Origin of the sequence: Streptomyces shenzhenensis (assembly GCF_003688995.1) — a bacterium.
In the GTDB taxonomy this organism is placed as follows: domain Bacteria; phylum Actinomycetota; class Actinomycetes; order Streptomycetales; family Streptomycetaceae; genus Streptomyces; species Streptomyces shenzhenensis_A.
In genome coordinates this window covers 1-56,895 of sequence record NZ_PENI01000017.1, presented here as the reverse complement: position 1 = coordinate 56,895, position 56,895 = coordinate 1, and the positions used below count along the sequence as shown (strand labels likewise).

The window sequence follows — 56,895 nt, the reverse complement described above, 5'->3', positions numbered from 1 at the left end:
GCTGCCCGCCCCGCACCAGCAGCCGCCCCCGCTCCACGAACGCCCCGCCCTCCCCCTTCCCGCAGAACCCCAGGTCCTCCAGCGTCACCAGCGTCATATAGGTGAACGCGTCGTAGATCTCGGCGAAGTCGACCTCCTCGGGACGCACCCCCGCCCGCTCGAAGGCGAGCCGTCCGCTCACCGCCGCCGGGGACACCGTGAAGTCCGGCCACTCGGACATGGCGGCGTGCGAGACGTGCTCCCCGGTGCCGAGCACCCAGACGGGGGCGGTACGGCAGTCCCGTGCCAGCTCCTCGGCCACCAGCAGCACCGCCGCGCCCCCGTCGGAGCGGATGCAGCAGTGCAGCCGGGTGAACGGGTCGGCGATCATCGGGCCTGAGAGGACGTCGTCGACCGTGATCGGGTCGCGGAACATCGCCTGCGGGTTCAGGGCCGCGTTCGCCCGTGCCTGCACCGCGACCTGGGCCAACTGCTCGATGGTCGTGCCGTGTTCGATCATGTGGCGGCGGGCGGCCATCGCGTACTTGGCGATCAGGGTGTGGCCGTAGGGCGCCTCGAACTGGAGCGGGCCGCCGGTGCCGAAGGACAGATCGCCCGTGCGCCGCCCCGCCCTGACGTCCGCGCGGGCCGTCGAGCCGTAGACCAGCAGCACGGCCCGCGCGTGGCCCGCCGCTATCGCGTCCGCCGCGTGCGCGGCCATGACCTCCCAGGTCGAGCCGCCGACCGAGGTGGAGTCGACCCAGGTGGGGCGCAGGCCCAGATACTCCGCGACCTCCACCGGCGCCAGTGTGCCCAGTCCCGCCGAGGCGAAGCCGTCGACGACACGGCGGTCGAGACCGGCGTCCGCCAGGGCGCGCCGGGCGGCCTGCGCGTGCAGGGCGTAGGGGGTCGCGTCGTCCACCCGGCCGCAGTCCGAGAGCGCCACCCCGGCCACCGCCACCCGGGTCCTGCCGCGAGCCCCGCCGTCCGATGCCATGAATCTGACGGTACATCAGATATGGCGGGGCGCGGCAGGTGTCGTGGCCCTGGGCATCCCGTCCCGCGCCGCCTAATATGACGGGCCGTCAGATCGGGAGGGAAGAGCCATGGACGCACGCCTCACCGCCGAACAGGACGAGATGCGGCGCACCCTGCGCGCCCTGCTCCGGGACCGCTGCGGCCCCCGCGAGCTGCGCGCCGCCCTCGACACCCCCGCGGGACACGACCCCGCCCTGTGGCGCGCCCTCGCCGACCGGCTCGGCCTGCCCGGACTCGCCGTCCCGGAGGCGTACGGCGGGGTCGGCTGCACGGCCACCGAGCTCGCCCTCGCCTGCGAGGAGACGGGTCGCGCCCTCGCCCCCTCGCCGCTGCTCGCCACCTCCGTACTGGTCACGCCGCTCGTCCTCGCCCTCGGCACCGACGCCCAGCGTGCCGGCCTGCTGCCCCGCCTCGCCTCGGGCGCGCTGACCGCGGCGCTCGCCGTACCCGGCACCGCGCTCGCCACCGCGCTCGCCCTGACCGGCGACAACGGCGGCGACTGGGCGGGCGGGGGCCGCGCGGGCGGGGTGCAGGCCCGGCGGGCTGACGGCGGCTGGCGGCTGTACGGGGAGGTCCGGCAGGTGCTGGACGGGCACAGCGCCGGGCTGCTGCTGGTCGCCGCCCACACCGGGGGGTTCGCCCGCTCGCGGACCCGGCTCTTCCTGGTGGCGGGGGACGCGGCCGGGGTGACCCGCGGACGGCAGACCGCGCTCGACGCCACCCGGCCGCAGGGGTGGCTGCAACTGCGGGACGTACCGGCCGAGTTGCTCGGCGAGGCCGACGGGGGCGAGGACGCGGGGGAGGTGCTCGGCGCGCTCGGGTCTGCCGGGGACGCGGCCGCCGCCGTGCTGGCCGCCGAGGCCGTCGGGGCCGCCGACCGGGCCCTGGAGCGGACGGTCGAGCATGTCGGGCAGCGCGAGCAGTTCGGGCGGCCGATCGGCTCCTTCCAGGCCGTGAAGCACCGGCTGGCCGATGTGTACGTACAGGTCCAGGCGGCCCGCTCGGCGGCCTACTACGCGGCCTGGGCGACCGTCCACGGGGAGCGGGCGGGCGGCCTCGCGCTCGCGCAGGCGCTGGAGGCGCTGCGGACGGCCGCGGGTGAGGCGATCCAGTTGCACGGCGGGATCGGGTTCACCTGGGAACACGAGGCTCATCTGTACTTCAAGCGGGCGGCGGGCGACGAGCTGCTTCTCGGTCCGGTGCATCGGCTGCGTGCGTGGGTGGCCGACGGTACGGGGCTCTTTTCGCGGGGGGCTCCGCCTGCGGCGTCGCTGGGCGCTCTGCCTGGTGGGGCGTGACTTGGCGGCGTGCGTCTGCGGCTGCGTTGTGGCTGGGCGCGCAGTTCCCCGCGCCCCTTCGGGGCGCTTCTGCTGCGGTGTCGCTGAGTGCTCTGCGTGGCTGGTCGCGCAGTTCCCCGCGTCCCTTCGGGGGCGCTTCTGCTGGGCGCGCCTGTGCGGCGGAGCCGCATGTCGGTTTGTGGTTCGGGGCTGGCTGTGGGGGGTGGGGCGGTTGACGTCCGCTCTGGTTGGTGGACATGTGGTGAGGGACCGCCCGCTGCCCGTGTAAGGGGTAGCCAGCCAGCACGGCAGGTGGCGTTCGCCCATGTGAACCGCCGCCCGCAAGACAGGACTTGGAGTGCCCGGAAGTGTCCGGCTACTTCGTCGGCTTCCTGCCTGTCACGCCGAGATGGATCAACAGCGCCAGATTCGGCTTGAGTTCGGCCTGTTTGACGCCCCAGGACTGGAAACCCTTCTGGTGCGAGGCCACCGCGGCGAGCATCGCGACCAGTGAACCCGCGATGGCCGCCGGATTGATGTCCTTGTCGATCCGGCCCTTCGCCTGGAGTTCGGCGATGGACTCGGAGAGTGAGTTGTTCACCGAGTTCAGGATCTTCATCCGAATCTTGTAGAACCGTTTGTCTCCCTCGGCGGCACCGAGGTCGACGACCCGCAGGATCGCGTCGTTCCGGCGCCAGAACTCCAGGAACCCGTCCACGAGTTCCTGCGCGGTCTGCCAGCCGGCCTTGCCGGTCCAGGTCCGTCCGGCCAAGAGCTCGGTCAATCCGGCGCCCTCGGCCGCCATTTGCTCGGCGATCTCCAGGACGGCACCTTCGACGTCCGGGAAGTACTGGTAGAAGGTCGCGGGCGAAGTGCCCGCCTTCCGGGCGACATCGATGACCTTGACGTCCCGGTAGGGGGAGGAGCTGAGCATCTCGCTGAGGCAGTCGAGCAGCTTCTGCCGGGTCGCCTGCCCACGCCGACCGGCCACGCGGCCGTCGACGGTACGCACTTGTCCTGTCATGCCGTCAGCTTACCGAGGGGGGATGGGAGCGCGATTCGGCCGACTGCAAATGGGGTGCATTGCGGTATGGAGGGTGGTGTCCCTGGTCTGCGAGGTGCGCGCGACCCGGTTACTTTGGCGGCATGGCCGAAAACAGGGCATCGGTGTACGGAGAGGGCGTCCCGTGCTGGGTGGACGCGCAGCTTCCCGACGTGGCGGCGGGCCGGCGGTTCTACGGTGAGCTGTTCGGATGGACCTTCGACGAGGAGGTGCCGGATTCCGCAGCCGCCGTATGGGCACGCAAGGACGGCTCGCCGGTGGCCGCGCTCACGCACAAGACGGACGGGCGGATGCCCACGGTCTGGACGGTGTACTTCGCGACCCCCGACGCCCGGGCGCTGTGCGGGCGCATCCGCGCGGCCGGCGGGCAGATCGTCACGGCCCCGGTGCCCGTCGACGGCCTGGGCGCGGCCGCCCTCGCCACCGACCCCGAGGGCGCCGTCTTCGGCCTGTGGCAGGCCGGGGACCACCCCGGATTCGGGCGCCGGCACGAGGCCGGCACCTTCGGCTGGGTCGAGCTGTACGCCCGGGACACCCAGGCCGCCAACGCCTTCTACGGGAGCCTCTTCCATGACGCCCTGTTCGGCGCCGACGCCGAGCCGGACTTCGGCCGTGCCCCCGTCTCCGACGTCTTCCCGGCCGAGATGCCGCCCCACTTCCTCGTCCATTTCCTGGTCGCCGACTGCGAGCAGGCCGTGGGCGCGGTACAACGGCTGGGCGGGCGGGTGCAGGCGCCCGCCTTCGACGCGTCGTACGGACGTGTGGCGGTCGTCACGGACAATCAGGGGGCGTCCTTCGCGCTGCTGCAGCGCTGAAGTGTCAGCGCCGCTGTGACGCCGACATATCGATGGAATGTCTTACTTGTCGTGAGACACCCCGAATGTCGTCGGGTTCGCAACCTGTGCCCGGGACAGGAACAATCAGGGTGCGTGCCGCCACGGCGGTGCGGTGGTGAGACGCTGCGCTGGGTCGCGTACATATGGAGGTGGCGCGGCTCGTACGGGGAGGTGGCAGGCAAGTGGTGGATCAGCTGACGCAGCACGACCCACGGCGGATCGGGCCGTTCGAGGTGCTGGGGCGGCTGGGTGCCGGCGGCATGGGGCTGGTCTATCTCGCGCGCTCGGCGTCCGGGCGCCGCGTGGCGATCAAGACGGTCCGCACGGAGCTCGCCGAGGACCAGCTCTTCCGGGTCCGTTTCACCCGTGAGGTGGAGGCGGCGCGCGCGGTCTCCGGCTTCTACACCGCCGCGGTCGTCGACGCCGACCCACGGGCCGCGGTGCCGTGGCTGGCCACGGCGTACGTCCCCGCGCCGTCCCTGGAAGAAATAGTGAACGAGTGCGGGCCGCTGCCGGCCCAGGCGGTGCGCTGGCTCGCCGCGGGCGTCGCCGAGGCGCTGCAGTCCATCCACGGCGCCGGGCTGGTCCACCGCGACCTCAAGCCGTCCAATGTGCTCGTCGTCGAGGACGGCCCCCGCGTCATCGACTTCGGTATCGCATCCGGCGTCTCGAACACCCGTCTGACCATGACGAACGTCGCCGTCGGCACGCCCGCCTACATGTCCCCCGAACAGGCCAAGGACTCCCGCAGCGTCACCGGCGCCAGCGATGTCTTCTCGCTCGGGTCGATGCTCGTCTTCGCCGCCACCGGACACCCGCCCTTCCACGGCGCCAACCCCGTCGAGACCGTCTTCATGCTGCTGCGCGAGGGCCCCGACCTGGAGGGGTTGCCGCACGAGCTGCGCCCGCTGATCGAGTCCTGCATGCAGATGGAGGCCACCGGCCGCCCCAACCCGGCCGACCTCCAGGCCCAGCTCGCCCCGCATCTGTTCGGCTCGGGCTCCGACGACAGCGGCACCGCCTCCGCCTGGCTGCCCGAGAAGGCCGTCGCGCTGATCGAGTCCCGCCGCGGCGGGCGCCCCGCGGTCAAGCCCCCGCCCGTCGGCCCGCGCAGCGGCGGCCGGTCCACCGGACCCGTGCTGCCGCCCCCGCCCGCGCACGACCCGGTGATCCCCGCGCCCCCGGTCCCGGTCGGTGCCCCCGACGCCGGACCGGTCCGGCTGGCCGGCGCCCAGGTGCCCATCGGGCCAGGCCCGCGGGTCGCCGACGCCCGCGCCGCCGCGGTCAAGGCGCCCCCGCCCGAGGCCGGCCTGGTCGCGAACTGGTCCCGCTCCCGCCCCGGGGTCAACGGCGCCGACCCCGCCGTACCGGTGGCACCGCCCGCGCCCCCGGAGACGGCGGCGGGCTGGCGTCCCTGGCGTTTCCGCATGTCCAACGACGTCTGGGGCACCCCGGCCGTCGCCGACGACCTCGTCTACGTCACCTCCTTCGAGGTGCATGTCCTCGACGTGGCCACCGGCCGGCGCCGCTTCAAGACCCGGGACGTGGCGTGGTCGATGGCGGTCGCGGACGGCCGTATCCACGCCTCCGACGGGCCCACCCTGTACGCCCTGGACGCCCGCGAGGGCAGCGACCTGTGGCGGCTGTCCACGGACGCCTGGGTGTACTCCCTGAAGGCCGACCGGGGCACGGTCGTCACCGGCACCCGCGGCGGCGGCGCCCAGGCCTGGGAGGCGGCCGGCGGCCAGAAGCTGTGGGAGATCTCCGGCTGCCAGACCGACTTCGAGGCCCCCGAGGCCGGGCCCGCCGTCCACGACGGCACGGTGTTCGTCTGGCAGGACGCCCGGCTGCGCGCCCTGGAGGCTCGCACCGGCGAGGAGCGCTGGGCGTACCCGATCGGCGACGCCGCCTCCTGCGGCATGGTGCCGGTGCGGCTCACCCATGCCCCCGACGGCTCCGTGTACATCTCCGCGGGCTCCCGCGTCCTCGCCATCGACGTGGCGAGCGGCCGGGTGCGGTGGCACTTCGAGGCTCCGGCGGTCTTCCTGAGCCCGCCGGCCTTCGTCCCCGGCCCCGCCGTCACCGGCGGCGGCATCTACCTGGCCGACTATCTGGGCACGGTCTACGCCCTCGACGCCGCCGACGGCCGTGACCGCTGGCGCATCGCCACGGAGGCCCGGTCGTCGATCGAGTCGGTGCTGGTGGCCGCGGGTCATGTCCATGTCGGCAGTGGCAGGGGTCTGTACACCCTGGACGCCGTCACCGGTACACCCAAATGGCGGTTCCAGGCGGGCGGCGACATCGTCGGCTCCCCGGCGGTGGCCGAGGGCCGGATCCACTTCGGCTCCACCGACCATCTGCTGTACACGCTCAAGGCCGACGACGGCCGGCTGCGCTGGAAGCTCGCCACCGGCGGGGAGATCACCGGATCTCCGGTGGTCACGGACGGGGTGGTGTACGCGTGCAGCAAGGACCGCTGCGTGTATGCGCTGGACGCGGAGAAGGGGACGGGGACGTCGCGGTGACGGTTCGCTGCGCGGGCTGACCGGTGCGGTGGTCCGTTGGTGTTCGGCGTCGTGTGCGGCTGCGGGTGTGTTGTGGCTGGTCGCGCAGTTCCTCGCGCCCCTTTCGGGGCGGTGGCTTGGCGTTGGAATGCGGGTGCGGGTGCGTTGTGGTTGATCGCGCAGTTCCCCGCGCCCCTTGGGGGCGGTGGTTTGGCGTTGGCTGGTCGGCGTGGTCGGCTGGTGCGGGGTTCGTTGGTGTTCGGCGTCGTGTGCGGCTGCGGGTGTGTTGTGGCTGGTCGCGCAGTTCCTCGCGCCCCTTTCGGGGCGGTGGCTTGGCGTTGGAATGCGGGTGCGGGTGCGTTGTGGTTGATCGCGCAGTTCCCCGCGCCCCTTGGGGGCGGTGGTTTGGCGTTGGCTGGTCGGCGTGGTCGGCTGGTGCGGGGTTCGTTGGTGCTCGGCGTTGTGTGCGGCTGCGGGTGGGTTGTGGCTGGTCGCGCCGTTCCCCGCGCCCCTTTGGGGGCGGTGGTTTGGCGTTTGTTCAGCGGGTGTGGGGGTTTTTGGGGCTGCGGGTGGTGAACAGGGCTGCCTGGTGGTGTGCGGGGAGATTTCCCAGTGAGATGAGGTGGGGGGCCTGGGCGAAGCCCTGGGCCAGTGCCCCCTCCCGGGCGGCCCACAGTGCGCGCACCGTCCCCTGCACGGCCTCGGCCGGATACCCGGCCATGACCGCGGCACAGGCGCATGCCGCGGTCAACGCCCCGCCGGGCCCGGTCAGTTCGGAGACCAGTCCGATCTCATGGGCCCGCCGCGCGGAGATCCGCTCGGCGGTGCCCATCAGCATCATCCGGGCGACCTCCCCGAACGGCATCCGCTGCGCCATCAGCACCGACTCGTAGGCGCTGACCATGCCGTAGGTGGTGTGCGGGTCGAAGAAGACGGCGGTCGGGTCCGCGACGATGAAGTCGGACTCCCCGAGCAGATAGAAGGCGCCCCCGCAGGCCATCCCGCGCACGGCGGCGACGACCGGCTTCCACAGGTCGTTCGCCTTCGGCCCGATCGCGAGCAGCGGATCGTCCTGCATGTACGGCGACGAGGGCTGCGGCACCACGGCGTCCCGGTCGATCCCGGTGCTGAAGGCCCGCTCACCGGCCCCGGTGAGGACGACCGCCCGTACGGTGTCGTCGAACCGCAACGCCCGCCAGGCCGCGGTGAGTTCGTCGGCCATGGCGAGGTCGATGGCGTTGAGCCGGGCCGGCCGGTCGAGGGTGACGACGGCGACGCCGGTGTCCGGGTCGGCGCTGACGCGGACGGCGGTCATGGGCGCTCCAGGATCCACTGGGGCAGACAGGTGCCGTCGTCGAGGGTGCTGAAGACGACCTGCACCCGGGCCCCGATCCGGATCCGGTCCGCCGGTACGGAGTCGAGCGGCGCCCCCGGCCCGGTGACCAGGTTCCCGACGAGCCGGATCCGGGGCGCGTCGTCGAGTTCGACCACGATCACGTTGTACGGCGCCTGGGCGGCGTAGTCGGGCAGCAGCGGCGGATGGGGCAGCACATACGACCAGACGCGCCCGCGCCCCGAGGTCGCCCGCCACTCGTGGGCGAAGGACTGGCAGTGCGGGCAGCAGGGGCGGGGCGGGAACCGGGGTTCGCCGCAGTCGGCGCAGGCCTGGACGCGGAGTTCGCCCCGGGCGGCGTACTCCCAGAAGGGGGCGCCGTCGGCGTCGGTGACGGGGGTCAGCACGTCGGTCTCAACTCCTGTTCGTCAGAAGGAGGGCGGAGGTGGGCACTCCCTCGCCGGCCGTGACCAGGCAGCCGGTGGCCCCCGGGACCTGGGCGGTGCTGGTCCCGCGCAGTTGCCTGACGCCTTCGGTGATGAGGTTGAAGCCGTGTACGTACGCCTCCGACAGCCCGCCGCCGCCGGTGTTGACGGGCAGCCGCCCGCCGATCTCCAGCGCGCCGCCCTCGGTGTACGCGGCGCCCTCGCCGCGCCTGCAGAAGCCGTACCCCTCCAGGGAGAGCGGGATGAGCACGGTGAACGCGTCGTAGATCTGGGCGACGTCGATGTCGTCCGGGGTGAGATCGGCGTGCTTCCACAGCTGCCGGGCGGCGGTCCAGGCCGGGCCGGTGAGCGGGTCGTCGTTCCAGTAGTTGACCATGCCGTGGTGCTGGGCGGGCAGGCCCTGGGCGGCGGAGTGCACATAGACGGGGGCGCGCCGGCAGTCCCGGGCGCGCTCCCGGGAGACGACGACGCAGGCCAGCGCCCCGTCGGTCTCCAGGCAGTTGTCGAAGAGGCAGAGCGGTTCGCTGATCCAGCGGGAGGTCATGTACATCTCGCGGGTCAGGGGCCGTTCGTACATCACGGCCGCCGGATTCTGGTTGGCGCGGTTGCGGCAGGCGAGGGCGACGTTGAAGAGGTGGTCGCGGGTCGCGCCGTACTCGTGCAGATAGCGGCGGGCGAGCATGGCGATCTCGTCGGCCGGGCGCAGCAGCCCGTAGGGACGGGTCCACTGGGCGGGCGTGGGGAGTTGGGTCGTGGTGTCGGTCCAGGGACGGGGGCCGCTGCCGCGTTTGCGGGACCGCCAGGCGACCCCGACCGTGGCCTGCCCGGTGGCGATGGCGGCGGCGAGATGGGCGACGGTGGCGCAGGAACCGCCGCCGCCGTACCCGGCCTTGCTGAAGAAGGTGAGGTCGCCGAGGCCGACGGCCTTGGCCAGCTCGACCTCGTCGGTCTCCTCCATGGTGTAGGAGGCGAGGGCGTCGACCTCGCCGGGGGCGATCCCGGCGTCGTCGAGGGCGGCGAGGACGGCCCGGCAGGCGAGGGTCTTCTCGTCCTCCGGGAGCTGCTTGGCGAACGGCGTCTGCCCGATGCCGACGATCGCGGTGGCGTCCTTCAGACCGTTTCCCGCCATGGTGCACGCCCCTTCGCCCGGTGGTCGCCCGGCCGCCCGCAGGGCCGGTCCTTCGCGCTGCCGTGTGCTGACAGTCCGTCAGGCTACAGCTAATCTGACGGTCAGTCAGCTATCTGTCGGGAGGCTCGGGGAGGCCGGTTGTGCGCGATGACATGCAGTGGGACAGCATCCCGGACCTGGTGCGATCGGCGGCCGAGCGGTACGCGGACGCGGAGGCCGTGGTCGACGGCCGTACCCGCGTCTCGTACGCGGAACTGGGTGCCCGGGTCGAACGCGCGGCGGCGGCCTGCGTCGCCTGCGGCATCGGCGTCGGCGACCGGGTGGCGGTCTGGGCGCCCAACTCCCTCGACTGGATCGTGGCGGCGCTGGGCGCGGTGTCCGCCGGGGCGGTCCTCGTCCCGCTCAACACGCGCTTCAAGGGGGCCGAGGCGGCGGACGTGCTGCGGCGCAGCGGGGCCCGGCTGCTGTTCGTGACCGGCACCTTCCTCGGCACCTCGTACGTGGCGTCGCTGCGGCGGGCGGCGGCCGAGGGCGACGGGAGGGCGGGCCCGCTGCCCGGGCTGCCCGAGCTGGAACAGGTGGTGGTCCTCGCCGAGGACGCCCCGGCCGACTTCCGGACGTGGCAGGACTTCCTGGCGGGCGGCGAGGGCGTGGGGCGGGCCGAACTGACCGCGCGTGCGCGGCGCGTGGACGGCGGCTGCCTCTCCGACATCGTCTTCACCTCGGGGACCACGGGCCGCCCCAAAGGCGCGATGATCACCCACGCGCAGACCCTGCGTGCCTACGACATCTGGGCCGGCCTGGCCGGCCTGCGCGCCCGCGACCGCTACCTCATCGTGAACCCCTTCTTCCACACCTTCGGCTACAAGGCGGGCGTGATCGCCTGTCTCACGCGGGGCGCGACGATGATCCCGCAGCCGGTGTTCAACGTGGACACGGCGCTGGCGAACCTCGCCGCGGAACGGGTCACCGTGCTGCCCGGCCCGCCGACCCTCCTCCAGTCGCTGCTCGACCACCCGGCCCGGGCCGGCCACGACCTGTCGGCGCTGCGTCTCGTGGTGACGGGCGCGGCGGTCGTCCCCCTGCGGCTGGTGGAGCGGCTGCGCGGCGAACTCGGCGTGGAGACGGTGCTGACGGCGTACGGGCTGTCGGAGGCGAGCGGCATGGCGACGATGTGCCGCCGCGGCGACGAGCCGACGGTGATCGCGTCGACGTCGGGCCGGGCGATCCCCGGCACCCGGGTCCGGGTCGTGGACCCGGCGGGCACCCCGGTGCCCGCCGGCACCGCCGGCGAGGTGCTGGTCCAGGGCTTCAACGTGATGCGCGGCTACTACCGGGACGCGGCGGCGACGGCCGAGGCGATGACGCCGGACGGCTGGCTGCGCACCGGGGACGTGGGCGTCCTCGACGGCGCCGGCAACCTGCGCATCACGGACCGGCTGAAGGACATGTTCATCGTCGGCGGCTTCAACGCCTACCCGGCCGAGATCGAGCAACTCCTCGCCCTGCACCCGGACGTGGCCGACGCGGCGGTGGTCGGCGTCCCCGACCCGCGGCTCGGCGAGGTCGGCAAGGCGTTCGTGGTCCGCCGTCCGGGCGCCCTCCTGACCGCCGACGACCTGATCGCCTGGTCCCGCCGCGAGATGGCCAACTACAAGGTCCCGCGGACGGTGCAGTTCGTGGGCGACCTGCCGAGAAACGCGAGCGGCAAGGTCCTGAAGGGCGAACTGCGCGAACGATGAGACACCACAAGGGAGTTCCGGCGGGCCCGTGCCGTTCGCCGGACGAGCGGGAACGCGAGCGGGGACCGGCCGCGAGCCGGTCCCCGCTCGTTGCAGAGGCGTCAGGGCATCGGGTTCTCCACTGTCACCACGACACCGTCCTGCGGGCTCGACGGCATCGCGTTCTCGGCCGACGCCGGGCTCGTGACGACGGCGGTGACGCCGAGGACGAGGGCGACGACGGCGAGGATCTTCTGGGCGCGGGTCATCTCGTCTCCTGCCGGGGAAGGACGTGCCGGACGTGTGTGACGCTAGCGGCGGGAGGGACGGTCGCTCGACCCGACCGAGGGCTCTGCGCCAGGAATTGGCCTGGCCGCGCCCCTTGACACGCCTCGGCCGCGGCGGCTCCCCTCCGCGCCGCCGCGGCCGCTCCCCGTCCGGTGGAAGGCCTACTTGTCGTCCAGGTCCAGCGCGGGCGGCGCGGGCATGGCGTTGTCCATCGTCTTGACGGCGTCCTTGGCCGGAGGGGTGGGCATGGCGTTGTCGAGCGTGGTGATGGTCTCGTCGGCCGCCGGCGGCGTCGGCATCGCGTTGTCCCGCTGAGTGGCGGCCGAGTCCGTCTTCTTGTCACTCATGGTCCTGAATCCCTCTGCTTGGTGGTGAGTGAGGAACGCCCGCCCAGAAACTCCCCCGAGGGCCGCCGGGCGGGCGTTCGGAGCCGCACTCTAACCGTTGGGCTCCTGGTCGGACCGTCTGCCCCCCGACGCGACGGTCCGTCGTGAAGAGAGAGTGCCCGGCGGCGATAAACGAACGCTGAACGGCCGCGACGGCCCGCCGGGCACTCTGCCGGTCAGGCCGCGGAGGCGGGGGCCAGGAGCGCCCGCACGATGTCCGCCTCCTGAGCGTTGTGCTGCTCGTGGAGGTTGAGCGCCTCGCGCCAGCAGGCATTGGCCCGGTCCACCTGGCTCAGGGCGGCGAGCGCCCGGCCCAGGAGCGTCAGGACGTTGCCGCGCATCCGGTCGCCGCCTATGCAGCCGAGCGCGAGGGCCTGTTCGGCGTGCTGTGCGGCCTGCGCGGGGCGTTGGGCGGCCAAGTGCACTTCGGCGATGCGGAAGTTGGTCGTGCCCTCCCACAGCCGCTGCCGGTGGTTGCGGAAGATCCCCAGCGCCTCCGAGAACTGGCTGAGGGCTTCCTTGTGACGGCCGGCCCGGGTCAGCGCGACGCCCAGTGCGAAGTGGCTGTTCGCGAGGCGCACCGTGCGGCCGATCTCGCTGTGCGCCGCGACGCCGCGCTCCGCGATCTCGACGGCCCGGACGATGTTGCCCATGCCCAGGTGCGCACGGGAGAGATTGCCCAGGGCCGTCGCTTCGAACGGGCGGTTCGCCGCCGCCCGCAGACCCGCGATGGCCCGGTCGAAGAGCACCTTGCCGTCCTGGAACCGGCCCTGGTGCAGGCAGATCAGGCCCCGGTTGTTGGCCACCCAGCTCACCGCCGTCGCGTCCCGTTCGGACTCCGCGAGTTCCATGGCGACGCGGGCCTCCTCCTCGGCCTGCTGGATGCGGCCGGAGACCAGGAGGACATCCGTGAGGACGGTGCGCGCTCTGCCCTCCGCCCGCGCGTCCCCGGACGCCTCCGTCGCCTCGCACATTGCCCGCGCGGTCGTCTCGTACTGGTGCGAGTTGGCCCCCGACTCGGTCAGGTCCTTCGCCGCCCACAGGAGATCCACACCGCGCCGCAGCCGCTCCGTGCCGGCGCACTGGCGTACGCAGGCCAGCAGCGGGGCCGCCTCCGAGTACAGCCAGTCCAGGGCCGCGGTGCCCTCCGTGAAGCGCAGGCCCGGGTGCTCGGTGGCGGCCAGGTCGTCGACCAGGCGGTCCCCGGGCCGTTCGATCGCGTAGACGCCCGCCGTGGTCGCCAGGTAGAAGTCCAGCAGCCGGGACATGGCCGCCGTCCGCTCGCTCGGCGGGTGCTCGTCGCGCTCCGCGCAGGCGCGGGCGTAGAGGCGGACCAGGTCGTGGAAGCGGTAGCGTCCCGGGGCCGCGGACTCCAGCAGGGACGTGTCCACCAGGGACTCCAGCAGATCCTCGGTCGCCTCCGGCGGCAGGTCCAGCACGGCAGCCGCCGCCGCGAGCGAGATGTCCGGCCCGTCCGCCAGGCCGAGCAGCCGGAACGCCCGCGCCTGGGCCGGCTCCAGCTGGCCGTAGCCCAGCTCGAACGTCGCCTTGACCGCGAGGTCGCCGGCCTGCAACTCGTCCAGCCTGCGCCGCTCGTCCGCCAGCTTCGCCGCGAGGACGGACACCGTCCAGGTGCGCCGGGAGGCCAGCCGGGAGGCGGCGATCCGGATGGCCAGGGGCAGAAAGCCGCAGGCCGCCACGACATCCAGCGCGGCCTTCCGTTCCGCGGCGACCCGCTCCGCCCCGACGATCTTCGTGAACAGGGCCAGCGCCTCGTCCGGGGACATCACGTCCAGGTCGACCAGATGGGCACCGGCCAGGTCCACCATCCTCATGCGCGAGGTGACCAGTGCGGCGCAGCCCTCCGTGCCGGGCAGCAGCGGCCGTACCTGCGCCGCGTCGCGGGCGTTGTCCAGGAGCACCAGGACCCGGCGGCCGTCCAGCAACGACCGGTACAGCGCGGCCCGGTCCGCCAGCGAGTCGGGGATGGCCGCGTCCGCCGTGCCGAGCGCCCTGAGGAACGAGCCGAGGACCGTCTCCGGTTCCGCCGCCCGCGGCCCGGCGCCCTGGAGGTCGACATACAGCTGCCCGTCGGGGAAGGCGGCCCGTGCCCGGTGGGCCACGTGCACGGCCAGGGTGGTCTTGCCGACGCCGCCGATCCCGGCGAGCGCCGAGACGGCCATCACCCGGCCCTCGGCCTCCGAGGCGGAGGCGAGGATCTGGCTCAGCTCGGTGACGAAGGAGGCCCGGCCGGTGAAGTCCGCCACGGTCGCCGGGAGCTGGGCGGGGCGGACCGCGACCGGAGCGGGCTCGGCGAACGGCGCTGAGGGTTCGGCGAGGGCCGGGTCGGCCTGGAGGATGCGCTGCTGGAGGTCGCGCAGACCGGGGCGCGGGTCGACGCCGAGCTCCTCGGCGAGCAGCCGCCGGGTGTCGGCGTACACGGCGAGGGCCTCCGCCTGCCGGCCGCTGCGGTAGAGCGCCAGCATCAGCAGTTCGCGCAGCCGTTCCCGCAGGGGGTGCGCCGCGGTCAGCGCGGTCAGCTCCGACACCGCCTCCGCGTGGCAGCCCTGTTCCAGGTCCATGTCGAGGCGGGATTCGAGGAGTTGCAGCCGCCACTCGTCGAGCCGTACCCGCTGCGCGTCGGCGTACGGCCCGGGCACGCCGGCGAGCGGCTCGCCGTCCCACAGCGCCAGCACCCGGTTCAGCACGTCCCGCGCATGGCACAGGTCGCCGGCGTTGCGGGCCTGCTCCGCCTCCGTCACGAGGTCCTGCGCCACCGCCAGGTCCAGGGCGCCCTCGCCGAGGCCGCGCACCGCGTAGCCGCCGGACTCGCTGACCAGGACGCCGGGGCCGAGCGCCTTGCGCAGGCGCGAGGCGTACGTCCGTATGGCGGCGAGGGCCTGCAGGGGCGGCTCGGTGCCCCAGAGCGCGTCGATCAGCTCCGGCGCGGTCGCCGTCCTGCCCTCGCGCAGCAACAGGGCGGCGAGCAGGGCGCGCTGCTGCGGGGAACCGGTGCTGAGCGGCTCCTCGCCGTGCCAGGCGCGCACCGGACCGAGCACGCCGAAGCGCAGCGCGGCCGGCTCCTGGGCCGAGGAGCCGGGACGCCGCTGCTTCGGTACTCGCGGTCCACCGTCCATGCGTTCGTCCCCCTAGGCATTGCGAACAACTACGTCAGTCTGCCTTGTACAGGGCGGATGCGTCAGCCGTGGGAGACGGCGATCACAGGCGGGCGCGCGCGAGTCCACAACCTCCTCACGTCCTCTTCGCACGGTTCCGCTCGGTTCCGCTCGGTCCTCGTGGTTCCGGCCGCGCGCACGGTAGCTGACGGGTCGTCAGATCGGCGCTACGGTGAGCGCCATGGAGACCCAAGCCGCAGCCCCCTTCCCGGAGATCATCTCCGTCGACGACCACACCGTTGAGCCGGCGCGCGTCTGGCAGGACCGGCTCCCCAGGAAGTACCTCGACACGGGCCCCCGGATCGTCCGCGCGCCGCTGAAGGAGATGTCGTTCCTCGGCGGCCGGTTCAAGCCCGTCATGGGTGCGCCGGGCGACGACGGCCCGGTCGGCGACTGGTGGGTGTACGAGGACCTGCACCGGCCGCTGACCCGCCTGGACACCGCGGTCGGCTACAGCAGGGACGACATCAGGCTGGAGGTGATCACGTACGAGCAGATGCGCGCCGGGTCGTACGACGTCCCGCGGCGGCTCGACGACATGGACGTCAACCATGTCCAGTCCGCGCTGTGCTTCCCCACCTTCCCCCGCTTCTGCGGCCAGACCTTCACCGAGGCCGCCGACCGTGAACTCGCGCTGCTGTGCGTGCGCGCCTACAACGACTGGATGGTGGAGGAGTGGTGCGGGCCCGCCGCTCGGGGGCGGCTGATCCCGCTCGCCCTCATCCCGCTGTGGGACGCCCGCCTCGCCGCCGAGGAGGTCCGGCGCAACGCGGCCCGCGGCGTGCGGGCCGTCGCCTTCTCGGAGATACCCCCGCACCTGGGACTGCCGTCGGTGCACACCGACGACTGGGACCCGTTCCTCGCCGCCTGCGACGAGACCGGCACGGTGGTGGCGATGCACATCGGCTCCAGCAGCCGGATGCCCTCCACGTCCGCCGACGCCCCGCCCGCCGTCGGCTCCACGATCACCTTCGCCAACTGCTGCTTCTCGATGGTGGACTGGCTGATGAGCGGCAAGTTCGAGCGCTTCTCGAACCTGAAGGTGATGTACGCCGAGGGGCAGATCGGCTGGATCCCGTACATCCTGGAGCGCGCCGACGTGGTGTGGGAGGAGAACCGCGGCTGGGGCGGGGTCGCGGAGAAGGTCCACCGGCCGCCGTCCGAGCTGTTCGCCGAGCATGTCTACGGCTGCTTCTTCGACGACGCGTTCGGGCTGCGCAACCTGGACGCGATCGGCGTCGGCAACGTCCTGTACGAGACCGACTACCCGCACTCCGACTCCACCTGGCCGAAGTCCCGCGAGGTCGGCGAGGCGCAGATGGGGCATCTGGCGGCCGACGTCGTCGAGCGGATCGTGCGGGGCAACGCGATCGAGCTGCTGGGGCTGGCCGGGGACGGCCGCTGGGCGGGCCCGCGGTGAGCGTCGCGTACGGCATCCAGCTGCCCGTCCAGTCCCAGAGCACCCTGTACGCGGAGGGCTGGGAGGCCGGCGCGGGAGCCGGCGACCTGGTCGAGATCGCCCGCGCCGCGGACCGCGCCGGCTTCGCCTACGTCGCCTGCTGCGACCACGTCGCCGTCCCGCGCCGGCTCGCCGCGGCGATGGGCACGGTCTGGTACGACCCGGTGGCCACGCTCGCCCACCTGGCCGCCGTCACCACCCGCACCCGGCTGCTCAGCCATGTGGCGATCGTGGGCCTGCGCCACCCCCTGCTGACCGCGAAGCAGTACGCGACCCTCGACCACCTCTCCGGCGGGCGGCTGATCCTCGGCGTCGGCGCCGGGCACGTGGCGGAGGAGTTCGCGGTGCTGGGCGCGGACTTCCGGCGCCGCGGGGCGGTGCTCGACGAGTGCGTGGACGCCCTGCGGGCCGCCCTCGGCCCGGAGGAGTTCCCCGTGCACCACGGCAAGGTGTACGACTTCGAGGGGCTCGGCCAGCGGCCCCGGCCGGCCCAGGAACGGGTGCCCGTGTGGATCGGCGGATCCTCGCCGGCCGCGGTGCGCCGGGCCGCCCTCAAGGGGGACGGCTGGCTGCCGCAGGGCGATCCGCGGGACCGGCTGCCCGGCCTGATCGCCGGGCTGCGGCGGACGCGCGCCGCGGCGGGCGTCGAGGCGCCCCTGACGGTCGGCGCCATCACCGAGCCGCTGTACGTCGGCCGGCCCGCCTGGGACGTGGGCCGCCGCACCCTCAGCGGCTCCCCGGAGGCCCTCGCCGAGTCGCTGCGGGCCTATCCGGCGATGGGCGTGGACCAGATCCAGGTGCGGTTCCGCTGCCGCAGCCGCACCGAACTGACCGACCAGATGGCCGCGTTCGCCGCCGACGTGGCCCCCGACCTCTAGGAGCAGGCATGGGAAAGCTGGACGGACGTGTCGTCCTCGTCACCGGCGCGGCACGCGGGCAGGGCGAGCAGGAGGCCCGTCTCTTCAGGGCGGAGGGGGCCCAGGTCGTCGTCGCCGACGTCCTCGACGAGCAGGGGCGGGCGCTGGCCGAGGAGCTGGGCGCGCTGTACGTCCACCTCGACGTGGGGGAGGAGGCCGGCTGGCGGACCGCGGTGGCCGCCGCCAAGGAGGCGTACGGGCACCTCGACGGGCTGGTCAACAACGCCGGCATCCTGCGTTTCAACGCCCTCGTGGACACGCCGCTCGATGAGTTCATGCAGGTCGTACGGGTCAACCAGGTCGGCTGCTTCCTCGGGATCAGGGCGGTCGCACCCGCGATGGAGGACGGGGGCACCATCGTGAACACCGCGTCCTACACGGCGGTGACCGGGATGGCGGCGGTGGGCGCGTACGCCGCCACCAAGCACGCGATCCTCGGGCTCACCCGGGTGGCCGCGCTGGAGCTGGCGCACCGGGGGATCCGGGTCAACGCGGTGTGCCCCGGGGCGATCGACACGGCGATGTCCAACCCGGCCCGGCTGGACCCGACGGCCGACGCGGCGGGGACGAGCCGGGCGCTGGACGAGCTGTACCGCAAGCTGGTGCCGCTGGGGCGGATCGGGCGGCCGGAGGAGGTGGCCCGGCTGGCGCTGTTCCTCAGCTGCGCGGACTCCTCCTATGTCACCGGGCAGCCGTTCGTGATCGACGGCGGGTGGCTGGCCGGGGTCTCGGTCATCTGAACTCGTACCTGACGAGCCGTCAGCTCTTGACGGTCCATGCGCCCGGTGCCACAGTCGGGCGGCAGGCCTGATCTGACGGTACGTCAGAAATCGGGAACGCGGACGACAGGGGACGGTGAACCTCCTTGGAAATCGGGCTCTTTGTACAGGGATACGTGGGCAAACGCGCCGAGACCGACCCGCTCGCCGAGCACAAGGCGCTGATGGAGGAGACCGAGTACGTCATCCAGGCGGACCAGTCCGGCTTCAAGTACGCCTGGGCGTCCGAGCACCACTTCCTGGAGGAGTACTCGCACCTGTCCGCCAACGACGTCTTCCTCGGCTACCTCGCCCACGCCACCGAGCGCATCCACCTCGGCTCGGGCATCTTCAACCCGCTCGCCCAGGTCAACCACCCGGTGAAGGTCGCCGAGAAGGTCGCCATGCTCGACCATCTCACCGGCAACCGCTTCGAGTTCGGCAGCGGCCGGGGCGCCGGCAGCCACGAGATCCTCGGCTTCCTGCCCGGCATCACCGACATGAACCACACCAAGGAGATCTGGGAGGAGACCATCGCCGAGTTCCCGAAGATGTGGCTCCAGGACGAGTACGAGGGCTTCCAGGGCAAGCACTGGTCGCTGCCGCCCAGGAAGGTGCTCCCCAAGCCGTACGGGACGTCGCACCCCGCGATGTGGTACGCGGCCGGGTCCCCGCCCTCGTACGCCATGGCAGCGAAGAAGGGACTCGGTGTCCTCGGCTTCAGCGTTCAGAAGGTCTCCGACATGGAGTGGGTGCTGGAGCAGTACAAGACGGCGATCGTGAACGCCGAGCCGGTCGGGGACTTCGTCAACGACAACGTGATGGTCACGACGACCGCGATCTGCGCGCCGACGCACGCGGAGGCGATCGAGATCGCGGTGAACGGGGGGCTGCACTATCTGCCCTCGCTGGTCTTCCGCTACCACGACACGTTCCCGCGGCCCGAGGGCTTTCCCGCGTGGCCGGAGACGCTGCCCGAGTACACCGCCGAGTTCGTCGAACTCCTCATCGAGGAGGAACTGCTCATCTGCGGTGACCCGGACGAGGTGCTCACGCAGTGCAAGCGGTGGGAGCAGGCGGGGGCGGACCAGCTGAGCTTCGGGCTGCCGGTGGGGGTGCCGAAGGAGCGGACGCTCCAGACGATCCGGTTGATCGGTGAGCATGTGATTCCGCGGATCGACACGGATCCTGTGCATCGGACGTCGCGGTTCCGGGCTGCCGTGTGATCGCCGTCGCGGGCTGCGGGTTGTGTGTGGCTGGTCGCGCAGTTCCCCGCGCCCCTTCGGGGCGCGTCCACCGCACCGGAATTCAAGGAGGCGAGCCCTGTGCTTGATCACCTCGTCAAGGGCGTGACCGTCGTCGACGGAACGGGAGCGCCGGCATACACCGCCGACGTCGGGATGCGGGACGGGCGTATCGCCGTCGTCGGCAAAGTCAGCGAGGAGGCCCGCAGCAGCGAGGACGGTGCCGGGCTCGTCCTCACGCCGGGCTTCGTCGATCCGCACACGCACTACGACGCCCAGCTCTTCTGGGACCCGTACGCGACGCCCTCCCTGAACCACGGGGTGACCACGGTGGCCGCCGGCAACTGCGGGTTCACGCTGGCCCCGCTGAACCCGGACCGGCCCCAGGACGCCGACTACACCCGCCGCATGATGTCCAAGGTCGAGGGCATGTCCCTGGTGGCCCTCGAGGAGGGCGCGCCCTGGAGCTGGCACACCTTCGGCGACTACCTGGACGCCCTGGAGGGCCGTATCGCGGTCAACGCGGGCTTCATGGTGGGCCACTGCGCGCTGCGCCGCTATGTGATGGGCCCGGACGCGGTGGGCGGACAGCCGACCGACGAGCAACTCGGCCGGATGGTCCGGCTGTTCCACGAGGCCATGGACGCGGGCGCCTGGGGCTTCTCCACCACCCAGTCGGGCACCCACTCCGACGGCGACGGACAGCCGGTGGCGTCCCGGCACGCCCGGCCCGCCGAACTGCTGGCCCTGGCCCGGGCCGTCGGCGAGCACGAGGGCACCCAGATCGAGGCGATCGTCGCCGGCTGCCTCGACCAGTTCAGCGACCCGGAGATCGACCTGCTCGTGGAGCTGAGCGCGACCGCGGGACGGCCCCTGAACTGGAACGTCCTGACCGTGGACGCCGCGGTCCCGGAGCGGGTGCCGCGCCAGCTCTCGGCGAGCGAACGGGCCCGCGAGGCGGGCGGCCGGGTGGTCGCGCTCACCATGCCGATCCTCACGCCGATGAACATGTCCCTGGGCACCTTCTGTGCCCTGAACCTGATCCCCGGCTGGGGCGAGATCCTCGGCCTGCCGGTGCCCGAACGCATCGCCCGGCTGCGCGACCCGGGCGTACGGGCCGGGATGCTGCGCCGCGCGAGGTCCAAGGAGGCGGGCGTCTTCCGGCGGCTGACCGACTTCGGGCGGTACGTCATCGGCGACACCTACAGCGAACGGAACCGCGGACTGACCGGCCGGGTGGTCGGGGACCTGGCCCGGGAGCGGGGGCAGGAGCCGTTCGAGTGCCTGGTGGAGATCTGCGCGGCCGACGACCTGCGCACGGTCCTGTGGCCCATGCCCACCGACAACGACCCGGCCTCCTGGTCGCTCAGGGCCGACACCTGGCGGCACCAGGACGTGCTGCTCGGCGGCTCCGACGCGGGCGCCCACCTGGACCGCATGTGCGGGGCCCCGTACACCACCCGCTTCCTCGGTGACTGCCTGCGCGGACGCCGGCTGGTCGGCCTGGAGGCGGCCGTGAAGATGCTGACCGACGACCCGGCACGGCTGTTCGGGCTGCGCGAGCGCGGACGGATACGGGAGGGCTGGCATGCCGACCTGGTCCTCCTCGACCCGGAGCGGATCGACGCGGGCCAGGCCACCCTGGTCCACGACCTGCCGGGTGCCAGTCCGCGGCTGGACTCGCGGGCGATCGGCATCCGCGCGGTGTGGGTGAACGGCGTCGAGGCGATCCGCGACGACGTGGTGAGCGGCGCCGTGCCCGGCCGGGTGCTGCGCTCGGGCCGGGACACCGAGACGGTGGGCACGAAGTGAACGGACCGCCCGAGCCGCAGCCGCTGTTCATCGGCGGCGCCTGGGCCGAACCGGCGGGCGGCCACTACCCGGTGGTCGACCCGGCGACGGAGCGGACCGTGGGCCTGGCCCCGGAGGCGACGGCCGACCAGGCGCGCGCGGCCTGCGCCGCGGCCCGCGAGGCGTTCGGCCCGTGGTCGCGGACACCGCCGGAGGAACGGGCGGCCGTGCTCGCCCGGGCCGCCGACCTCGTCCGCGGCCGGCTGGTCCCGTACGCCGACCTGGCCCGCGCGGAGACCGGCGCCACGACCGGGACGGCACGCGGGATGCAGGTGGCGGTGGCGGCGGCCAGGTTCCGCCGCTACGCGCGCCTGGAGGAGGCCGAGTGGGCGATCCCGCCGCAGATCAGCGACGCGGGCCCGATGGCGCCTGCCGGCGTGCTCGGCGCGCTCGCGGTACGCCAGCCGGTGGGCGTCGTCGCCTGCATCACCTCCTACAACAACCCGTGGGCGAACCCGGCCGGGAAGGTCGCACCGGCGCTCGCGATGGGCAACACCGTGGTCGTCAAGCCGGCCCCGCAGGACCCGCTGTCCGTGTACCGGATGGCCGCCGCGCTGGCGGAGGCGGGCGCGCCGCCCGGGGTGGTGAACGTCGTCTCGGGGCGTTCGGTGGCGGTCGGCGAGGCGGTCGTCGAGTCGCCCGACGTCGACATGGTGAGCTTCACCGGGTCCACGGCGGTCGGGCAGCGCATCGCCGAGGCGTGCGGGCGCGCGATGAAACGGCAGCTGATGGAGCTGGGCGGCAAGGGCGCCGCGGTCGTCTTCGACGACGCGGACCTCGCCTCGGCGGTCGCCGGGATCGGCACGACGTTCTCCTTCTACAGCGGGCAGATCTGCACCGCGCCGACCCGGGTGCTGGCACAGCGCGGGGTGTACGAGCGGCTGGTCGGGCAACTCGCGGCGTACGCGGCCCGGTTGAAGGTGGGCGACCCCGGGGAGCCGGACACGGTGGTGGGGCCGGTGATCTCGGCCGCGCACCGGGACCGGGTGGAGTCGTACGTCGAACTGGCCCGCAAGGAGGGCGCGACCGTGGTGACGGGCGGCGAACGGCCGCCCCTGGAGCGCGGGTTCTATGTGGCGCCGACCCTGCTGGCCGACTGCACCAACGACATGCGGGCGGCCCGGGAGGAGATCTTCGGCCCGGTGGTGGCGGTGATCCCCTTCGACGACGAGGAGGAGGGCGTCCGCCTCGCCAACGACAGCGACTACGGCCTGATCGACTACGTGTGGTCCGGGGACGTGGCGCGGGCGTTCCGGGTGGCCCGGCGGCTGCGGGCCGGCGGGGTCGGCATCAACACCGTCGGCCGCAACATGGAGGCGCCGTTCGGGGGGTTCAAGAAGAGCGGGGTGGGCCGGGACGTCGGCTCCTACGCCCTGCACGCCTACAGCGAGGTCCAGGCGCTGGTGTGGCCGGGCTGAGCCGGACCCCGCGCACCGCCCGCTCAGCCCGTCAGATCCACCCGCACCGTCAGCAGGTCAGTGCCGAGGGCCCGCACCGCGGCGCTGTTCAGCCGGGGCAGGCTGCGCAGCCGGGCCACCGCGTCGTCGTCCGGGAGGAGATGCGCGGTGCCGGAGTGCCAGCGGCCCCTGATCCGGACCCGGACCCGGGGATCGGCCTGGATGTTCCGTACGTACTGGGACTTCGGGCCGAACTCCGAGACCAGCCAGAAGGAGTCGCCGACACGTCGCCCGCCCACCGGGGTGCGCCGGGGCAGACCGGAGGTGCGGCCCGTCGTCTCCAGCACGGTCTGCGACGGAAGCCGCCGCGAGAGCGGATTGGCCAGATGACGCTGAATCCGGGTCACGATGCGCTGCTTCAGCTCGGGGCGGCGGGACATCGGGGTCTCCTGGGGCGGCGAGAACGGTTCCTCCTGGGACGGTACGCCCATGGGAGGGTACGTCCATGAGCGTCGAGGCCGAGAGCATCCGTACCGGCCGGCTGGAACTGCGTCCGCTGCGCGTCGAGGACGCCGAGGAGATGGCCGCCGTGCTGTCCGACCCTGCCCTGCACACCTTCATCGGCGGCACCCCGGCCACCCCGCAGGCCCTGCGCTCGCGCTACCGGCGGCTGACGGCGGGCTCCCCCGACCCCGCCGTCACCTGGCTGAACTGGGTGGTGCTGCTGCGCGCCGAGGACCGGCTCACGGGCACCGTCCAGGCGACGATCACCGCCGCCGGCGGGGGACCGGTCGCCGAGGTCGCCTGGGTGGTGGGCACACCCTGGCAGGGGCGGGGCATCGCCGCCGAGGCGGCCCGGGGACTCGTCGGCCGGCTCGGCCTGCTGCCGGTGCGCAGGATCGTCGCGCATGTGCACCCCGAGCACCACGCGTCCGCCGCCGTCGCCGCCGCTGCCGGTCTTGAGCCGACCGGCGAGTGGCAGGACGGCGAACGGCGCTGGGCCCGTGACCTCAGCGGCGTGTAGGAGCGGCCCGCGCGGACGGAATGCCGACCAGTCGGTATGGACAGTTGGTGAGTGGGCGGGTACAGATGAGGGATGCGTATCGCCGTCACGATCTTCCTGACCGACGAGACCATCACACCCGTCCGGCTCGCCCGGGAGCTGGAGGAGCGCGGTTTCGCCGGGCTGTACCTGCCCGAGCACACCCATGTCCCGGTCGAGCGGACGACCCCGTACCCGCCGGGCGGCGAACTGCCGCGCGAGTACGGCCGCACCCTCGACCCCTTCGTCGCGCTCGGGCAGGCCGCCGCGGTGACCGAGCGGCTGGGTCTCGGCACCGGCATCACGCTCGTCGCCCAGCACGATCCGATCGCCCTCGCCAAGCAGATCGCGACCCTGGACCACCTCTCCGGCGGGCGCCTCACCCTGGGCGTCGGCTTCGGCTGGAACGTGGAGGAGGCCGCCGATCACGGCGTGCAGTGGCGTACCCGCCGGGAGCTGACGCGCGACCGGATGCGGCTCATGCAGGCCCTGTGGGCGGACGAACCCACCGCCTACGAAGGGGAGTTCGGCGGCGTCCGGGCCAGCCACGCGCACCCCAAGCCCGCGCAGAAGCCACGCGGCCCGGTGACCGGCCCGCGCACCCTGGTCGGCGGCGCCGCCGGACCCAAGCTGTTCGCGCACATCGCGGAGTACGCCGACGGCTGGCTCCCGATCGGCGGACACGGACTGGCCGAATCACTGCCGGTCCTGCGCTCGACATGGACAGCCAAGGGCCGCCCCCCGTCCGCCCTCCAGATAATCCCGTACGCAGTCCAACCCACCCCCGGCAAACTGGCCCATTACGCAGACCTGGGCATAGAAGAAACAGTGATCCAACTCCCCTCAACAACAGAGCGGGAGGTACTAAAAACCCTGGACAAGTACACCGCCCGATAGGGGCGCGGGGAACGGCGCGAACGCCCCCAACGCACCCGCACCCGCCAACGCACCGCACGCCCCTTTAGGGGCGCGGGGAACTGCGCGATCAGCCCCAACGCACCCGCACCCGCCAATGCACCCCACCCCCCGAGCTGTCAGGCGGTCTGATACATGCAGCCGAGTGAGCTGCAACCGCCCGATAGGGGCGCGGGGAACTGCGCGAACGCCCAACGCACCCGCACCCGCCAACACACCGCACCCCCCGAGCTGTCAGGCGGTCTGATAAGTGCAGCCGAGGGCAGACGCAACCGCCCGATAGGGGCGCGGGGAACGGCGCGAACGCCCAACGCACCCGCACCCGCCAACGCACCGCACCCCCCGAGCGTCAGGCACCCCAGCCACAACACCCCGCACATCGAGCCACCCCCAACCCCCGCTGAACCGGCGGAGCCCAACCGTATGCTCGAGGAATGACGACTTCCGCGACCCCCGGAACCGGCCCCACCGAGAACTCCATGCGTCGCGCCCTCAAACGAGCCCGGGACGGCGTCGCCCTCGACGTCACCGAGGCGGCGGTGCTGCTCCAGGCGCGCGGCGCGGCCCTGGACGACCTCGCCGCGTCCGCCGCCCGGGTGCGGGACGCGGGCCTCGCCGCGGCAGGCAGGCCCGGCGTCATCACGTACTCGAAGAGCGTCTTCATCCCCCTCACCCGGCTGTGCCGGGACAAGTGCCACTACTGCACCTTCGTCACCGTCCCCGGCAAGCTGCGCCGCGCCGGACAGGGGATGTTCATGTCCCCGGACGAGGTGCTGGACATCGCCCGCAAGGGCGCGGCACTCGGCTGCAAGGAAGCCCTGATCACCCTCGGCGACAAGCCCGAGGACCGCTGGCCCGAGGCGCGCGAATGGCTCGACGCGCACGGCTACGACGACACCATCGCCTACGTCCGGGCCGTCTCCATCCGCATCCTGGAGGAGACGGGCCTGCTCCCGCACCTCAACCCGGGCGTCATGACCTGGACGGACTTCCAGCGCCTCAAGCCGGTCGCCCCCTCCATGGGCATGATGCTGGAGACCACCGCGACCCGCCTGTGGTCCGAGCCGGGCGGCCCGCACCACGGCTCCCCGGACAAGGAACCCGCCGTACGGCTGCGTGTCCTGGAGGACGCGGGCCGCTCCTCCGTCCCCTTCACCTCCGGCCTGCTGATCGGCATCGGCGAGACCTACGAGGAGCGCGCCGACTCCCTGTTCGCGCTCCGCAGGATCTCGCGCGCCTACCACGGCATCCAGGAGCTGATCATCCAGAACTTCCGCGCCAAGCCGGACACGGCGATGCGCGGCATGCCGGACGCGGAACTGGACGAGCTGGTCGCCGCCGTGGCGGTCGCCCGGCACATCATGGGCCCGAGCGCCTGTCTCCAGGCCCCGCCGAACCTGGTCGAAGCCGAGTACGAGCGGCTGATCGGCGCCGGCATCGACGACTGGGGCGGGGTCTCCCCGCTCACCATCGACCACGTCAACCCCGAACGCCCCTGGCCGCGGATCGAGGAGCTGGCCGAGAAGTCCGCGGCGGCCGGCTTCGAACTGCGTGAACGCCTGTGCGTCTACCCGGAGTTCGTCCGGCGCGGCGAGCCCTGGCTGGACCCGCGGCTGCGCCCGCACGTGGCCGCGCTCGCCGACCCGGAGACCGGCCTGGCACGCCCCGAGGCCTGCCCGGCGGGGCTGCCCTGGCAGGAGCCCGACGAGGCGTTCGTCGCCACCGGCCGTACCGATCTGCACCGCACCATCGACACCGAGGGCCGTACCGCCGACCGGCGCGACGACTTCGACGAGGTGTACGGCGACTGGGCCGCCCTGCGCGAGGCGGCGGCCCCCGGGATGGCGCCGGAGCGGATCGACACGGACGTACGCACGGCGCTGGCGACCGCGGCCGACGACCCGACCCGGCTGACCGACGCGGAGGCGCTGGCCCTGCTGCACGCCGACGGCCCGGCGCTGGACGCGCTCACCCGGATCGCCGACGACGTGCGCCGGGCGGCGGTCGGCGACGACGTCACCTATATCGTCACCCGCAACATCAACTTCACCAACGTCTGCTACACCGGCTGCCGTTTCTGCGCGTTCGCGCAGCGCCGCACGGACGCCGACGCCTACACCCTCTCCCTGGCACAGGTCGCGGACCGCGCCCAACAGGCGTGGGACGTCGGCGCGGTGGAGGTGTGCATGCAGGGCGGCATCCACCCGGATCTGCCCGGGACCGCGTACTTCGACATCGCGCGGGCGGTCAAGGAGCGCGTCCCGGGGATGCACGTGCACGCCTTCTCGCCGATGGAGGTGGTCAACGGCGCCACCCGCACCGGCCTGTCGATCCGCGACTGGCTGACGGCGGCGAAGGAGGCCGGGCTGGACTCCGTCCCGGGCACCGCGGCGGAGATCCTGGACGACGAGGTGCGCTGGGTGCTCACCAAGGGCAAGCTGCCCACGGCGACCTGGATCGAGGTGATCACGACCGCGCACGAGCTGGGCATCCGGTCGAGTTCGACGATGATGTACGGACATGTGGACCAGCCCCGCCACTGGCTCGGCCACCTGCGTACGCTGGCCCGCATCCAGCGGGAGACGGGCGGTTTCACGGAGTTCGTGACGCTGCCGTTCATCCACACCAACGCGCCGGTGTACCTGGCGGGCATCGCCCGGCCGGGCCCGACGCTGCGGGACAACCGGGCGGTGACCGCGATGGCCCGGCTGCTGCTGCACCCGTACATCCCGAACATCCAGACCAGCTGGGTGAAGCTGGGCACGCAGGGCGCGGCGGAGATGCTGCGCTCCGGCGCGAACGACCTGGGCGGGACGCTGATGGAGGAGACGATCTCCCGCATGGCGGGTTCCTCCTACGGCTCCTACAAGTCGGTGCGCGACCTGGTCGCGGTGGCGGAGGCGGCGGGCCGCCCGGCCCGGCCCCGTACGACGCTGTACGGGGAGGTGCCGGAGGAGCGGCAGCGGGCGGCGGCGGCCTCGGACGGGCATCTGCCGGAGCTGCTGCCGGTGCTGGACTGACGCCCCTCGGGAGACCGTCGGACGGGACGGCCACAGTACGATGATCCGACCCCCGTTCGTCGGGGACCCGTAGCGGAGGAGAGACGTACCCGTGCCAGCCCGACTGCCCTCGTGGGCCTGGGTCACCGGTCTGACGGTGGGGGCGACCGCGGCCGTGACCGCCCTCGCCGTCCAGGCCGATAAGGGGGCGCACCCCACGGCCGCGGCGGCCCGGCCCAGTGCCTCGGTGTCCGCGCGCCCGGCACCCGAGCCGACGCGGACGGCGGCGCCCGAGGTGCCGGACGCCTCCGGCACCGGCCGCCGTATCGTCTACTCGCTCGGCCAGAAGCGGGTGTGGCTGGTCGACGCGGCGGGGAAGGCGACCAGGACCTTCACCGTGTGGCCGGGGACGGTCACCCCCGACGCCGGCACCTACGCGGTCTCCGCTCGTGTGGCGGCCACGACCGGATCCGACGGAGTGCCGATCGAGCACATCCTGTACTTCGCCAACAAGTCGGGCCTGTCGATCGCGTTCTCCAACGCGGTCGACGGCTCGTCCCCGCCGCCGGCCGCCGGCAAGCAGACCAGCGGCATCCGGCTGCACAAGGAGGACGGCACGACCCTGTGGTCGTTCGGGACGGCGAACACCCGGGTGGCTGTCGTCAATTAGCCGGGCCGCTGTCCCGGAACGGCAGGTGGACGACGACCAGCACGACCCCGCTGAGCAGGAACGCCCGGGTCGCCGCCGTCAGCCCGTTCCACGTCTTCGACTGCCACATGGCGAACCACTCGCCGCCGATCGCGATGAACCCGGCGCCGAAGAGCAGCATCACCATCAGCAGCCCGTACGTGGACACCCGCCGGGCCCGCTCGTGGTCCCGGCGCAGCCACAGCCACGTCCCGGCGATGAGGACGAGGGCCGCGGCCCACTCCCACACGATGATCGCGACGTAGGCGGCGTCCTGGAGCGCGGTGCTCGTGACGGCCCGGCCCATCAGGTCCTCGTCCCGGAATGTTGTGTCCATGGCCAGAACATGCCGTACGAACTGCTGGTTCGTGCCGAAGTCCGTGACGTTCCCGAGGGCGACGAGCGTGATGTAGAGGGCGACGGTGGCGGTGAGCGCGCCCGCGGCCAGGGTGAGCCCCCGGGCCCCGGCGGCGGCACCGGTGTCGCCGGCGCGTGCGGTGGAGGTGGTGACCATGACCGGTTCCTTCCCTGCCGACTCCACCGCGTCCCGTACGCATTGAGCCAGAATGCGGAGCCGTCCCGGCGAGGCGAGGAGAAATACGGACGCTGCGGCCACGGACCCAACGCACGACTACGCGTCGACGTAAGCGAGTCGGCTCGCGTGCTGGAGTCCCGACCGGCGGTCCTCCGCACGTGGCCGACGGGCTGACGTCGGGGGCCCGGTCCGACTGGCCTTGGGGCCGCTGTGAGCGCGGCGGCGCGCTGGAGGGCATGGCTGGGCGCCGGCCCTGGACCCCGACTGAGCGTCGACGTACACGAGTTGGAGCGCGTCGCGGGCTGCCTTGGGCCGTGCGCTGCAACGCGGGCCGGCGGTCCTCCGTACGTGGCCGACGGGCTGACACCGGGGGCCCGGCCCGACTGGCCCTGGGGTCGCTGCGGGCGAGGTGGCGCGCTGGAGGGCATGGCTGGGCGCCGGCCCTGGACCCCGCCTATGCGTCGGTGTACCGGCGGTCCTTCGCGCGCGCCCCACGAACCGACGTCCGCCGCCCGGGACCTCGCTCCGTGGTCCGACTGGTCCTGGACCCTGACTGCGCGTCGGTGTACGCGAGTTGGGGGGCGCCTCGCCCTCCGCCCTCGGCCGTCACGACGAGTCCCTCGCGGACCTGGAGCGCGCGCTGCGACTCAGACCGGCCTACCCCCGGGCGCGGGCCCAGCGCACGGCCGCCCTCCGCAACCGGCCCACGAACCGACGTCCGCCGCCCGGGACTCGGCCATGACAGGCCCTGGACCCCGACTGCGCGGCGGCGTACGCGAGCCGGGCGCGTCGTCGGCCGCTCTGGGCCGCGTGCTGGACCTCAGACCGGCGGTCCTCCGTGCCTCGCCCACGAACCGACGTCCGCTGCCCGGGCCATCGCCCCGTGGTCCGACAGGCCCTGGACCCCGACTGCGCGTCGGCGTACGCGACCGGGCGCGTCGCCGGCCGCCCTGGGCTACGCGCTGGAACTCAGACCGGCGGTCCTCCGCACACACCCCACGAACCGACGTCGGCCCTGACAGGCCCCGGACCTCGACTACGCGTCGCCGTACGCGAGCCGGGGCGCGTCGCGGGCCATCCTGGGCCGCGTGCTGGAACTCAGACCGGCGGTCCTCCGTGCCCCGCCCACGAAGCGACGTCCGTCACCCGGGCCATCGCCCTGTGGTCCGACTGCGCGTCGCGGGCCGCCCTGGGCCGTCGGACCACGGGCTCGCGTCGGGTCACCGGGGCGAGGGGGTGTTTCGATTGTGTAGGGAGTCGCCGCGACCAGCCCGTCCGCACCGTCACGGTGACCGGGGGCCGGAGCGGCAGCGGGAAGGCAGGGATCGCTCGGCTCGGCCGGTCCGCGGCAGCGTGCCGTCGGGGCGTTCTCCAGGCGTTCATGAAGCCCTCATGCGCCGAGGCTTGGTGGCGGCTTTGGCCGCGACCTACCTTCACGGGGCACAGTCGGTCCGATATAAGCGAGGCTTAAATGCTCCTCCGGCATGCAATCACCGTCCTGGCGGTGGTGCCCGCGCTCGTCGCCCCGGCGACCGCCCAGGCTGCCCCCGCTCAGCAGGGTTCCCACCATGTTCCTCCCCAGAAGACCCACTTCGATCTGCAGGCCCACCGCGGTGGCATCGGCATGACCACCGAGGAGTCCCTGGAGGGCTTCGGCAAGGCCCTGCGCCTCGGGGTGAGCACCCTGGAACTGGACACGCACGTCACCAAGGACCAGAAGGTCGTGGTCAACCACGACCGGCAGATCAGCGCCCAGAAGTGCAAGGACACCGCACCGGTGACGCCGGGTGACCCGATGTACCCGTACGTCGGCAAGTACATCAAGGACCTGACCCTGGCCCAGCTCAAGACGATGGACTGCGGCTACCAGCAGCTCCCCGGCTTCCCCGAGCAGGAGCAGATCAAGGGCTTCCGCATGGTGGAGCTCAAGGACGTCCTCGACCTGGTGAAGAGCTACAAGGCCAAGTCGGTCAAGCTCAACATCGAGACGAAGGTGGAGGCCGGCGCGCCCGAGCAGACCGCCCCGCGTGAACTCTTCGTACGCCGCGTCTTCGAGGAGATCCACCGCTCGGGGATCGAGAAGCAGGTCACCATCCAGTCGTTCGACTGGGGCGCGCTGAAGGAGATGCACAAGCTCGCCCCGCACTACCCGCTGGTGGCGCTGACGAACTACGACTTCCTCCAGGTCGGCAAGCCCGGCGCCTCCCCGTGGCTCGGCGGCATCGACGCCGACGACTACGACGGCGACTTCGTCAGGGCGGCCGCCACCATCCCGGGCGTCAAGGCGCTCTCGCCGGTCTACGGCATGCCGCAGAACGGGACCGTCGCGGACCCGAATTTCAGGTTCTACGTCACCGAGAAGATGGTCGCGGACGCGCACAAGCGCGGCCTGAAGGTCATCCCGTGGACCTGTGACGACAACCCCACCATCGAGGCGCTCATGGACATGGGGATCGACGGCATCATCACCGACTACCCCAACCACGTCCGGGACATCATGGCCGACCGCGGCATGCGCCTGCCCAAGGCCTACCCCGCGCCCCACCAGCACTGACGGCGGCGTTCTGCGCGGCGGTGGTGTCGGCGGGACCTGCCGGCACCACCGCGCCGGCATGCGAGGGCATCGGCCGCTCCGCCCACCGATGACGGCCGCTCCCCGTCGTCTCTGTCACGACCCGCATACTGATCCGCCTCCTGAACGGACCGTTCCCGGTCGAATACAGTGCTGTGCTGTCGTGCGTACGGACGGTGCCGAAGGAGGTCTTGGTGGGTGCGACAGCCGGCGCGGTCTGGGGCCGTGCCGAACAGCAGGACTTCCGCAGCCGGGTGCGCGGCACGCTCCTCGGGGCGGCCGTCGGCGACGCGCTGGGCGGTCCGGCCGACGGCCTCACCCTGGAGGAGATCCGCTCCTCGTACGGAGCGGAGGGCCTCGTGGACCTGGCCGTCGGCTTCGGCAGACGCGGCGCGGTCACCCACCACACCCAGCTGACCCTGTTCACGGTGGACGGGCTGATCCGCGCCCAGGTCCGCCGCGACACCGGCGCCTGGCACCCGCCGACCGATCTGCACCGGGCGTATCTGCGCTGGGCGGCCACCCAGCGGGACTGGGGCCCGGACGAGCGCCGCGAGGACGACGGCTGGCTGGCCCGGGAGGAGTGGCTGTACGCCCGGCGGGACCCGTCGCGGGCGCTGCTGATCGGCTTCGGCGACACGCACATGGGCACGCTGGAGAAGCCCAAGAACCCGGGCGAGCTGGGCCCGGAGGCGGTGGCCCGGTCGGCGCCCTTCGGGCTGCTGGTCGGCTGGGAGCCGCAACTGGTGGTGCAGCTGGCCGTGGAGTGCGCGGCACAGACCCACGGGCACCCCACGGCGTACCTGTCGGCGGGCGCGTACGCGGTGATCGTGCACGCGCTGGCCCGCGGTGACAGCCTGGACGGAGCCGTGCAGCGGGCGCTCGCCCTGCTCGTCGCCCGCCCGGGCCATCAGCCGGTCTCGGACGCCCTCCAGCACGCGCTCGGCGCGGTGCGGCAGGGGATGCCGAGCCCGGCGCGGGTGGCGGAGCTGGCGGGCGACGGTACGGCGGACGGGCTGCTGGCCGCCGCCGTGTACTGCGCGCTGGTGGGGGAGGACGTGCGGCACGGGCTGTGTCTGGCCGTGAACCAGACGGGACCCTCCGGCGCGGCGGGCGCGCTCGCCGGCGGGCTGCTCGGCGCCCTGCACGGCGAAACGGCCCTCCCGCCGGCCTGGCTGGCCGAGCTGGAGGGCCGTCCCACGATCCTGGAACTGGCCGACGACTTCGCGATGGAGATGACCCAGGGGCCCGCGCTGCACGGGCCCGCAGGGTCCTCGCCGGGGTGGCTGGTCCGGTACCCGAGGGCCTGACCGTCACTCCTTCGCGGGTGCGCCCACCGCGTCGTCGCCCGGCCGCGCGGGCGCCGGCACGGCACGGGCGGCGCTGTCGTCGTCCGTGTTGATCCGCTCGATGATCGCGAGCCGCTCCGGGGTGTCCTCCGGCTTCAGGTAGCCGATGAGGATGTACAGCACCAGGGAGACGGCCAGGGGCACGGAGACCTGGTACTGGAGCGGGACGCCGCCGTCGACGCTCCAGTTGATCGGGTAGTTGACCAGCCAGAAGGCCAGCAGGCCCGTCGCCCAGCTGACCAGCGCGGCCGTCGGGCCGGACCGGCGGAACGGGCGCAGCAGACCCAGCATCATCGGGATGGCGATCGGCCCCATCAGACCGGCGACCCACTTGATGACGACGGTGATGATGTCCTTGAACGTCGGCGAGTTGACCTGTGTGGCCACCGCCATGGACAGACCGAGGAAGACGACGGTCGTGACGCGCGCCGCGATCAGCCCCGAGCGCTCGCCCCAGTCCCGCGCCCGGGCGGACAGCACCGGTGCCACGTCCCGGGTGAACACGGCGGCGATGGCGTTGGCGTCGGAGGAGCACATGGCCATGGTGTGGGAGAAGAAGCCGACGATGACCAGCCCCAGCATGCCGTGCGGCAGGAGCTGTTCGGTCATCAGGGCGTAGGAGTCGGAGCCGTCCGGCTTCTGCGCCTGGACCAGCAGCGGCGACATCCACATTGGGAAGAACAGGACGACCGGCCACACCAGCCAGAGCACCGCGGACAGCCGGGCCGAACGCGAGGCCTCGCGCGGGCCGGTGGTCGCCATGTAGCGCTGGGCCTGGTTCAGCATGCCGCCGTTGTACTCGAAGAGCTTGATGAACAGGAAGGCGAGCAGGAAGACCGTGCCGTACGGGCCGACCAGCGGTTTGCCGTGGCCCTGCAGCGCGGGCTCGTCCCAGGCGCCGAAGAAGCCGATGTTCCTGTCGCCGAGTTCGACCACGACCGCGACGAACATGGCGATGCCGGCCAGCAACTGGATGGCGAACTGGCCGAGTTCGGTCAGCGCGTCCGCCCACAGGCCGCCGATGGTGCAGTAGATCGCCGTGATCACACCGGTGATGAGGATGCCCTGGTTGAGCGAGACGCCGGTGAAGACGGAGAGCAGCGTGGCGATGGCGGCCCATTTGGCGCCCACGTCCACGATCTTCAGCAGTATGCCGGACCAGGCGAGCGCCTGCTGGGTGGGGAGGTTGTAGCGGTTCTTGAGGTACTCCAGCGGCGAGGCCACATGCAGTCGTGAGCGCAGCCGGTTGATCCGCGGCGCGAACAGCTTCGAGCCGATGGCGATGCCCAGCGCGATCGGGAAGGACCAGGTGACGAAGGAGGTGACGCCGTAGGTGTAGGCGATCCCGGCGTATCCGGTGAACATCACCGCGCTGTAGCCGGACATGTGGTGCGAGATGCCGGAGAGCCACCAGGGCATCTTGCCGCCGGCCGTGAAGAAGTCGCTCACGTTGTCCACGCGCTTGTGCGACCACACGCCGATCGCGACCATCACGCCGAAGTAGGCGATGAGCACGGCCCAGTCGAGACCGTTCATGTGCCCCCCTTCCAGGGTCCGCCTTGTGAACTCCACTCAGCTGGACGGCACTTCGCAGGAGCGGAGCGGGGACTGGGAAGGCCGCGAAGTGCCCGCTCATCGTGGGTGCCTTGAGGAGGGCACGACAAGTCGACAGAAGGTCAAGTACGGGTAAAAAGGTTCGCCTTGCTGACCTTGATTCACATCCTTGAATGCTCAGCGCATCAGCTCCCCGGCGTTGACCAGCAGGGACTGCCCCGTGATGGCCCGCGCCCGGTCCGAGGCCAGGAACACCGCCGCGTCCGCCACGTCCCCGTCCGTCGCCGGCTCCGGCAGCGCCATCCGGTCCGTCAGCCGGCCGAGCACCTCCGCCTCCGACACCTGCTCGGTCTGCGCGGTGAACCGCACGTACGCCTGCACCGGCGGCCCCCACATCCAGCCCGGCAGCACGGTGTTCACCCGGATCCGGTACGGCCCGAGCTCCCGCGCCAGTGAGTACATCGCGCTGGTCAGCGCGCCCTTCGAGGCGGCGTACGCGGCCTGCTGCACCTGCGAGGGCGCCGCCACCGCCGACTGTGTCCCGATGAACACCACTGAACCGCCGCCCGCCTTCAGCGCGGGCAGACAGGCCCGCGTCATCCGCAGCGTGCCCAGCAGGTTCACGTCGAGCACCGACTGCCAGGTCGCGAAGTCCGCGTCCGCCAGCCCGCCGAAGTAGGAGTCCAGGGCGGCGACATGCACCACGGCGTCGATCCGCCCGAACCGCTCCCGCGCCAGCTCCGCCAGCGCCCCGCACTGCCCCTCGTCGGTGATGTCGGTCGCCCGGTACGCGGTGTGCCCGCCCGCCGGATCGATCTCCGCCGCGCTCTTGGCGAGGTTCGCCTCGGTGCGCGCCCCGAGCACCGCGTTGCCCCCGTCCCGTACGACGGCCGCGGCGACCCGGTGGCCGAGCCCGGCCCCCACCCCCGACACGACGACGGTCTTGCCCGCGAGCAGTGACATGGCGGCCCTCCTGGCTGTCCCGACCCTGGCGCTTTTTCTGACGGAGCGTCAGAGTATGGCCGTCCACAGGAGTAAGGAAGAGCACGGAACCGCACGGCAGAGGACCGAAGAGGACGACGGAGGGGAACGGCATGAGCGAGGACACCCGCAGCGAGCTGTACGCCGAACTGGCCGCCGTGGGCCCCTACGGGGTCCGCCCCGGGCACGCCCTGATCACCCTGGTCGAGCCGCACCCCGGCCACGAGTACGCCTACAACCGCTGGTACGAGGACGACCACTACTACGCCGGGGCGATGGCCATGCCCTGGATGTACGCGGGCCGCCGCTGGGTGGCCACCCGGGATCTGCAACTCCTGCGCTACCCCGAGAAGTCGGCGGTGGCCCGGCCCGTCACCGCCGGCTGCTACCTCTCGACGTACTGGATCACCGCAGGCCGCTACGGCGACCACATGCGCTGGACCGTCGCCATCAACCGGCGCCTGAACCGCGACGCCCGCGTCTACCAGGACCGCACCCATGTCTTCACGGCCTTCCAGGACCACGAGGCGACCGTCTACCGGGACGGTGCCGCGGGCCCCCGCGACCACCACGCCCTCGACCACCCCTACGCCGGCCTGGTGCTGGAGGTTGTCGACACCGAGCCCGCCGCGAACCGTGCCGACCTGCTCGAATGGCTGCGCACCCGCCATCTGCCCAGGCGTCTCGCGGGCTCCCCGGCCGCCCTGGTGACCGTGTTCCGGCCGACGCCCCTGCCCGGCGACCGGATGACCTACGTCGAACAGGTCGAGGGCACCGACACCCGCCTCACCCTGCTCTGGTTCCTGGAGAGCGACCCGCGCGCGTGCTGGGAGCGGCACTTCACCGGACTCGACGAGCAGGTACGGGAGTCGGGCCTCGGCCGGGTGGAGCTGGTGGCGCCGTTCATCCCGACGATTCCGGGCACGGACCGCCATGTGGCCGAGCTGCGCACCACCGGCCCGTCCGGCAACTGAACGGCGCCGCTCACTGCTTCAGCTCGTCCGGGCACGGCGTGCCGCGCGGCAGCTGGTACGGCGCCGCCAGGCGGTACGTCCCGGCCCGCGGAGCGAGCAGCATCGTCCACTTGTCGCCCTTGGCGTCCTCCGCCGTCTCCATCAGACAGCCGTTGACGTTGTCGTACGTCTTCGGCATCCCGTCGGCGCGATGCTTGGACGCCTGCGTCTCCTGCGGCGGCTTCAGGCTCTTGCCGTCGCCGTCCACGACGCTCAGCCACGGCGAGTACGGGATGCGGATCAGGACCCGGCCGGCCTTGCGCACCTCGATGGTCATCTCGCCCTGCTCCGCCCGGTCGACGACCGCGTTGGGCTCGGCGAGCGGCGCCGGGTCGGTCACCCGGAACAACTGCCAGTTGGCGTCGCCCCAGACCTGCTTCAGATACGGCAGCCCGCGCTGCACCAGCTCCCGCTCCCGCTCACCGCCGTCACCGTCCGGCTCGCCCTTGGGCAGCACCACGAAGTGGACGGCCCAGCGCTGCAGCCACTCGTGGTAGTTCGCCGAGTTGAGCGTGTCGTCGTAGAAGAGGGGGTTGCGCTCCATGTCGGCCTGCCGGTTCCAGCCGCGGGCCAGATTGACGTACGGGGCCAGCGCGGACGCCTCCCGGTGGGAGCGGGCCGGGACCACCTCGACCCGCCCCTTCTCGGCGCCGACCTGCTGCAACTCGTTGACCAGCGGCGCCAGCTCACGCGCCCAGGAGGCCACCGGGGTGGTGCGCACGAGGTCGTCGACCGACTTGAAACCGATCCAGCCGGCGAACCCCAGGAACGACAGCACGATCGCGTACCACTTGCGCGACCGCGGCACCGCGAAGGGCAGCGCCGCGACCAGCGCCACCCCCGCGAACAGCATCGACAGCCGCGATATGTTCGACCCGATCTGCGAACTGACCAGCCACACCAGCAGCACCGCGAGGCTGTACACCGCGGCCGTCAGCCGGACCGTCGTCCACTCCTTCGGCACCAGGAACAGACAGAGCAGGCCGTACACCAGCGGCAGCAGCATCGAGCCGAAGCCCATCGGCTGGGTGCCCGAGAACGGGAACAGCCAGGCCGAGACGGCGACGACCGCGGCCGGCGCGAGCCCCAGAGCCCAGGCGCCCGGGCGGCGCTTCTGCAGGAACAGCGCCACCGCGACCAGCCCCACGAACAGGCCCGCGACCGGCGACGCCATGGTGGCCAGCGCGGCGAGCGGCGCCGCGATCAGGGCCTTCGCCCACCGCTTGTGACGCCAGCGGTAGGGCCAGCAGAAGACGGCCGCGACCGCGCCCAGCGCGAACACCGTGCCCAGACCGAAGGTCACCCGGCCCGACAGCGCGTTGCACAGCAGCGCGAAGACCCCGGCCAGCGCCGCCCACAGCGGATTGCGCACCGACCGGCTGCGGATGAGGACCATGGTCAGCAGGCCCGCCGACACCGTCCCGGCGACCATCATCGTGGTACGGACACCGAGGACCGACATCAGATACGGCGACACCACGCTGTACGACACCGGGTGCATGCCGCCGTACCAGGCGAGGTTGTACGCCGAGTCGGGGTGCCGGCCGACGAACTCGGCCCACGCGTCCTGGGCCGCGAGGTCGCCGCCGCTGTTGGCGAACGTGAAGAACCAGATGATGTGCAGCACACCGGCGAGCACCGTGACGGAGAGGGCCGGGTGCCGCAACAGCCGCTGTCTCAGGGGTTCGGCGAAGGCGAGCGGTCCGGTCGGGCGGGGCGCGTCGCCGTCCGCGTGGTCGGGGTGACCGTCACCGTCAGTCGCGGGCAGGCGTATTCGCGGGCCGGATCCCGGGCCCGGTTCGGCGTCGTCGGCGCGTGTCGGCTCCGCAGTGGCCACCTGAAGGCACTCCCCGTGTCCCGTCTTCTGTTCTCGGCCGGGTTCCCCGGTGTTTCCGGCCGCTTACCGGCCAGTTCGCGGCCCTGTCCCTTGACCGACGACCTGCCCCGATTCGTGACGCTAGCACGCACCCCGCCGCGGGGCTCCCGGGTGGGGGCCCCGTCGACGGGGTGCGGGGTCGGACGGTGTGCGGCGGGTCAGCCGAGACGGGTCAGCTTGTCCGTGAAGCCGGGTTCCGTGAGCTCCTTCTGCAACGCGACCGGCACCTTGACCGCGCCGCTCGAACCGTCGCCCACGGTGAGCGTGCCGACCTTCGTGCCGGCCTTCGCGGTGTGCGGTACGTCGTCGGCGGCGAAGGACAACTCGACCTTCAGGCCCGCCCAGCCGACCGCGGTGACGTCCTTGGTGATCACGACCGGCGTACGGCCGCCGAGCCCGTCGTCGACGTACCCGACGACATCGCCCTTCTTCAGGATCTTCGCCGGCTTCAGCGCGCCCTGCGCGGCCCGGATCAGCTTGTCGCCCGCGTCCAGGGCGCCGCTGAGGATCGTGTTGTCCGAGCCGCCAGGACCCTGGCCGAGCACGGCGCCGACTATGGTCCGTGTCTCCCCGTCGACCTCCCGGGTCGCCGCGAAGACCAGGTTGCCGCCGGCCGCGGTGGTGGTGCCGGTCTTGATGCCGATCACGTCGTTGTAGCCGACCAGACGGTTCCAGTTGCTGTGCTTGGCGCCCTTGTAGTCGGTGTACTCCATCATCCGCGCGACCTCACGGAAGGAGGCGTCCTGCATCGCGGCCTTCGCCAGCTTCACCTGGTCCGCGGCCGTGCTGACCGTCGTCTTCTCCAGACCCGACGGGTCCGTGTACGTCGTGTGGGTCATCCCCAGGCTCTTGGCGGCGGCGTTCATCTTCGCCACGAACGCCTTCTCCGAACCGGCGTCCCACCGGGCGAGCAGCCGCGCCACGTTGTTCGCGGACGCGATCAGCACGCCTTCGAGGGCCTCCCGTTGGGTGATGGTGTCGTTCGCCTGCACCTCCACGGTGGACTCGCCGTCCGCGGTCGCCTGGTCCTGGGCGGTCTGGTCCACGGGGATCTTCGGGCCTTCGCCGCCCTTGAGCGGGTGGTCGCGCAGGATCAGGTACGCGGTCATGACCTTGGCGACGCTCGCGATCGGCACGGGCTTCTGCGCGCCGGACGAGCCGAACGAGCCGATGCCCTGCACGTCGAGCGCGCCCTGGCCGCCGGACGGCCACGGGATCGACGCCTCGCCGCCGTCGAAGGTGTAGCTCTCGTCGGCGGTGAGGTCGAGGGCCGGGTCGGGCAGTGGGCGCAGCGCCTGCACGATCGCAAAGACGATCGCCAGCAGGACGACCAGCGGGGTCCAGATCTTGATCCGGCGCACGAGCGTGCGGACCGGGGTCTGCGGGGGCGGCGGCGTGTTCGTCAGCTCGGCCAGCAGGTCCAGCGGGGGCTTGGGCGGGAGCGGCTGCTGGGTGGTGCGCTCGGGGCCGAGCCGGGGGACGGCGGCGGTGGCGTCGGCGGGGGCCGGTCCGGGCCTGCGGGTGGCCGGGTCGTCGAGCGCCTTGAGCGCGACGAACTTGCTGGTCCGCTCGGCGTCGGCCGCGGGGGCGGGCGGCTTCTTGGCGCCGCCCACCTTGAGCGTGGTTGTCGGCTGATCGACCTGAGGCCCCTTCGGCGCCCGTACGGCCTTGAAAACAGCGGTGGGCTGATCGACACCCGCGGCGCCCTCGGCACCCGCCTTGGCACCGGAACCCGAAGGAGACCCGGCACTGTCCGCTTCGGCCTCAACACCCGCCGTGACCCCGGCCGCCGCCGCACCACCGGCGCCTGCGGCGGCCGCGGCGCGGGCCTCGGTGTCCGTGCCTGTCCTGGTGCCGGAGGCCGGGGCGGCGTCCGCCTTGGTCCCGGCGCTCGCCTTCGCGTCAGCGTCCGTCTCGCGGCCGGCCTCCGCCTTGGAGCCCGCGTCCGTCTTGGAGTCCGTTTCCCGGGGCCCCGTTCCGGATGCGGAGGGTGCCTTCGAGGTGGCGGTGGGGTTCGGTTCGGGGGCGGAGCCCTCCGGTTCGGGCTCAGAGGCCCCGGGAAGCGCCTTGGAGGCGGCTTCAGCGGGCTCGGCGTCGTCGGAGCCGTCGGGGTCGCCCGAGCGCACCCAAGCCGCCACAGCAGCCGCCAGACGCGTTCCCGTACCGTCGGTCCCCGGCCCGGTGCCGCCCTCCGCCGTGATCTCGGCCCCCGCGGCGCTCCCGTCCTCCGCCTCGGCTTCGGCCTTCGGCGCGTTCCCGGCTCCCGCCTTGCCCTCGGCCTCCGGCGTGTTCTTGGCTCCGGTCGGGTTCTTGATCCCGTCCGTGGTCCCGACCGCCACCTGGCTCCCGGCTCCCGCCTCGCCCTTGGCCTTCGGTGCGTTCCCGGCCCCCGTCGGGTTCTTGGCCCCGGCAGGGTTCTCGGCCCCGTCCGCGTTCCTGGCTGCCGCCCGGCTCTCGGCTCCCGCCTTGCCCTCGGCCGCCGGCGCATTCCTGGCCCCGGCCGGGTTCGTGGCCCTCTCCGCGGCCCTGGCCGCCGCCCGGCTCGTGGCCCCCGCCTCGCCCTTGGGCTCCGGCGTGTTCCTGGCCCCGGTCGGGTTCTCGGCCCCCTCCGGGACCCCGGCCGCCGCCGTCTCGTCGGCGTCGACCGACGCCTCCCGTGTCGAGAGCACCTTGGTCGCCGTGTCCACGCCCCCGCGGGACGCGGACTCGCGGGCCACCGCGAGCCGTGGGTCCCGCGTGTCAGGAACCGCACCCGCGCTCCCCGACGTCGGTTCTTCCGACGACTCGCGCTGCTTCGACCTGTCGGGGGACTCGCCCGCCACCGATGCCTCCTCCATGTGCCGCACGTCCTGGGTGCGTCTGCCGAACCGACCACTACCGGGCCGCTAACCCCGCCCGGACCGCGCCTCCCACCGCTGTCCGAACCATGTACCAGTGTCCTGTGCGTGGACCAAACCCCTGGGGTAGACGAGAACGACATACCTACCGGTTCCCTTACGAACCGGTCACGCACTCTCGACAGACCAATGTGAGAGGGGTCACCCTGTCATTCATCCACGCGGGGAGGCATGGATGGGCAGGAGCCGCAGAACAATTCCGGAGGAGCTTCTGTTGCTGGCACTGGACCCGACCACGGGTACCACTGCACAGCCGCAGTCGCTCGACCTCGGTCTGGCCGGAGCACAGCTAGTGGAGCTGGCGCTGGCCGGACGGATAGCCCCAGACGGGGATCGTATCGCCGTGGTGGTGCCACGGCCGACAGGAGATCCGACTCTGGACAGTGCGTTGGAGCTGCTGCGCAGGCGCGGCGCTCCGGTACGTGCCGTCCACTGGATCGGCGGGCCGCGTCTCGGGCTCCGCCAGACCTACCTCTCGCATCTGGAGCGGTGCGGCATGGTGCACGCCGTGCCGGGCCAGATGTGCGGGGTGCTGCCGACCACTCGCTACCAGGCGACGGACACCGCCATCAGCCGGGAGATCCGTGCCCGGCTGGACTCCGCGATCCGCACCGGCGTGCCGCCGGACCCGCGGACCGCGGCGCTCGCCGCCCTGGCGCACGCGGTCGGCCTCGGCAAGCACCTGTATCCGGGCAACGAGGGACGCTCGTCCCGCTCCCGGCTACGGGATCTGATCAGGCACGACCCGATGGGCGGCCTCGTGGCGCACGCCGTGATGGACGTCCAGAACGGTGCGGTGGCCCCACCGCGTCGCGGCCCCGCCGCGGCCGGCCGGCCGGCCGCGCCCGGTGCCCGGCCCGCGGCGGAACCCGCGCGCGCGGTTCCGATGCAGCCGCACCGCGGTTCGATGGCGCGCGCCGTGGTCCACTGAGCCGCAGTTCCACGGCACCGCGCGCCACCCGGCCGCACGGAGCACCACCGCATGCCGCACCGTCAGTCCCCAGACCCGGTTCGGGAGCCGCTGGTCCGAGCGGGACGGTGAGACCCCGGTCTCGCCGTCCCGCTCGACCGTCTGTGCCCGAACTGACGCGTACGCGCCGCATATCCACCGTTTCCCAGCGGTAGTAAGCACCTTGGTGGCAGTCTGCTCAACAGCAGATACGCAAAGTGCCAGGTAGAGGCAGTCAGCCGGAGGTGCACGTTCCGTGGCGTCCCATGTCAATCCCACCGTCAGACGACGCCGGCTGGGCCAGGAGTTGCGCAGGCTCCGTGAGCTCAAGGGCATGACGGCGGAGGAGGTGGCGGAGCGACTGCTGGTGTCGCAGTCGAAGATCAGCCGGCTGGAGAACGGCCGGCGCAGCATCAGTCAACGCGACGTCCGTGACCTGTGCGGGGTGTACGAGGTCGAGGACCAGCGGATAGTCGACTCCTTGATGGAGATGGCCCGGGACTCGCGGCAGCAGGGCTGGTGGCATGCGTTCGGGGACATCCCGTACAGCGTCTACATCGGCCTTGAGACCGACGCCGAGTCGCTGCGCGTGTACGAACCCCAGCTCGTCACGGGGTTGTTGCAGACCCGCGCGTACGCGGAGGCCCTGGTGCACGGGGCGTTGCCCGAGACATCGACCGAGGACATCGACAAGCGGGTCCAGGTGCGGATGCGGCGACAGGAACGTATCAGCGCCGAACACAACCCGCTCCGGCTGTGGGTGGTGCTGGACGAGGCCGCGCTGCGCCGGCTCGTCGGCAGCGAACTCGTGATGCGCGAGCAACTGGAGCATCTGATCGAGATGTCCCATCTGCCCCATGTCACCGTGCAGGTGCTGCCGTTCGAGGCCGGTGCGCATCCCGGGCTCAACGGGCAGTACGCGATCCTGGAGTTCGCGGACGCGGCCGACTCCAGCGTGGTGTACCTGGAGGGTGTCACCAGCGACCTGTACCTGGAGAAGGCGCACGATGTGCAGAAGTACGCGGTGATGTACGAACATCTGCGGGCACAGTCCCTGAGCGTGGAGCAATCCCGGCAGTTCATCTCGGATGTGGCGAAGAGTTACGCCCGTTGAGCCTTCCGTCGAGCGTGGCGCCGCATCGTACAGGTGCCCCTCGCTCCGGCGGAAGGCTCCCCTGGAATATGCCATCCAGTTGAGTGAAGGACTCCTCCGCAAGGGGAGGTTGGCGAGTAGCGTCGATCACGCCAATCGGAAGACCGTTGGCGTGAATCGCACTACAGAAACTCGCAACAGGAGTGGACATGGCACTGCTTCAGGGCGCCACGGCGACGTGGACGAAGTCCTCCTATTCCGCAGGGAACGGGGCGTGCGTCGAGGTCAAGTCGCCCGCACCCGAGGGACTCGCCGTACGCGACTCCAAGGTTTCCGAGGGGCCGACCCTGGCCTTCCCCACCGACGCGTGGAACGCCTTCGTGGCATCGGTCAAGGCGTAGGGAGGCTTCCCTGACCCCGCCGGATCCCGACGACAACTGCACACGTCACACCTGCACACATGACAGTTCACCACCGCGCCACCCACAACTGCACGACCTACAACTGCACAAGCTCGACCCAGAGCCCTCTCGACCAGTTCGCCGTCCTTGCCGAGGGGGCTCGCCCCTTTCCCGCCGCGTCCGGTCCGCGTACGCCGCCGCCCCGCCAGCCACTCCTCCACCGCCTCGAAGGCGGCGAGGATCTGCGGGTGGGCCACCTGCGCCTTGGTGATCCTGGTGAACGCCAGCCGGGCCGCGGGCTCCACCCGTACCCGGGTCTCCCAGGCCCGCCCGTGCCGCGCGACCCACTCCCGTGCCGCGGCCTCGTCCGCCACCGGCACGCACGACTCCGCGGGCCCGTCGCTCTCCATGGACACCTCGGAGTGGTACACGACGTCCGCCAGCGTGTGCCGGGTCTCGGTGAGCGCACCACCTGCTCGGCCACGTCCACCGTCCCGACCTCGAACCTTCCGTACATCTCGGAGCTCCTCCCCGACAGCCGTCCACGGAGGTACTCGGCGAGCGTCCGCTGCCCCGCCACCCGCGCGGTAGTAGCGGTAGCCGCTGAGCTCGTCGACGTACGCCGGGGACAGCAGCCCGAGACGGTCGTACAGCCGCAGGGCCTTGGCCGACAGCCGGGCCCGGGCGGCGAACGCGCCGATGCTGAGCAGTCCGTCCTGCGTCACCGGGCGGCCCGTCCGCCCGGTGACGAGCACGCTCGGCCCTGCCCCAGGGTCAAGGTCAACCGCCGCTCAGCCGAGCTGGCCCTCGATGGCCGCCACGACCTCCGCTGACTCCGGCTCGGTCTGCGGCGCGAACCGGGCGACGACCGTGCCGTCCCGCCCGATCAGGAACTTCTCGAAGTTCCAGCGGATGTCGCCGCTGTGCCCCTCGGCGTCGGCGAAGCCGGCCAGCCGCTCGTACAGCGCGTGCCGGTCCGCCCCGTTCACCTCGACCTTCTCGGTCATCGGGAAGGACACGCCGTAGGTCGCGGAGCAGAACTCGGCGATCTCCTCGGCGCTGCCGGGCTCCTGCCCGAGGAACTGGTTGCAGGGCACGCCGAGCACGGTGAAACCCTGGGCCGCGTACCGCTCCTGGAGCCGCTCAAGACCCGAGTACTGCGGCGTCAGTCCGCACTTGGAGGCCACGTTCACGATGAGCACGGCCTGGCCCGCGTACTGCGGCAGATCCGCGGAACCCCCCTGGAGGGCACCGATCTCGACATTCAACACGGAGCCGTTCTGGTCTGTAGTCGTCATAACGAGATGCTAAGCGCGCCGGGATAACGCGATGCTAAGCAGCGCCCCGCAGGGGCGCGGGGCTGTGTCGATTTGCGGCTCCGCCGCGCGGGCGCGACCAGCCACGACGAAGCCGCAGCCGCCCAACAACGCATCACGGCCCCACCAGCGGAGCGCTACGCGGTCACCGAAGGGCCCCCGCCCCGACGAGCACCTCACCCGCCGCGGTCCGCGAGTACAGCACAGACCGCCCCGCCCGCCGCCGCTCCACCAGCCCCGCCGCCAGCAGTACCCGCAGATGCCGCCCGACCGACCCGAGCCCCTGCCCGGTCACCGCCGTCACCTGTGTCGTGCTCATCGGCGAACCGAGCAGCACCAGCACCTCGGCCCGGGCCGCCCCGAGCAGCGCGCCCAGGCCCGCGGGCACCGCCCGGTCCCGTACGTCGGTCAGCACCCCGGCGCAGGGGTAGATCACGGCGTACCGGTCCCGCTCCTCCCAGGACACCCAGCCGGTCCGCACGGTCACCGGCACGAACACCAGCTCCGCGCCGGAGATCTCCCGGGGCGGGTACTCGTGCCGGTTCACCTGGAGCCGGTTCTCGCCGAGCCAGCGCGTGCGCCCCGGCGCGAGCGCGTCCAGCGCCGCCGCCCAGCCGCCCCGGCTCACCTGCGCGGTCCGCGCGACCACATCCGCCTCCAGGACGCGCCGGCGCCGGTCCCAGTACGGCCGTACGGTCTCGGCCCAGACGTACTCCAGGAGCCCGGCCGCCCGGTCGGGCAGGTCGTCGCGGAGCAGCGCGACGGGGACCGGCCCGGCCAGGGACACCCGCAGATGGGCGCGCGCCGCCTCGGGGCGGGCCGCCCGCACCCGCGCCACGCCCTCCTCGAAGGTCTCTCCGTCGCGCGGCGGGGGAGTGAGGAAGTCGGCGTTCCAGCCCTCGACCTCCCGGCCGCCCCGCCGTCCGTCCGCCGGCCGGAGGGAGCGCTGCCGGCCCAGACCGGCCCGCACCAGCAGCGCGGTGACCGGGTCGGCCGCCAGCCGCGCCCGGTACCCGGGCAGATGCACGCGCAGCCACTCCGCCTCGCCGGGATGCGTCCCCGCGCCCGCGTGCAGCAGCTTGAGGGCGGCGAAGGTCTCGGCGAGCGGAGAGAGCAGGAAGCGGCTGCCGGCGAGCGTGTCGGCGTTGACCTGCCACCAGCCCACGGCGGCCTCCTCCCGTACGACGTTTCGCACCAGCGCGAAACAATAACGGCCGCCGCCGCCCGCCCCGAGACTCCCCGCATGCCCCACACCGAGCCTCCAGCCCGAACCAGCCCCACACCGCCCGTAGCCCCGGCGGGGCCCTCCCCGGACCGCTCGTCCTCCGCTCGGCCGGGATACCGGACCCTCTTCCGTACCGCGGAGTTCGCCCCGCTCTTCCTCGCCACCGCCGCGCACACCGCCGCCCAGACCGTCAGCGGCCTTGCCCTCGGCACGCTCGTGTACCGGGCGACCGACTCGCCGCTGCTGTCCGCGCTGAGCATGTTCGGCCCGTCGCTCGCCCAGGTGCTGGGCGCGACCCTCCTCCTGTCCGGCTCCGACCGGCTGCGCCCACGGGCCGCGCTGGCGGGCATCTCGCTGTCCTTCGCGGCCGGTACGGCGGTCCTCGCGCTGCCCGGCCTGCCGATCGCCGCGGTCTTCGCCGTCGTCCTCGCCCTCGGCCTGGTCGCCTCCCTCGGCGGCGGAGTGCGCTGGGGACTGCTGAACGAGATCCTGACCAAGGACGGCTATCTGCCGGGGCGTTCGGTGTTCAACATGATGTCCGGGATCATGCAGATCACCGGATACGCGGCGGGCGGCGTCCTGGTCGCCGTCCTCTCCCCGCGCACCGCGCTGCTGCTGGCGACCGCGCTCCACCTGGCGGCGGCCCTCGTCCTGCGCCTGGGCCTGACCGCGCGCCCGCCCCGTGCGGCCGGCCGCCCGTCGGTCGCGGCGACCTGGCGCACCAACGCCGTCTTGTGGTCCGCCCGTCCGCGCCGCCTGACCTACCTGAGCCTGTGGATCCCCAACGGCCTGGTCGTCGGCTGCGAGTCCCTCTACGTGTCGTACGCGCCGGACGCCGCGGGCACCCTGTTCGCCTGCGCGGCACTGGGCATGCTCGCCGGTGACGCGACCGTCGGCCGGCTGCTGCCGCAGCGGGTCCGGGCCCGGCTGGCGACACCGCTGCTCGTGCTGCTGGCCGCGCCCTACGCGGTGTTCGCGCTGCGCCCCGCGGTCCCGCTCGCCGCGGTCTGCGTCGCCCTCGCCTCCGTCGGCTTCGGCGCGAGCCTGGTCCAGCAGGAGCGGCTGATGGCCCTCACCCCGGACGAACTCAGCGGCCACGCCCTCGGACTGCACTCGGCGGGCATGCTGACGATGCAGGGCGTGGGCGCCGCGCTGGCCGGTGCGGTGGCCCAACTCACCTCGCCCGCCGCGGGGATGACGGCGATGGCGGCGGCCTCGCTCACGGTCACGCTGGCCCTGGCAGCGGCCGGCCGCCGCGCAGGCGGGATCCGCCGGGACCGGGAGCCCCGTACCGGCGACCGCCCCGCCCGCTGACTCGACACCGCCCCGCCCGCGTCCGCTCCGTCGGCGCACCGCCCTGCACGCCCCCACCCGAACACGCAACAGAATCAGGATGGTTCCATCTTTCTGGGGAAACATACTGCTTGATCGCATATGCCCCCGGCACTCGGACATGCATCCCTCGGGCCGGGCGACGTCCGGCCGTACGGAGCGCGCCGCCGGGCCCGCCCGCGCCCGCTCCGTGATGCGGCGTCAAGAGAGGTCACGAAGTCATGCGCGCAGAAGCCACCCAGCGAGTCGCCCTCGTCTTCTCCCTGCTGGACGCGAACGGCAACGGAGTCCTGGAGGCCGAGGACTTCACGCTCATGGGAGACCGGGTCGCCGCCGCGGCACCCCGGGCCGGCCAGCCGGCCAAGGACGCCATGCGGGCGGCCTTCGACCGGTACTGGACCACACTGCTCACCGAACTGGACGCCAATGGCGACGGCGTGATCAGCTTCGAGGAGTACACCGCCTGTGTGCTCTCGCCCGAGCGCTTCGACGCCACGATCACCGCGTTCGCCGGCGCCCTCGCCGCACTCGGGGACCCGGACGACGACGGGCTGATCGAACGCCCGGACTTCATGGCCCTGATGACGGCGATCGGCTTCGAACGCGCCGGTATCGACGCCCTCTTCGACGCCTTCGGCCCCACGGCCGACGACCTCGTCCCCGTGCCGACCTGGGTCGAGGGCATCAGGGACTACTACGCACCGGACAAGGCGGGCATCCCCGGGGACCACCTGGTCACCGGGGCCGGGGCGGGGACCGGGCCCGCGGCCTGACGCGGGGCCGGGTTCGCCATGAGCAGCGCGGAACACATCGTCGGCCTGGCCGTCGGCCGGGGCACGGGCGCGGAGATCGCGACGGTCTTCGAGCGGGTCCTGGACCGGTTCGCCCGGACCTACGGCAGCGACATCGCGGTGGTGCGCTCGCCGCGCACCTACCACTCGTACGTCTCCTTACGGTCGCACCCCGCCGCACGGGGCGGCGGCACCGCGGAGACGCGCCGGCTGACCCGGGAGGACGCCGACCACTACGAGCGGTTCGTCCGTGGCCGGGCCGCGGCCGGCACCCGGGTGATCTTCCGTACGGCGATCAACGCCCAGACCCTCTACCTCGTCCGGCAGCGGCTCCAGGCCGTGAAGGTGGACGCGTTCGACGCCGGCGGCGCCAGGATGCTGCTGGTCCGGGACCAGGCGCAGGGCTTCTACACCGGGGACAACGAGCACCGGCCCGGACAGGTCCGCCGGATCACGGAGTTCAGCCGGGAGATCACCGAGAAGGTCCTGGAGTACGCGGTGCGCCGGGCCCGGCGGGAGTGGCCGGACGAGGGGCCGGACCGGATCGTCATGGCGTACAAGTTCCATCTGCTGGACGGTGCGCTGGACGACTGGGCGGCCGAGTTCGCCGACCGGCACGGCATCGACGTACGGGTCCTCCAGCCGGACACGGTCAACCGGAACCTGATCGCGCACGGCCCGGACGACCGTACGGTCCTGGTGGCGGGCAACGAGTGGGCCGACATCATGCACGTCGTGCTGCTCGACCGGTTCGGCGCCGGACGCCAGGAGGACCACTGCACCCGCAATGTGCATCTCCACCCCGACGCACACGGCCTGGTCGAGTACCAGACGGTGCACGGCTCGGCCGACGACCTGGCGGGACGCGACCTGGTCAACCCTGTGGCCGCCATCCGGGCCGCCGCCGCGATCGCCGAGCGGCACGCGGACTGCCCGGGCGCCGGGGCCGCGGCGGAACGGGCCCTCGCCCGCGTCCGGCGGGCCGGCATCCTCACCCCGGACCTCGGCGGCCACCACTGCACGACGGAGGTGGCGAACGCCTTCCTCGACGCGCTGGAGCCGGGCGCGGAGGCGCGGGCGGGGCAGCCCGTCAGCACCTCACCGGTCGCCGGATCATGACGTCCGCGGCGCACCGGGGCACGGCGCTGGTCGTCGTCGACGTACAGAACGACTTCTGCACCGGCCCGCTCGCGGCCTCCCGCGGCCCCGGCGACCGGGCGGCACTGAGCACCGTCCTCGCCAACACCGTACGCGCGGTCGCGGCGGCCCGGACCCACGGCACCGAGGTGGTGTTCGTCCGCTTCGTCGGGGACCCGGCCCATCAGGGACCCGCCTGGCGGCGCCGGGACGAGCGGCGCGGCCGGCCGACCCGGTGCCTGGAGGGCAGTTGGGGTGCCGAGTTCGCGGCGCCGCTCGAACCGGCGCCCGGGGAGCGGGTGTTCACCAAGCGGGCGTGCTTCGACGCCTTCCTGTCCGCCGGCTTCGAGCGGTACCTCGTCGGCCGTGGCACCGGGCACCTGGCCTTCGCCGGGCTCTTCACCGACGTCTGCGTGGACAGCACGGCCCGTACCGCGTTCCAGAAAGGCTTCCACATCACGGTCCTCGGCGACTGCACCACCGCCCTGCACACCCCGGACGAGCAGATCCTGGGCTTCATGCGCCGCCTCTACGGCGCCCGGGTCACCCCGCACGAGCGCACCGCCGTATGGACCCGGCACCCCGGCGAGGAGGAGGCATGGCCGCAACCGCCCCAGAAACCGACGGCGTCGAGGAGGGCGTCGGACTGACCGCGCTCATGGTGGCCGCCGCGCGGGCCATCGAGACCGGCAGACCGGACGCGCTGGCCCGCGACGAGTACGCGGAGTACTTCGTCCGCGCCGCCCGGGCCTGCGCGGGCTGGCCGGTACGCCCCGACGAGGTGCCCGACGGGGACGCCGACCCCCTGTGGGGCAGGCTGGGCCGCTACTTCGGCCTCCGGACGCGGGTGTTCGACGACCACCTGCTGGGCCGCGCCGCGGCGGGCACCCGCCAACTGGTCCTGCTCGGCGCCGGCCTCGACATGCGCGCGTACCGCCTGCCGTGGTCGCCCGGCAGCACCGTCTTCGAGATCGACCAGGAGCCCGTACTCACCTTCAAACAGCGCACGTTGGACACGCTGAGGGCCGCGCCCCGCGCCCGGCGCGTGACGATCGCTGCGGACCTGCGACGCGCCGACTGGCCGCAGGCCCTGCTGGCAGCGGGCCTCGACCCCGCCCGCCCGACGGCCTGGCTGGCCGAGGGCCTGCTCCTGTACCTCCCACCGGCCGCGGAACGTCGCCTGATCACCGCCGTCACCGCCCACAGCGCCCCCGGAAGCTCCCTCGCGTACGAGGTGAAACAGGGCATCGAGCCGGCCGCGGTCCGCAACGCCCCCCTCTACACGGCGGCCCGCGAACGCATCGGCGTCGACCTGCTCGCCCTGTTCGACCCGGACCCCCGCCCGGACTCGGCCACTACCCTCACCCACCACGGCTGGCACACGACCACCCACACCCCCTTCGACTTCACCGCCCCCCTGACCAGCACCCCCCACGACCCCCTGTCCACGAACCGCTGGACTTTCGCCACAAACGAACGACGCCCCGACACGATCACGTCCGGCCAGTGACCCCGAACTCCAAGTCGCAACGCCATGAGCCCCTGGTCTCTGATTCTTCTGCCCGGCGCCCTTGACCACCGCCGGAAAGACACAGGCGGACAGGTCGGACCCGTTGCGTAGGGTTCTTGCCATGGCGTTGACGGACATAACCCGCACCGAGGTTGAGAGGGCGATCGAGGAGTGCGACCGGCTCGGACGCGAGGGATTCCTTGAACGCTACGGCTTTCGGCGCGCCCGCCGCTTCCTGGTGGCATATGAAGGCCGGCACTACGACTCCAAGGCGATCATCGGAGCCGCACACGGCTACCTGCCCGGCCAACGTCCGCTGATGGCAAGCGAGTTCTCCGGCGGCGCACAGCACGCTGCCCGACTTCTGAAGGGGCTGGGCTTCGACATTCTGGAGGGCCTTCCCGCGAGCGCCCTCACCCACGACGAGCTCATCGATCTCGTCACCAGCGTGAAGGCGAACCGCTCTTCAGGCGCTCCTGCCCTGTACAAGCCCATCACGCTGCTCTGGGCGATGGGGCGGGCCCTGCGCGGTGAGCCCCGGCTGCTTCCCTGGTCGGCGACCGAGGAAGCCCTCGCGGATCTGCTGGCGCGACACGGCATGAGGGGGGAGAAGCAGCGTCCCGACTATCCCATCGCCTCTCTGCACCGCGAAGGACTGTGGACGCTGCACGACTACGCGGGCGACGTCCCCACCGCACACGGCGACGGGAAGGTGCGCCGCTGGTTCGCCGAGAACCAGCCGCGCGGCGGTCTGCCCGAGCCGGTGTACGACCTGTTCCGGCACTCCGCCCTGACCCGCCTTGCCGTGATCGACGAACTGCTGGGCACCTTTTTCGACGGCCTCGACCCCGCACCACTCCTCGCTGAGGTCGGTCTTGAGGACGTTGACGTGGACAGCCCCCCTCGCCCGACCGGGAGCAGCCCGGAGCAGTGGCTGCTCACCGCGGCCGAGTACGAACGCGGCTGCAGACTCGTCGAGCTACGGGAGGCGCAGACGCATGGCGAGCGGGTCTCCCGCACCACGCACAGCCCGAAACGATCCCAGGTCGCCCGCTATGCCGTCCTGAACCGCAGCGAAGGACGCTGCGAGAACCCGCGGTGCACGGGGCAGCCTGCCGACGTGACCGACCGGAAGCTGCCGCTACTCGAAGTCGATCACGTCGTGGACCTCGCTCTGGGCGGCCGCGACCACCCCAGTCAGATGGTTGCCCTGTGCCCCAACTGCCACGCGGTGAAGACGCGCGGCAGCACCCGCGAGACGCTCCGCGAAATCCTGCTCGAGGTGGCGATGGAGCGGCACAAGGCAATGGAGACAGCCAAGGGCAACTCGGCTGCACTGCGCCCGTAGCCGTGGACGAGCGGGAAGCCGGCAGACCCGACGACAGCGAACACGGCATTTCATCAACATGAACGGAAAGCAGCGGAATCAGTAATGCCGGCAACTCGAATCGAGTGCCCCCGAACCGCCGTTAAATCACTGCCGAAAACCACGCCCACCGTTTACGCTGAGGCGGCTACGCCGAATGGCGCAGCGGCTGCCGAAGCGCCCGGGGAGGGGCGCTGATCGCAGTTGTCGGGGGTGCGGAGAGAAACGGAAGGGGCCCCGCCGCGCGGCCGGGAATTCCCTGCGCGCGTGAAGCGGCCGGCGCTGCTTGTTCCGTAGATCTCCCGAGAAACGAGCGGAAACCCATCGCGGGCCCACTGTCTCGCCGTGCCCGGAATCCGTTTCACGAAGGGTGAGGAAGAGCTGTGCGACGCATGACCCCTGTCCTTTTGTCCCTCAGCGCTCTGCTGGCGGCCTCCGCCTGGGCCGCACCCGCGGCCGGAGCCGCCCCGCAGGCCGACCGGCCGACGGCCGTCCCCAGCGGGTGGGAAGCGGTGGACGGCACCGAACTGCCGGGCATCGCCCAGCACACGGACGCCCGGCAGGCGCCGCTCGCCGCCGGCGACGGTGTCTCCACGACGGCCGAGGAGCCCGATCTGCTGGCCGTGCAGTCGGTCCGCAACGGGAAGTACGTCGCGACGGAGAAGACGTACCCCGCCCCCAACACCGGTGTGCTGCGGGCCCGTTCCGCCGAGTACGCCGGCTCCTGGGAGGGCTTCGCCCTGGAGTGGGACGAGACCACCGGGACGGTCGCGCTGAAGTCCCTGGCCAATGACCGTTACGTAGCGGTCGAGAAGAACTTCACCGGCAGCGCGCAGAACGTGCTGCGCGCCCGCTCCACCAGCGTGGGCGGTTGGGAGCGGTTCTACCTCTACTACCACGAGGAGCTCGGCCGCTGGGCGTTCCAGTCCACGCTGAACGGCCTCTTCGTCACCATGGAGAACAGCTACAGCGGCTCGCTCCAGTACGCCCTGCGCGCCCGCTCCGCCACCATCTCCGGCTCCTGGGAAGAGTTCAAGCTCTACGGCCTCGGCGCCTGACACCCACCCACCCGGCACAGGCGTCGGCGAGACGGCCGGGCGGCCCACCTCGGTGAGGTGAGCGCCGCAGGGAATCCCGAGAACCACAAGAAGGCCCGGGCCGGCGCCCCGGGCCTTCTTCCTGGACCAGGTGCCGAGACCCGGACTCCCGCTCTCGGCTTGGGAAGCGAAGAGGATCTGGCGCCTTGTGTGGTCGTAAGGGGCCGTGTTCCACGGGGAGTTGCCCGTTCATGAACCGGATGCTGAAGTACCTGGCCGGCGCGGCGGTCACGGCGGCTGTGTCAGCCCGCAGGAGTGTTGTAGTTGATGATTCCCTCCACCATGAGAGCGACCGCACCGGCCAGTGGGCTGTCCGCCCCTCTTCTCACCACGTCGGGTAACTTGTGGGCCTCGCTCTCGGTGGCTGCGACCATGCCCCAGAACGCGTTGAAGCCCGAGGGATCCGTCGGCTTGTCGGTGGCCGCGCCCACCGTCGAGAAGCCGCCCGCCTCGACCACGGCCAGCGCGCCCATCTGCCGCAGTACGTCGGGATCCCGCTCTTCGGCGGCCACGACGCTCCAACCCGTCACCTCTACGTGCAGCAACGCGGTGAGGAGACTGCCGGCACTGTCCGCGTCGGAAACAACGATGTCAGGCAGGACAAGGGCCACCGGCCCGTGCGTCATAGGCAGGGCGGACCGGATCGCTCCGTCGAGACCCGGTTCAAGTGACTCGTTCTGGTAGACAAAGACCATTTGAAAGGTCTCGGCGTACCGTGCGAGATAACGCACCGTGTCCAACTTGTGCGTCCCGAATACGACGACCAGGCGCACGTTGAGTCCGCTTTCGGCCAGTTTGACAACGGCCTCCAGACTGCGATCCAGGACCGTGACCCCAGGAGCCAGACAGTGCAACTCCTTCGAGTAGGGCGCACTGAATCGCGTTCCGAGTCCAGCGCAGGGCAAGATGACCGAAACATCAGGGATGAACACTGACGAACTATGCATTCAGCAGCTCTCAGGTTGTGTTGACGATCGGGAGCCGGCCTGGAAGGCACGCCGGCGCTCACCGTAGCCACCGAGGACGGTTCCAGGCGAGATGCAGCGTCAATCAACTCGATCATCACCTTGGTCCGGGGATCACCGCCGCATTCAGCACCACGCGACTTACACTGCTGCCGCATATTCCTTACGACCGACGCATCGCTGTCAACGGGCCCTGCGCGAAGCTTGGGCGGGTACGGGCCGAAACGCATGGGAAGACAGAACGAAAGAGGGCGCAGAATGCGGGTGTTGTTGTCCACATACGGGACGCGTGGCGATGTCGAACCGCTCGTGGCACTCGCGGTGCGGTTACGGGAGCTCGGTGCGGAGGTGCGGATGTGCGCCCCGCCGGACGACGAGTTCGCGGAGCGGCTGGACGGTCTCGGCGTACAACTGGTGCCTGTCGGCCCACCGGTGCGGGAGTTGATGCGCGGGACGGCTCTGCCGTCGGCGGCGGACCTGTCCCGGTACCGGACCGAGCTGGTTGACACACAGTTCGACATCTACCCTGCAGCGGCCGACGGATGTGACGCGCTGGTGGCGGCCGGCCTGGCGCAGATAGCCGCGCGGTCCGTGGCCGAGGCCGCGGGCATCCGCTACGTGTACGCCAGCTATGCGGCGGTCCACCTGCCGTCGCCGCACCATGCTCCGCCGCCACGGCCGGGCTGGCCGGAGCCGGAGGTCAACGACAACCGGACGCTGTGGGAGTTGGACGCCCACCACGTGAACGCGCAGTTCGGCGAGGCGCTCAACGGCCACCGGGCAACGATCGGTCTGCCACCGGTGGACAACGTCCGCGACCACGTCTTCACCGGCCGGCCGTGGCTGGCGGCGGACCCGGCCCTGGGACCGTGGCGGGAGACCCCGGGCCTCGACGTGATACAGACGGGCGCGTGGAGCCTGGCGGACGAACGCCCGCTCCCCGCCGACTTGGTGACGTTCCTGGAGGCGGGTGATCCGCCGGTCTACGTGGGCTTCGGCAGCATGAGCCCGTCGCAGGACATCGCCCGCGGGGTCATCGAGGCGCTCCGCGCACAGGGTCACCGCGCACTGGTCTCCCGCGGCTGGGCGGACCTGGGCCTGGTCGACGACCGAGACGACTGCTTCGCCATCGGCGAGGTCAACCACCAGGGTCTGTTCGGCAGGGTGGCCGCCGTGGTGCACCATGGCGGCGCGGGCACGACAGCGACGGCCGCCCGGGCGGGCGTGCCGCAAGTGGTGGTAGCCGCCCAGATGTCGGACAACCCGTACTGGGCCGGCCGGGTGGCGGACCTGGACATCGGTGCGGCACTCGACGGTCCGGTTCCGACCGTCGAGTCCCTGAGCGCCGCGTTCAAGACGGCCCTGGCACCCGAGACCCGTGAGCGGGCAAGGGAGTTGGGCACCAGGATCCGTACCGACGGAGCGGCGGCGGCCGCGAGTCTGCTGGTCGAGGCCCTCCGGTGAATTCTCGCCCAGCACATGCCGAAATACTCGCGTGAATGAAATTCGACTTGGCCATGTGGGCCGACGCCGGTCTCCGATTGTTCGGCGCCCTGTTCCGTACGTGCTGATCACTCTGCCGATCAAGACAGTGGTCGACTGCTAGCGTTCGGGCGCATGGAAGACCGCGTGTACGTAGGCAATGCAGGCAAGGACGCGACAATGGACCGGGGATGGCTGCTCGGCCACTTCAGGGAGCACGGAGATCCTCGCCACAGCCACGCCGTGGAGGTCAAATGGGGCGTCCATCCACGCGGTGACCAACGAGCGCAATGGGTTGAGGGCGAGGTGCGTACGGCTCTCCTGGTTCTCATCTCAGGTCGCTTCCGCATGGAGTTCCCCGGTCGTAGCGTGCTGCTGGAAGAACTGGGCGACTATGTCGTTTGGGGGCAGGGAGTGGATCACTCTTGGGTCGCTGAAGATGACTCCGTGGTACTGACCCTGCGATGGCCTTCTGTGCCTGGATACGCGGTACCACAGGAGACAGAGCGGACGAGTTTCTGAACGCGGCCTGGCCTCGCCCATCACCGAGTAGGCCGACCGGCAGAACAGCTCCTCCGAGTCGAGGCGTCGCTGGTGGAGGGGTTCCTCCCTGGAAGTCCGTGTTGGTCGGCGATGGACCAGCCGATCACGCGGCGCGAGCAGATGCCGATGACCATGGCCGGACACAGCCGGTGATGTCGCCGCACCACCGGGTGTTCAACGACTTCGCGGTGAAGTCACGCACGGCCAGATCCGGTACGGAGGGGCCGGCTGGGCGCGGGGCAGATGACGTCCGACGACCGGAACGGGCCTCCTCTGCCTTCAGCAGCCGCTGGTTCCCGGCCCGCAGCCGGACCAGTCCCGCGGCCCCGCTTCCTAATGCTGTCGTCAAGCGGCCGTAGTCACTGGAGGCGCGACTTGATAGCACCGTCGGTCACGGATCAGAGCCCACAGAACGTTGACACGTCGGCGGGCGAGAGCGAGCACGGCCTGGACGTGTTTCTTCCC

The 56,895-nt window shown here is 72.1% G+C and carries 46 protein-coding genes and 2 pseudogenes (1 of these 48 only partly in view); 29 read left to right on the top strand and 19 right to left on the bottom strand.

What is annotated here, in order from left to right; genetic code table 11:
- Positions 1–976, bottom strand: partial view of a thiolase C-terminal domain-containing protein gene (locus tag CTZ28_RS24915; protein WP_121891920.1) — the 5' portion only. Its footprint begins 209 nt before the window's first position; the window shows 976 of its 1,185 coding nt (coding positions 1–976); it begins with the start codon at positions 974–976; the stop codon falls past the left edge of the window.
- Between the two features lie 109 nt (positions 977–1,085).
- Here CTZ28_RS24915 and CTZ28_RS24910 point away from each other — a divergent pair, with 109 nt between their 5' ends.
- The gene (locus tag CTZ28_RS24910; protein WP_121891919.1) at positions 1,086–2,315 is read left to right on the top strand and encodes an acyl-CoA dehydrogenase family protein; all 1,230 of its coding nucleotides are present in this window, start codon (positions 1,086–1,088) and stop codon (positions 2,313–2,315) included.
- A 355-nt stretch (positions 2,316–2,670) separates the two neighbouring features.
- Here the strand turns inward: CTZ28_RS24910 and CTZ28_RS24905 are convergent, their stop codons facing one another.
- A complete protein-coding gene (locus tag CTZ28_RS24905; protein WP_259471795.1) occupies positions 2,671–3,318 on the bottom strand; it encodes a TetR/AcrR family transcriptional regulator in 648 nt (215 codons plus the stop codon).
- A 122-nt stretch (positions 3,319–3,440) separates the two neighbouring features.
- On the opposite strand from CTZ28_RS24905, the gene kbpA reads away from it, so the two are divergent.
- Both kbpA and afsK read left to right on the top strand, forming a co-directional pair.
- The gene (kbpA, locus tag CTZ28_RS24900; protein WP_121891917.1) at positions 3,441–4,172 is read left to right on the top strand and encodes an AfsK-binding protein KbpA; all 732 of its coding nucleotides are present in this window, start codon (positions 3,441–3,443) and stop codon (positions 4,170–4,172) included.
- A gap of 203 nt (positions 4,173–4,375) precedes the next feature.
- Positions 4,376–6,718, top strand: a complete 2,343-nt coding sequence (afsK, locus tag CTZ28_RS24895) for a protein serine/threonine kinase AfsK (RefSeq protein WP_121891916.1) — start codon at positions 4,376–4,378, stop codon at positions 6,716–6,718.
- A gap of 517 nt (positions 6,719–7,235) precedes the next feature.
- Here the strand turns inward: afsK and CTZ28_RS24890 are convergent.
- Genes CTZ28_RS24890 through CTZ28_RS24880 form a run of 3 tightly spaced genes read right to left on the bottom strand, consistent with a single transcriptional unit; the run spans position 7,236 to position 9,605 of the window.
- Positions 7,236–8,012 (bottom strand): enoyl-CoA hydratase/isomerase family protein, encoded by a 777-nt coding sequence (locus CTZ28_RS24890; protein ID WP_121891915.1) that lies wholly within the window; start codon positions 8,010–8,012, stop codon positions 7,236–7,238.
- Positions 8,009–8,437, bottom strand: a complete 429-nt coding sequence (locus CTZ28_RS24885; RefSeq protein WP_121891914.1) for a Zn-ribbon domain-containing OB-fold protein — start codon at positions 8,435–8,437, stop codon at positions 8,009–8,011. Before CTZ28_RS24885 ends, CTZ28_RS24890 begins: the two co-directional genes overlap by 4 nt.
- Before the next feature lie 7 nt (positions 8,438–8,444).
- Complete coding sequence (locus CTZ28_RS24880) at positions 8,445–9,605, bottom strand: lipid-transfer protein (protein WP_121891913.1); 1,161 nt, start codon at positions 9,603–9,605, stop codon at positions 8,445–8,447.
- A 152-nt stretch (positions 9,606–9,757) separates the two neighbouring features.
- Here CTZ28_RS24880 and CTZ28_RS24875 point away from each other — a divergent pair, with 152 nt between their 5' ends.
- The gene (locus CTZ28_RS24875) at positions 9,758–11,347 is read left to right on the top strand and encodes a FadD3 family acyl-CoA ligase (RefSeq protein ID WP_121892040.1); all 1,590 of its coding nucleotides are present in this window, start codon (positions 9,758–9,760) and stop codon (positions 11,345–11,347) included.
- Between the two features lie 101 nt (positions 11,348–11,448).
- Here CTZ28_RS24875 and CTZ28_RS47180 read toward each other — a convergent pair whose 3' ends face one another.
- The 3 genes from CTZ28_RS47180 to afsR form a co-directional block, all read right to left on the bottom strand.
- Complete coding sequence (locus tag CTZ28_RS47180) at positions 11,449–11,595, bottom strand: hypothetical protein (protein ID WP_183154569.1); 147 nt, start codon at positions 11,593–11,595, stop codon at positions 11,449–11,451.
- A 180-nt stretch (positions 11,596–11,775) separates the two neighbouring features.
- A complete protein-coding gene (gene afsS / locus CTZ28_RS24870) occupies positions 11,776–11,961 on the bottom strand; it encodes a regulatory protein AfsS (protein WP_121891912.1) in 186 nt (61 codons plus the stop codon).
- 215 nt (positions 11,962–12,176) lie between these two features.
- Positions 12,177–15,137, bottom strand: a complete 2,961-nt coding sequence (gene afsR / locus CTZ28_RS24865) for an SARP-family global regulator AfsR (protein ID WP_121891911.1) — start codon at positions 15,135–15,137, stop codon at positions 12,177–12,179.
- Positions 15,138–15,348: 211 nt separating this feature from the next.
- Here afsR and CTZ28_RS24855 point away from each other — a divergent pair, with 211 nt between their 5' ends.
- The 6 genes from CTZ28_RS24855 (at position 15,349) to CTZ28_RS24830 (ending at position 22,823) form a co-directional block, all read left to right on the top strand.
- Positions 15,349–16,596 carry an amidohydrolase family protein gene (locus CTZ28_RS24855; RefSeq protein WP_121891910.1) on the top strand — a complete coding sequence of 416 codons (1,248 nt, stop codon included), beginning with the start codon at positions 15,349–15,351 and terminating at the stop codon, positions 16,594–16,596.
- The gene (locus CTZ28_RS24850; protein ID WP_259471794.1) at positions 16,593–17,513 is read left to right on the top strand and encodes a TIGR03619 family F420-dependent LLM class oxidoreductase; all 921 of its coding nucleotides are present in this window, start codon (positions 16,593–16,595) and stop codon (positions 17,511–17,513) included. The genes CTZ28_RS24855 and CTZ28_RS24850 overlap by 4 nt, the downstream gene beginning before the upstream one ends.
- Before the next feature lie 8 nt (positions 17,514–17,521).
- Complete coding sequence (locus CTZ28_RS24845) at positions 17,522–18,292, top strand: SDR family NAD(P)-dependent oxidoreductase (RefSeq protein ID WP_121891909.1); 771 nt, start codon at positions 17,522–17,524, stop codon at positions 18,290–18,292.
- A gap of 155 nt (positions 18,293–18,447) precedes the next feature.
- The gene (locus CTZ28_RS24840; RefSeq protein ID WP_121891908.1) at positions 18,448–19,536 is read left to right on the top strand and encodes an LLM class flavin-dependent oxidoreductase; all 1,089 of its coding nucleotides are present in this window, start codon (positions 18,448–18,450) and stop codon (positions 19,534–19,536) included.
- Between the two features lie 99 nt (positions 19,537–19,635).
- Complete coding sequence (locus tag CTZ28_RS24835) at positions 19,636–21,366, top strand: N-acyl-D-amino-acid deacylase family protein (protein ID WP_121891907.1); 1,731 nt, start codon at positions 19,636–19,638, stop codon at positions 21,364–21,366.
- The gene (locus CTZ28_RS24830; protein ID WP_121891906.1) at positions 21,363–22,823 is read left to right on the top strand and encodes an aldehyde dehydrogenase family protein; all 1,461 of its coding nucleotides are present in this window, start codon (positions 21,363–21,365) and stop codon (positions 22,821–22,823) included. Before CTZ28_RS24835 ends, CTZ28_RS24830 begins: the two co-directional genes overlap by 4 nt.
- 23 nt (positions 22,824–22,846) lie before the next feature.
- Here the strand turns inward: CTZ28_RS24830 and CTZ28_RS24825 are convergent, their stop codons facing one another.
- Positions 22,847–23,242 carry a nitroreductase family deazaflavin-dependent oxidoreductase gene (locus CTZ28_RS24825; protein ID WP_121892038.1) on the bottom strand — a complete coding sequence of 132 codons (396 nt, stop codon included), beginning with the start codon at positions 23,240–23,242 and terminating at the stop codon, positions 22,847–22,849.
- Positions 23,243–23,307: 65 nt separating this feature from the next.
- On the opposite strand from CTZ28_RS24825, the gene CTZ28_RS24820 reads away from it, so the two are divergent.
- The 4 genes from CTZ28_RS24820 (at position 23,308) to CTZ28_RS24805 (ending at position 28,428) form a co-directional block, all read left to right on the top strand.
- A complete protein-coding gene (locus CTZ28_RS24820; RefSeq protein ID WP_121891905.1) occupies positions 23,308–23,826 on the top strand; it encodes a GNAT family N-acetyltransferase in 519 nt (172 codons plus the stop codon).
- Positions 23,827–23,898: 72 nt separating this feature from the next.
- Entirely contained in the window at positions 23,899–24,741 is an 843-nt protein-coding gene (locus CTZ28_RS24815; protein WP_121891904.1) for an LLM class F420-dependent oxidoreductase, read from the top strand.
- A gap of 452 nt (positions 24,742–25,193) precedes the next feature.
- Complete coding sequence (locus tag CTZ28_RS24810; RefSeq protein ID WP_121891903.1) at positions 25,194–27,779, top strand: bifunctional FO biosynthesis protein CofGH; 2,586 nt, start codon at positions 25,194–25,196, stop codon at positions 27,777–27,779.
- Positions 27,780–27,870: 91 nt separating this feature from the next.
- Entirely contained in the window at positions 27,871–28,428 is a 558-nt protein-coding gene (locus CTZ28_RS24805) for a hypothetical protein (protein WP_121891902.1), read from the top strand.
- Here the strand turns inward: CTZ28_RS24805 and CTZ28_RS24800 are convergent.
- Entirely contained in the window at positions 28,421–28,960 is a 540-nt protein-coding gene (locus tag CTZ28_RS24800) for a DUF2165 domain-containing protein (protein ID WP_121891901.1), read from the bottom strand. The two genes, CTZ28_RS24805 and CTZ28_RS24800, sit on opposite strands and share 8 nt — an antisense overlap.
- A 1,492-nt stretch (positions 28,961–30,452) precedes the next feature.
- On the opposite strand from CTZ28_RS24800, the gene CTZ28_RS24795 reads away from it, so the two are divergent.
- Positions 30,453–31,535, top strand: coding sequence for a glycerophosphodiester phosphodiesterase family protein (locus CTZ28_RS24795; RefSeq protein WP_121891900.1), 1,083 nt, complete (start codon positions 30,453–30,455; stop codon positions 31,533–31,535).
- Between the two features lie 212 nt (positions 31,536–31,747).
- Positions 31,748–32,863, top strand: coding sequence for an ADP-ribosylglycohydrolase family protein (locus CTZ28_RS24790; protein WP_121891899.1), 1,116 nt, complete (start codon positions 31,748–31,750; stop codon positions 32,861–32,863).
- Positions 32,864–32,866: 3 nt separating this feature from the next.
- On the opposite strand, the gene CTZ28_RS24785 is transcribed toward CTZ28_RS24790, so the two are convergent.
- Both CTZ28_RS24785 and CTZ28_RS24780 read right to left on the bottom strand, forming a co-directional pair.
- The gene (locus CTZ28_RS24785) at positions 32,867–34,438 is read right to left on the bottom strand and encodes a sodium:solute symporter family protein (protein WP_121891898.1); all 1,572 of its coding nucleotides are present in this window, start codon (positions 34,436–34,438) and stop codon (positions 32,867–32,869) included.
- A 195-nt stretch (positions 34,439–34,633) separates the two neighbouring features.
- Positions 34,634–35,419 (bottom strand): SDR family oxidoreductase, encoded by a 786-nt coding sequence (locus CTZ28_RS24780; protein ID WP_121891897.1) that lies wholly within the window; start codon positions 35,417–35,419, stop codon positions 34,634–34,636.
- 131 nt (positions 35,420–35,550) lie between these two features.
- Between CTZ28_RS24780 and CTZ28_RS24775 the strand changes: the two genes are divergently transcribed.
- A complete protein-coding gene (locus CTZ28_RS24775; RefSeq protein WP_121891896.1) occupies positions 35,551–36,411 on the top strand; it encodes a hypothetical protein in 861 nt (286 codons plus the stop codon).
- Positions 36,412–36,421: 10 nt separating this feature from the next.
- Here CTZ28_RS24775 and CTZ28_RS24770 read toward each other — a convergent pair whose 3' ends face one another.
- Positions 36,422–38,287: an MFS transporter gene (locus CTZ28_RS24770; RefSeq protein WP_121891895.1), complete on the bottom strand. Its 1,866-nt coding sequence runs from the start codon at positions 38,285–38,287 to the stop codon at positions 36,422–36,424.
- A 197-nt stretch (positions 38,288–38,484) separates the two neighbouring features.
- Positions 38,485–41,163: a serine hydrolase gene (locus CTZ28_RS24765; protein WP_121891894.1), complete on the bottom strand. Its 2,679-nt coding sequence runs from the start codon at positions 41,161–41,163 to the stop codon at positions 38,485–38,487.
- 235 nt (positions 41,164–41,398) lie between these two features.
- Between CTZ28_RS24765 and CTZ28_RS24760 the strand changes: the two genes are divergently transcribed.
- The 3 genes from CTZ28_RS24760 to CTZ28_RS24750 all read left to right on the top strand — a co-directional run bounded on the left by CTZ28_RS24760 (position 41,399) and on the right by CTZ28_RS24750 (position 43,666).
- Entirely contained in the window at positions 41,399–42,154 is a 756-nt protein-coding gene (locus CTZ28_RS24760; RefSeq protein WP_121891893.1) for a GOLPH3/VPS74 family protein, read from the top strand.
- A gap of 274 nt (positions 42,155–42,428) precedes the next feature.
- A complete protein-coding gene (locus CTZ28_RS24755; protein ID WP_121891892.1) occupies positions 42,429–43,286 on the top strand; it encodes a helix-turn-helix domain-containing protein in 858 nt (285 codons plus the stop codon).
- A gap of 188 nt (positions 43,287–43,474) precedes the next feature.
- Complete coding sequence (locus CTZ28_RS24750) at positions 43,475–43,666, top strand: DUF397 domain-containing protein (protein ID WP_121891891.1); 192 nt, start codon at positions 43,475–43,477, stop codon at positions 43,664–43,666.
- 179 nt (positions 43,667–43,845) lie between these two features.
- On the opposite strand, the pseudogene CTZ28_RS24745 reads toward CTZ28_RS24750, so the two are convergent.
- The 3 genes and pseudogenes from CTZ28_RS24745 to CTZ28_RS24735 all read right to left on the bottom strand — a co-directional run.
- Positions 43,846–44,391 (bottom strand): annotated as a pseudogene (locus CTZ28_RS24745) (MerR family DNA-binding transcriptional regulator); the annotation flags it as partial.
- Positions 44,392–44,457: 66 nt separating this feature from the next.
- The gene (locus CTZ28_RS24740) at positions 44,458–44,964 is read right to left on the bottom strand and encodes a glutathione peroxidase (RefSeq protein WP_121891890.1); all 507 of its coding nucleotides are present in this window, start codon (positions 44,962–44,964) and stop codon (positions 44,458–44,460) included.
- Positions 44,965–45,127: 163 nt separating this feature from the next.
- Entirely contained in the window at positions 45,128–46,147 is a 1,020-nt protein-coding gene (locus CTZ28_RS24735) for a helix-turn-helix domain-containing protein (RefSeq protein WP_121891889.1), read from the bottom strand.
- Positions 46,148–46,225: 78 nt separating this feature from the next.
- On the opposite strand from CTZ28_RS24735, the gene CTZ28_RS24730 reads away from it, so the two are divergent.
- The 7 genes from CTZ28_RS24730 to CTZ28_RS24700 all read left to right on the top strand — a co-directional run bounded on the left by CTZ28_RS24730 (position 46,226) and on the right by CTZ28_RS24700 (position 53,401).
- Positions 46,226–47,521, top strand: a complete 1,296-nt coding sequence (locus tag CTZ28_RS24730; RefSeq protein ID WP_259471792.1) for an MFS transporter — start codon at positions 46,226–46,228, stop codon at positions 47,519–47,521.
- 239 nt (positions 47,522–47,760) lie between these two features.
- Complete coding sequence (locus CTZ28_RS24725) at positions 47,761–48,312, top strand: EF-hand domain-containing protein (protein ID WP_121891888.1); 552 nt, start codon at positions 47,761–47,763, stop codon at positions 48,310–48,312.
- A gap of 18 nt (positions 48,313–48,330) precedes the next feature.
- Positions 48,331–49,449 (top strand): isocitrate/isopropylmalate family dehydrogenase, encoded by a 1,119-nt coding sequence (locus CTZ28_RS24720; protein WP_121891887.1) that lies wholly within the window; start codon positions 48,331–48,333, stop codon positions 49,447–49,449.
- A complete protein-coding gene (locus tag CTZ28_RS24715; RefSeq protein WP_121891886.1) occupies positions 49,446–50,117 on the top strand; it encodes a cysteine hydrolase family protein in 672 nt (223 codons plus the stop codon). The genes CTZ28_RS24720 and CTZ28_RS24715 overlap by 4 nt, the downstream gene beginning before the upstream one ends.
- On the top strand, positions 50,066–50,977 hold the full coding sequence (locus CTZ28_RS24710; RefSeq protein WP_121891885.1) for an SAM-dependent methyltransferase: 912 nt from the start codon (positions 50,066–50,068) through the stop codon (positions 50,975–50,977). The genes CTZ28_RS24715 and CTZ28_RS24710 overlap by 52 nt, the downstream gene beginning before the upstream one ends.
- A 121-nt stretch (positions 50,978–51,098) precedes the next feature.
- A complete protein-coding gene (locus CTZ28_RS24705; protein ID WP_121891884.1) occupies positions 51,099–52,325 on the top strand; it encodes an HNH endonuclease in 1,227 nt (408 codons plus the stop codon).
- 410 nt (positions 52,326–52,735) lie between these two features.
- Entirely contained in the window at positions 52,736–53,401 is a 666-nt protein-coding gene (locus CTZ28_RS24700) for a fascin domain-containing protein (protein WP_121891883.1), read from the top strand.
- A gap of 281 nt (positions 53,402–53,682) precedes the next feature.
- On the opposite strand, the gene CTZ28_RS24695 is transcribed toward CTZ28_RS24700, so the two are convergent.
- Entirely contained in the window at positions 53,683–54,372 is a 690-nt protein-coding gene (locus tag CTZ28_RS24695) for a glycosyltransferase family protein (protein WP_121891882.1), read from the bottom strand.
- Between the two features lie 291 nt (positions 54,373–54,663).
- On the opposite strand from CTZ28_RS24695, the gene CTZ28_RS24690 reads away from it, so the two are divergent.
- Together CTZ28_RS24690 and CTZ28_RS48595 are read left to right on the top strand one after the other, a co-directional pair.
- Positions 54,664–55,869 (top strand): glycosyltransferase, encoded by a 1,206-nt coding sequence (locus CTZ28_RS24690; protein ID WP_121891881.1) that lies wholly within the window; start codon positions 54,664–54,666, stop codon positions 55,867–55,869.
- 153 nt (positions 55,870–56,022) lie between these two features.
- On the top strand, positions 56,023–56,409 hold the full coding sequence (locus CTZ28_RS48595; protein WP_121891880.1) for a cupin domain-containing protein: 387 nt from the start codon (positions 56,023–56,025) through the stop codon (positions 56,407–56,409).
- 104 nt (positions 56,410–56,513) lie between these two features.
- Here the strand turns inward: CTZ28_RS48595 and CTZ28_RS48590 are convergent.
- Positions 56,514–56,695 (bottom strand): annotated as a pseudogene (locus tag CTZ28_RS48590) (IS3-like element ISRhosp1 family transposase); the annotation flags it as partial.
- Positions 56,696–56,895 lie beyond the last annotated feature (200 nt).

What these genes read in the sequence shown, in the direction of transcription:
- CTZ28_RS24910 (WP_121891919.1), top strand. Translation starts at nt 1,086, where the DNA reads ATGGACGCACGCCTCACCGCCGAACAGGACGAGATGCGGCGCACCCTG.
- CTZ28_RS24905 (WP_259471795.1), bottom strand. Translation starts at nt 3,318, where the DNA reads ATGACAGGACAAGTGCGTACCGTCGACGGCCGCGTGGCCGGTCGGCGT.
- kbpA (WP_121891917.1), top strand. Translation starts at nt 3,441, where the DNA reads ATGGCCGAAAACAGGGCATCGGTGTACGGAGAGGGCGTCCCGTGCTGG.
- CTZ28_RS24890 (WP_121891915.1), bottom strand. Translation starts at nt 8,012, where the DNA reads ATGACCGCCGTCCGCGTCAGCGCCGACCCGGACACCGGCGTCGCCGTC.
- CTZ28_RS24880 (WP_121891913.1), bottom strand. Translation starts at nt 9,605, where the DNA reads ATGGCGGGAAACGGTCTGAAGGACGCCACCGCGATCGTCGGCATCGGG.
- CTZ28_RS24875 (WP_121892040.1), top strand. Translation starts at nt 9,758, where the DNA reads ATGCAGTGGGACAGCATCCCGGACCTGGTGCGATCGGCGGCCGAGCGG.
- CTZ28_RS47180 (WP_183154569.1), bottom strand. Translation starts at nt 11,595, where the DNA reads ATGACCCGCGCCCAGAAGATCCTCGCCGTCGTCGCCCTCGTCCTCGGC.
- afsS (WP_121891912.1), bottom strand. Translation starts at nt 11,961, where the DNA reads ATGAGTGACAAGAAGACGGACTCGGCCGCCACTCAGCGGGACAACGCG.
- afsR (WP_121891911.1), bottom strand. Translation starts at nt 15,137, where the DNA reads ATGGACGGTGGACCGCGAGTACCGAAGCAGCGGCGTCCCGGCTCCTCG.
- CTZ28_RS24845 (WP_121891909.1), top strand. Translation starts at nt 17,522, where the DNA reads ATGGGAAAGCTGGACGGACGTGTCGTCCTCGTCACCGGCGCGGCACGC.
- CTZ28_RS24825 (WP_121892038.1), bottom strand. Translation starts at nt 23,242, where the DNA reads ATGTCCCGCCGCCCCGAGCTGAAGCAGCGCATCGTGACCCGGATTCAG.
- CTZ28_RS24820 (WP_121891905.1), top strand. Translation starts at nt 23,308, where the DNA reads ATGAGCGTCGAGGCCGAGAGCATCCGTACCGGCCGGCTGGAACTGCGT.
- CTZ28_RS24815 (WP_121891904.1), top strand. Translation starts at nt 23,899, where the DNA reads ATGCGTATCGCCGTCACGATCTTCCTGACCGACGAGACCATCACACCC.
- CTZ28_RS24810 (WP_121891903.1), top strand. Translation starts at nt 25,194, where the DNA reads ATGACGACTTCCGCGACCCCCGGAACCGGCCCCACCGAGAACTCCATG.
- CTZ28_RS24800 (WP_121891901.1), bottom strand. Translation starts at nt 28,960, where the DNA reads ATGGTCACCACCTCCACCGCACGCGCCGGCGACACCGGTGCCGCCGCC.
- CTZ28_RS24795 (WP_121891900.1), top strand. Translation starts at nt 30,453, where the DNA reads ATGCTCCTCCGGCATGCAATCACCGTCCTGGCGGTGGTGCCCGCGCTC.
- CTZ28_RS24785 (WP_121891898.1), bottom strand. Translation starts at nt 34,438, where the DNA reads ATGAACGGTCTCGACTGGGCCGTGCTCATCGCCTACTTCGGCGTGATG.
- CTZ28_RS24780 (WP_121891897.1), bottom strand. Translation starts at nt 35,419, where the DNA reads ATGTCACTGCTCGCGGGCAAGACCGTCGTCGTGTCGGGGGTGGGGGCC.
- CTZ28_RS24775 (WP_121891896.1), top strand. Translation starts at nt 35,551, where the DNA reads ATGAGCGAGGACACCCGCAGCGAGCTGTACGCCGAACTGGCCGCCGTG.
- CTZ28_RS24765 (WP_121891894.1), bottom strand. Translation starts at nt 41,163, where the DNA reads ATGGAGGAGGCATCGGTGGCGGGCGAGTCCCCCGACAGGTCGAAGCAG.
- CTZ28_RS24760 (WP_121891893.1), top strand. Translation starts at nt 41,399, where the DNA reads ATGGGCAGGAGCCGCAGAACAATTCCGGAGGAGCTTCTGTTGCTGGCA.
- CTZ28_RS24750 (WP_121891891.1), top strand. Translation starts at nt 43,475, where the DNA reads ATGGCACTGCTTCAGGGCGCCACGGCGACGTGGACGAAGTCCTCCTAT.
- CTZ28_RS24740 (WP_121891890.1), bottom strand. Translation starts at nt 44,964, where the DNA reads ATGACGACTACAGACCAGAACGGCTCCGTGTTGAATGTCGAGATCGGT.
- CTZ28_RS24730 (WP_259471792.1), top strand. Translation starts at nt 46,226, where the DNA reads ATGCCCCACACCGAGCCTCCAGCCCGAACCAGCCCCACACCGCCCGTA.
- CTZ28_RS24725 (WP_121891888.1), top strand. Translation starts at nt 47,761, where the DNA reads ATGCGCGCAGAAGCCACCCAGCGAGTCGCCCTCGTCTTCTCCCTGCTG.
- CTZ28_RS24720 (WP_121891887.1), top strand. Translation starts at nt 48,331, where the DNA reads ATGAGCAGCGCGGAACACATCGTCGGCCTGGCCGTCGGCCGGGGCACG.
- CTZ28_RS24715 (WP_121891886.1), top strand. Translation starts at nt 49,446, where the DNA reads ATGACGTCCGCGGCGCACCGGGGCACGGCGCTGGTCGTCGTCGACGTA.
- CTZ28_RS24710 (WP_121891885.1), top strand. Translation starts at nt 50,066, where the DNA reads ATGGCCGCAACCGCCCCAGAAACCGACGGCGTCGAGGAGGGCGTCGGA.
- CTZ28_RS24705 (WP_121891884.1), top strand. Translation starts at nt 51,099, where the DNA reads ATGGCGTTGACGGACATAACCCGCACCGAGGTTGAGAGGGCGATCGAG.
- CTZ28_RS24700 (WP_121891883.1), top strand. Translation starts at nt 52,736, where the DNA reads ATGACCCCTGTCCTTTTGTCCCTCAGCGCTCTGCTGGCGGCCTCCGCC.
- CTZ28_RS24690 (WP_121891881.1), top strand. Translation starts at nt 54,664, where the DNA reads ATGCGGGTGTTGTTGTCCACATACGGGACGCGTGGCGATGTCGAACCG.
- CTZ28_RS48595 (WP_121891880.1), top strand. Translation starts at nt 56,023, where the DNA reads ATGGAAGACCGCGTGTACGTAGGCAATGCAGGCAAGGACGCGACAATG.